A 57,671-nucleotide genomic window follows, 5' to 3' on the forward strand; every position below is an offset into this window, starting at 1 on the left:
TGAGCCAGGATCAAACTCTCCAATAAAGTGTTTGACGTGCTCATTTCTTGCTGGCGAGAACATTGCTGTTCTCTATAATTTGAAGAACTAAGTTCTTCACTCACTCGTTGTTCAGTTTTCAAAGATCAAACTCTTTCGTTGCCGCTCAGTGTCTCTCGCAGCAACTCTTATATCATATCATCCATTCAACCATCTGTCAACAACTTTTTTTGAAGTTATTTTCAAGCTCCGTTTGACGTGAGTTTGAAGCAGATTGTTTCCAAGACGTAAGCCAGTGATCAGCGAAAGTCGCAATCAACACTAGATTTATAGAATAACACATGTTCAGCAAGTGTGCAAGCTTTTTTATAAACTTTTTTTATAACCCTCAAACTTTATTTGATCAGTACGTATTCACAAGGCCTTTAGGGATTAACAGGTAGCAGCATACATAGGGCAGAATAGTCCATCATAGCATTCTGTGTAAATAAGTATTGTTATGCTGATAAGTATTATTATAGTTTGTCGTGGGTTACTAAAACGTACTCCATTTCATCCTCACTTCTCGGAACATTCAAGATAGTTGGTGCATAGTTAATGAAAGGATGAAATTCATACAGTTTGTTGCTGAATATAAACATGCGACCTATCACTTATCAAATCTATGAAATCATATAAAGCGAATAAAATGACTTGGCAACTGAGCTTGTAGCTGATATGCGGACTATATACTACTAACAGATTAGATAACAAATTAGAGTTTGGCCGTTTATTATCTATATTGTCTGTGTCGTACTTATTCCGTCAGATTCAAGTTATGCATAATATTATTTGTAAGATCGGTTATTAAGGTATTCTATGCGGAAGAGCTATGCGCTTTGTAGAATGCTAGCTGTGCGTAGACTATATGCTTGTAGGTGAGGTGACTCATAAATGCCTAGTTTCTTGCTATCTGTAGTTTTTACACCTATATATCTAATTGTATTTTTTACGTCTCTATATCTGATGCAACTATACAGTCTGCATCTATTAATATAACTATAGGTGTCATATAAATAACACTTATAGTGCTAGTTGTAAAACAAATAGCTTTTACTCAGAAAAACGTTCAAAATGAACATGACCCACTCCTATTTTAGAATGTAGTATCCCCATCAATCGAGAGATTGGCCCTGATGTATAATCGCTGTAGGCGTTTATCTAGGTTTGAGTTGCAGATCGACGGGATGTTGCTTGTGTGTAGTCTTTAGAAAACAACGATAATCAAGGATGATCTCGAACGGATACCACGAGCATAAATAACCTATATGCTCATCACCAAAATGGTAGCGCAGGAGCAACAACAATATTATGCGATACCATCCATCTGTAAACATCGACATGTTTGTATTTGAACAGGAGCAACAATGATATTATTCGATACCTATACGTAAACATACCTATAGATGAAATGAACTCTTACTACTCCATAACCAGCTAGATGATTAAAAAGCCTGTATCCAGTCTTCCAACTGGATACAGGCTTTTCTCCTACATAACTAATAGACAGCTCACCGTACTACTATATATACGTAATTAATATCTACGCACAACATGCTCTCAACTCGATCTGCATACATGCTACAGCGTATAGATCGAGTTTACTTCGTGCGTTAAACGATTATGCTATGCTAGCTTATTCGCCAGACTGATGACGCATGTGAGGGAACAGCAGCACATCGCGAATTGAAGCTGCATTCGTCAGCAGCATCACAAGACGGTCGATACCGATACCGAGTCCACCTGTTGGTGGCATACCGTATTCCAGCGCACGGATAAAGTCATCATCCATTTCATGAGCTTCATCATTCCCATGCTCACGCTCTACCAGTTGCGCTTCAAAGCGTTGACGCTGATCGATTGGATCGTTCAGCTCTGTAAATGCATTTGCATGCTCACGCGCTACGATAAACAGCTCGAAACGATCGGTGAAGCGTGGGTCTTCTTCATTTCTTTTCGCCAGTGGGGAGATTTCAACCGGGTGACCCGTAATGAATGTTGGTTGAATCAACGTCTCCTCAACAAACTCTTCGAAGAAAGCATTTAAAATATGGCCGAATGTCATATGTGGATCGACTTTTACACTATGCTCTTTGGCAAGTTGTTGTGCTTGCTCATCGGTCATGTGTACGCTAAAGTCTACGCCTTTTACTTCTTTAACGGCATCAACCATTGATACACGGCGCCATTGTGGTGTCAGGTCTACTTGATGTCCCTGATAATCGATCTGTGTCGTGCCAAGCACTTCCTGCGCAATATGAGCAACCATATTTTCCGTCAGGCTCATAATGTCTTTGTAATCTGCATATGCTTCATACAGTTCAATCATGGTAAATTCTGGATTGTGACGAGTGGAGATGCCTTCGTTACGGTACACACGACCGATCTCGTATACCTTTTCGAGACCACCAACGATTAGACGCTTCAGGTGAAGCTCGATGGCGATACGCATATACAGCTGCATATCCAGCGCATTATGGTGAGTGATGAACGGCTTCGCTGCCGCACCACCCGCGATGCTGTGCAATGTTGGTGTTTCCACTTCCAGATAGCCAAGTGAATCCAAATAACGACGCATCGATTGAATAATACGGGAACGTGTAATAAAGGTGCGTTGCACTTCCGGGTTTACGATCAGGTCCACATAACGCTGACGGTAGCGCAGCTCTACGTCTTTAATACCATGATATTTGTCCGGCAGTGGCAGCAGGGACTTGGTGAGCACTTCCAGTTCCAGCACTTTGATCGATGTTTCACCAGTTTTCGTTTTGAAAACAGTTCCTTTAACCCCTACGATATCGCCCAGATCCAAAATCGTGAACGCTTCGTATTGTGCTTCGGACACCGTATCTTTACGTACATAAATCTGAATACGTCCGCTTAAATCTTGAATATGTGCAAAGCTGGCTTTACCCATGACACGCTTGGTCATGATGCGACCAGCCAGACTTACCGTCACTTCTTTTTCTTCCAGCTCTTCTTTGGTAAGCGTATCATATGTGCTCACCACATCGTTTGCCGTCGAGGTACGAACATACTTTTTGCCAAATGGATCAATGCCCAGTCCGCGCAGCTCATCCAGCTTCGCCCGGCGCACCTTGAGCAGTTCGTTCATTTCGCTTTCGCTTATTACGTTTTCTTCCTGTTGACCAGGGTTCAATGTTTCATCAGACATCGCTGAATTTCAACTCCTTCAATAAAATACATATGCGTCATGATCTCCAAACACTGGTTCATCCTGCTCCTGCTTTGGCATCGACCACATGCAGGATACTACCGTATCGATATCAGTAGCGGCGATGAATCATTCAAAGGGTATTTTCCCCGTTCAATCTATATGGCACATAATTATAGTTTACTTGATTTGAACTGAAACTGAAATCCGCAAAACGGTAATTGTACGGAATTTCAGTATAATTTCAAGAAAAAAGCTCCCTTAACGGAAGCTTTTTCATACATCTAGCATTTTAAACTATACCTGATTAAGACACTTCGAGCAGGCTGTATGCGTTCTTATGTAGAACGAACAGAGTGCAGACGCTACAGTATGAATAGGACATGGCACCGTAAGCCAAGATACGTATACATCGATGTCCCTATCAGACGATCGCTTGATCGAAGCTTATTTCTTGATTTCGATGATTTTGTACTGGATGATGCCACCAGCAGGTACGCTTACATCGACAACGGTACCTTTTTGTTTGCCCAGAATAGCTTTACCTACAGGGCTTTCGTTGGAAATTTTATTTTGAGAAGGATCGGATTCTGCGGAACCGACGATCGTATATTCCATCGTGTCGCCAAATTCCAGATCCTCTACAATTACAGTAGCACCGATGCTAACTGCATCTGTATCGATCTCATCACTGTTAATGATGCGTGCGTTACGCAGCATTTTTTCCAGTGTAATAATGCGTCCTTCGATGAATGCCTGTTCGTTCTTGGCATCTTCATACTCGGAGTTCTCACTAATATCGCCATATCCGATGGCGACTTTGATACGTTCTGCAACCTCGCGACGTTTGACGGATTTGAGGTTTTCGAGTTCATCTTCCAGCTTCTTCAGACCGTCCTGTGTCAAAATGACTTCTTTATCGCTCATCTTAACCAAATCTCCTGTCATGTGAATAATTTTCAATCATTTCAAAAATTCGCTTTCGGGGCTTCCCGCATGAATAGTAGCCGGTCATTCGAAAGCAGCGAAAATTCATACAAGATCTCAAAAACGGTAATTGTAACGGGAAATCTCCCAGAAGCTATATCAAATCTAACCATTAGCTCAGGCAAATTTATACTGCAAAAGTATATGGGAATGATTATGAAATGTCAATAAAAAGGGACCTGCCCGACGCGGCGGCGTCAAACAGGTCTTTTTCAACGTTGCCTACTTACATTTTCATCCATGTACAGCGCTCTACCCTCCTTTGAACCAACCGGTAGGTAGGAGCGTGCGGATTATACCGATACTTGCGCTGGTGCGGCACATTGTACCTGAACAAATGGTACCGCTTCGTGGTCAGCATCGGAGGCGACATGATCTGGCAAATCTTCGAGGAATTGATGCAAAATCCGCACCATTTCATCACGCTGCGTGCCTTCCATAATGGAATTTTTAATACTAGCAGAGCCTTTTAATCCTTTGAGATACCATGATAGATGCTTACGCATTTCGCGTACCGCGACGACTTCACCTTTGAGCGCAATGAGACGATCCATATGCAAAATAGCGATACGAATCTTCTCTTCAGCTGCCGGGTCAGGCATCAATGTGCCGGTGTTTAGGTACTCTACGGTACGATACAGCATCCACGGATTGCCCAGTGCACCGCGTCCGATCATCACGCCGTCGCAACCTGTCGTTTCCAGCATGCGCTTAGCATCCTCCGGTGTGACCACATCGCCATTACCGATAACTGGAATCGATACGGATTCTTTCGCCTGCTTAATATATGACCAATCGGCAAGCCCGTTATACAGTTGCTGACGTGTGCGTCCGTGTACACTGATCGCTTTGCCGCCTGCCGCTTCTACCGCCTTCGCATTATCGACGACATAAATATGATCATGATCCCAGCCGATCCGCATTTTCACAGTAACAGGCTTGCTCACATTGGCAACAACGGCAGCGACCATTTCGTTGATCTTATTCGGATCAAGCAACCAGCGTGCGCCCGCATCAATCTTATTCACTTTAGGTGCAGGGCAGCCCATATTGATGTCGATAATATCGGCATTTGTATCCTGATCGACAACTTTCGCTGCTTCTACCAGGGAATGACGATCTCCGCCAAAAATTTGCAAGCTTAGCGGTTTCTCGCGCTCGTCGACAAACAGCATCTCATGTGTACGCTTATTGCCGCTCAAAATAGCTTTGTCACTCACCATCTCCGCACACACGAGACCGGTGCCGAACTCTTTGGCAATCAAACGAAATGCAGGATTGCACACACCCGCCATTGGAGCGAGCACAACGCGATTTTTTAATTCAATATCACCGATTGTTAACATCGGGGAGTTCACTCCTTTTACTTCTGCTTCGGTCTTGAGAGATCGAGAAGAGACAGTCGCCGAAGACAGGAGGTTCATACAATATTAAAAATACCGACTTTACAACAGGACGTGCATTTACCATTATCGTCAATACGATACGGACGATGGTTAGAGTTTCTTTCCATATATCGTTTATCGATTAAAACGGTCGTTTGCCGATAAAAAAGACAGACAGCACCGATTATTTCAATTTTGAAGGAAAAGGTAGTTCACAGGCGTGTACATACTGAATAGCCTGATCCTGTACATGTTGGAGTGAATCGGTCACCAGCTGGTATAGCGCTGGTGCTGTTTCCTGCTCAACAATTTCTTGCAGTGGCACCAGTACAAATGCACGTTCATGCATCCGTGGATGTGGCAGCTGTAAGCGCTCCGTATCCATCTGCACCTCGTCCATCCACAGTAAATCGAGATCGACGGTACGTGGACCCCAGCGGATATCGCGCACACGCCCAAGCTGATTTTCGATATCCAGCATCGTTTGTAATAGTTCCAGCGGTTGCAGCAGGGTAGCAACTTGGATCGCCATATTGTAAAAAGCAGGCTGATCGGTATAACCTACAGGTGCGGTGTCATACATACCAGAGCAGCGCTGTACTTCAATATGAGGGTGGCTGTCCAACAATTGGATCGCATCATATAATGTCTGTTCTCTATCGCCCAGATTGGCGCCTAAAGCAATATAAGCCTCTGACGAATCAGAGGAATGGAAAGAATTCATCACTTATCTACGCTCACTTTCGTGTACGTCGCAATTCCACGGTTACGCCTTGAAAGTGAATATCAAACGGTGGATGCGGCTTGGTGACTCGAACGGTCAATACATGTACACCAGTATAAGCGTCCAGCAAAACCGATGCAATACATTCCGCCAGAGCTTCAATCAATTTAAATGATTTCTTTTCCACAACTTCTTTCACTTTTTCATGAATCTCGGCATAGTTAATCGTCGTTTCCAGCTGATCTGTACGACCCGCTTCTGACAGATCCAGCTCCAGTTCCAAATCTACATAGAAGCGCTGACCTAGCTTGCGTTCTTCTTCAAACACGCCGTGGTAACCGTAATACTCCATACGGGTCAGTATCATTTTATCCATAACGCTCATTCCCTTCATGTTTACTTACGCTGTTATGATATGCCTTGCTGTAGCATCGCATCGCACATCATTGCCAATTTCTTATTCGCACGCACATCATGTACACGAATAATCTGACAGCCTTGAGCGATACCAAGCGCGGTTGTCGCCAGTGTCCCTTCTACTACATCATCAGGTGCGGCATCAAGCACGCTACGAATGAATCGTTTGCGCGAGGTGCCAAGTAATAGTGGATACCCTAGCGGATGAAGCTCATCCAGACGACGCATAAGCTCCAAATTATGCTCACCCGTCTTAGCAAAGCCAATGCCCGGATCGATAATGATCTGCTGTGGTGTAACGCCTGCCGCCAGCGCATATTGAATACGCTGCTCCAGATCATGGCGTACATCTGTAGCCAGATCGGTATATTCCATATTGTAGCGATTATGCATCAAAATATACGGACAGCCCAGTTCAGCTACAACGTCAAACATGCGCTCATCTGCCATGCCGCCCCATACATCATTGATGATATGAGCGCCAGCTTCAATCGCCTGACGCGCGACCTCCGCCTTGTACGTATCGATAGAAAGCGGTAATTCCGGCAGTTGTTGTCGTAACGCTTGGATTACCGGCAATACCCGATTGAGTTCTTCCTGCTCCGAAACAGGCTCATGACCCGGACGGGTCGATTCGCCGCCGATGTCGATAATATCCGCGCCTTCTTCTACCATCTGCTTCGCATGAGCAATAGCACGCTCAACAGAAGTATAGCTCCCCCCATCGGAAAAGGAATCCGGTGTAATATTTAAAATGCCCATTATTCGTGTTGTCTGGTCCAGTCTTAGACTGGCTGTACCCAGATCGTATTCGTGAATGGGATATATAGGTTTCCTCACGTTCGATAAGCCTCTCTTTCATAAGCGGTACAAAGTAGAGCGGTATGCTGACCGATCTGTCCATTGCCAACGATCGCTTCGCGATCATCGTCCAGTAGACGCACGACCGGTACAATTTCCTGCACCGAGTTCGTTACAAATACTTCTTCTGCGCCAATCAGCTGTTCCCACGTATACAGACCCTTTTCGACACATAAGCCTTCCTGCTCGGCTAGCTCGATCACCCATGCTCGTGTAATACCCGGCAGTATGCCTGTATCTACAGAAGGAGTGTACAGACAGCCATCATGGATGAAAAAGACATTGCTCACAATGCCTTCAGCCAGATGCCCTTCTGCGGTTAGCATCAAACCTTCAACGGATGATGCTGGCTCATCTCCATACAAAGATAGCTCACGCTTGCCGAAAATGCTATTCATATAATGAAGCGATTTGAGACGAATATCGCCTTCCGGTGTGTTGCGAACGGTATGCAATCTGCGCAGCGATTTGGTTGCTCGGGTTATAGTCGGATCGTAAACGGCGTTAGCGTTAGCAGAAATGTTTATAGAAAGGGCTGGACTCGCTATATCCTGCTGCTTCACTTGTCCCCTTTGTACAGGCGTACTATAGGGTGCGGCCGATCGAATGGAAGCAGGTGGTAATGCTTTTGCATAAATAATAACATTCGGCTCGGTATAAGGACCGGACGGCAGACCAAGTATGTCCTCACCTGCCGATACGGTATATCGCAAATACGCCTCCTGCAAATCATTCGCTTCCATCAGCTCGCGCATCTGCTGCTCAACCTGCTCTATCGTCATCGACCAGCGAATACCAAGCGCATCGCAGCTCATCTGTAAACGTCGCAGATGACGATCCAGCAAAAAAGGACGTCCATTGTACGTGCGCATCGTTTCAAATAAGCCCATTCCATACAAGAAGCCGTGATCCATGACGGATACCACGGCTTGCTCGCTTGGTGTAATGACACCATTTATACTCATGTATTTCATACGCTGGCTGCTTTATCCACTTTACGGCTTAAGAAATTGCGCAAAATGGTATGGCCATGATCGGTTACAATCGACTCGGGATGGAATTGAACGCCTTCCACTGCATATTGTTTATGACGCAAACCCATAATCTCACCTTCCGCAGTCTCCGCTGTAATCTCCAGACAATCTGGCAAGCTGTCGCGCTCGACGATTAGGGAATGATAACGTGTCGCTGTAAATGGGGATGGCAGATTTTCAAAGACGGAATTGGACTCGTGGATAATCGGTGACGTTTTGCCATGCATTAATCGTTCTGCACGAATAACGTTACCACCAAATGCCTGCCCAATTGCCTGATGTCCCAGGCATACGCCAAAGATCGGAATTTCTCCTTTGAACGTTTGAATAACATCAATCGTAATACCTGCTTCGGTTGGTGTACACGGCCCTGGTGATAGCAAAATATGATCCGGGTTTAACTCACGAATACCTTCCATGTCGATCTCGTCATTACGGCGTACAATAACCTCTTCGCCCAATTCGCCTAAATATTGCACCAGATTGTACGTAAAGGAATCATAGTTATCAATTACAAGTATCATCGCTGATCCTCCCTCTCCTGCCGAAGACGTGCCTGCTGTTCACTTAGCATGACCGCTCTGGCTAAAGCTCTCGATTTGTTAAAGCATTCACGGTATTCACGATACGGGTCCGAATCGATAACGATTCCTGCCCCGGCCTGCATATAAGCGATCTGATCTTTGACGGTTAATGTTCGGATAATAATATTTAATTCCATATTGCCGCTATAGTCAATCCAGCCCATCGAGCCGGTGTATGCACCACGTCTTGTTTGCTCCAGTTCTTCGATAATTTCCATCGTGCGAATTTTCGGTGCTCCGGTAATCGTACCGCCCGGAAACGTAGCTGCGATCACATCATACACATCTTTGTTATCAGCAAGCTCGGCTTCAACGCCAGACACAAGATGCATCACATGGGAATAACGCTCAATCGTCATCAGCTCCGGTACACGTACACTGCCGTAACGAGCAATCCGTCCCAGATCGTTACGCTGCAAATCGACCAGCATAATATGTTCAGCACGTTCTTTTTCCGTTTGCAGCAATTCCTGCTCCATCGCCAGATCTTCCTGCTCGGTTGTACCACGCCGCCTTGTACCGGCAATCGGACGCGCTGCTACCGCACCATCACGTACTGATACAAGCAGCTCTGGTGATGCGGACACCAGCTGAAAGCCAGGCAACCGCAATAATCCCATGTAAGGAGACGGGTTGGTCAAACGTAGCCATTCATAGATCGATTCTGGCGTGCCTTCAATCGCCCGTTCACTGCGCAGAGACAGATTCACCTGAAATACGTCGCCCTGTCCGATATAGTGCTGTACCGATTGCACTGCCTGCTGGAATGCTTGCTGCTGGAAGCCAGTGGTGAAGCCATAGCCTTCGGTACGCGAATCGCTCATCGCAGCTGGATGTTGCTCCAGTAGCTGACAGCGCTGGATATCGGTCTCACTTACGGTAGTTAGCCATTGTTGCCACTGTTGTGCCATCTGCTCTGCGATTGAAGCTGCTCGTTCGTAGTGTACACTTACAGCGTAATTCGCCATGCCGTCGTCTATATGTGTATCGGTGACCGCTGTTACCTCTGCCGCTGGTAGATGTACGCAGCAATACAGTTCCTTTTCCAAATGATCGACTACCCATAACCGATCAAAACGTAGCCATACGTATTCCGGTAAGTCCAGTTCATTCGGCAGGCGATTGGGTAAACGCTCCAGTGAGCGTGCAATGTCATAACTAAGAAATCCAGCGCAGCCGCCGATAAATGGTGGGGCTTCCTGTACGCGCGGAGCGCGGTAGTTCGACATCCACTGACGTAATACGTCCAGCGGCTTGCCCTGATGATACTTTATTTGACGTTTCATCTGCGGCATCTCTAACGTTGACTCTCTCTGCTGAGCTGTAGCCCCAGATAACGATGATTGATCCATTCCTAACGAATCAACATACAACTCCCGCTCCTCGGCATGTTCCAGATCGCCGCTCAATATACCTGAAGGCTGCAAACCGAGATAGGTGTATCGTCCACCTTTGCCATTTTCCAGTAATACGGAATGAGGAAACTGTTCACTCCACAGCACCTCCCAGCTTGTGGGCAGCAACTGTTCATCCAGCGGGATGTGTAGCAAATAAGGCAGATGCGTATAGCCTTCTCCGCTCCATTGTTCCCACTGCTGTAAAGATATGCATACTCTGGTCAACCGTTGTTCCTCCAACCTGATCATGTGTAGTTTTTCGTTAGTATACTAAAGCGCGGTGGAATTGAGAAGAGTATTCCTTCTTTATGTGCAGCGCGATAGCAAAAAGCCTCTGCACAAATCCGAAGATCGGTGCAGAGGCTTATCATTGGCTAGCTCCATCGCACGTGAACGGTACGCTGTCACTCTGCCTGACTATATTAAGATTCGAAGTTGTACAGTGGTGTACTCAGGTAACGTTCACCATTACTTGGAATGATAACAACGATACGTTTGCCTTTACCGAGTTCTTTCGCCACTTTCAGGGCAGCATGCACGACTGCGCCGGAAGAAATACCGGACAGCACCCCTTCTTCCTTGGCAACACGACGTGCTACTTCGAACGCTTCTTCATTTTCAACGTGAATGATTTCATCGTATACATCGCGGTTCAAAATTTCAGGAATAAAGTTCGCGCCAATCCCTTGAATTTTGTGAGGACCTGGTTGTCCACCCGCCAGAATTGGCGATGCAGCAGGTTCTACCGCATAGATTTTGATGTCTGGGAAACGTTCTTTCAACACTTCACCCGCACCGGTAATCGTACCGCCTGTACCGATCCCTGCGATAAATCCATCCAGCGAGCCGCCGATCGATTCGATCGCTTCCACGATTTCCGGGCCGGTTGTTTCACGGTGAATTTTCACATTGGCTTTATTTTTGAATTGCTCAGCCATAAAGTAGTCAGGGTTCTCCTGCACGATACTTTCGGCTTTTTTAACCGCACCGTTCATACCTTCCGAACCTGGAGTCAGCACCAGGTCAGCGCCATAAGCACGCAGCAAATTGCGACGCTCCAAGCTCATCGTTTCCGGCATGACGATTACGCATTTATAGCCCTTAGCAGCAGCGACCATAGCCAGACCGATACCGGTGTTACCGCTCGTTGCTTCAACGATTGTGCCACCTGGTTTCAACGTGCCTTGCTTTTCCGCTTCTTCTACGATACTGATCGCAATACGATCTTTCACGCTGGAGCCTGGATTTTGATATTCCAGTTTCAGATAGATTTCTGCGCTATCCTCCGGCACGATACGGTTCAAACGAACGAGTGGAGTTCCTCCGATCAATTCTGTCACATTGTTTACGACTTTTGCCATGCCTGTTGCCCTCCTTCAAATAATAGAACGTAGCGATGATAAAATGCTATATGTGTAATCTATGCTAATCCGAGTAAAACAGTAGGTATTAATATAATTAATATTATCAATACGCTGAGGCATTGTCAATGTCATAGCGACAGAATACTACGGTTTGGTCGACAAAATGTAGGCACTGTATTTTTTACGCAGCTCCTGCTCAATTTCGGTCAGTGGTTTGGCTTGCTCCAGAGCGATTTTGCGGCGTGCGGTTTCCGGGCTTAATTCCAGCTTTGAAGATTGCGGCTGACGAATATCGATGACCTGTACGACCGCATAGCTTCCACTACTAAGCTGGATCGGCCCTACAATATCGCCGGGCTGCATCGTCTGGACGGCCTTCATCACTTCAGGTGGCTGAAAAGGATCATCATCGTCGATCCAACCAAGTACGCCGCCTTTGTTTGAAGAAAAACCATCGGTCGACATCTGCTTGGCAATATCGGCAAATGCCTCGCCATTTTCGATCCGCTTTACCGCTTCACTGGCGCTATCTTCATCATCGGTTTTGATCCAGGCGAGCTGGTATTGACGCTTCTGGTCGCTCTTTTGCTCATTTTGCTGAATGTACTGATTGACCTGTTCATCGGTAACCGTAATATTCACAGTTGCGATCTTTTCCAGCTCGATCTGATATTTGGATTCATCACGCAAATCCTGACGACTAAGCCCAAATTGGTTGCTCATTTCCTTGAAAAAGGCATCGGGTGAGCTGTAGCCGCTCATGCGCTCCTGCAAGTTATCATCGATCTCCTGCTCACTTACCCCAATGTGTAGCGTCTGTGCTTCCATGCTCACGACGCGCCGATTCAACATTTGGAGTAAAATCTCCTGTCCGTATCTTTTCTTCAATTCGGCGGTCCATTGGTCGTCACTGATCGTGTCGTTGCCTACGACAGCTACAGCTGCGCTATTGCTGCCAGAATGCTGAACTGCTCGGATGATCCAAAAGGCTCCGAGCAGCATAATAATGACTATGATCAAGACCATGACGGCTGTCCGTAAAGGTGATTTATCCTTCGTCATATGTCTTGGTTTCCTTTAGTTTTTCGCTTCAGCCAGAAGCGTTTCCAGATCGGCGCGTTGGAATTGGTATTTCTCATTACAAAAGTGACACACTACTTCTGCCTGACCATCTTCTTCAATCAACTGGGTCAATTCCGATTCGCCCAGACTGACCAGCGTCTGCTCGACACGTTCGCGAGAACAGGAGCATTGGAACACGATGTCCATCTGATCCATAATTTCCACATCAGGCAGCAGACGTTTTAGCATATCTTCCAGCTCCAACCCTTGCTCCAGCAAAGTCGTGACCGGTGGCATTTCAGACAGTGCCTTTTCAATCGCATCAATTTCTTTATCCGTCAGGCCTGGCAGCAGCTGCAAAATAAAACCACCTGCTACAATGACCGAATTATCATTCTCAACCAGTACACCGACACCAACCGCAGATGGCGTCTGCTCGGATGTGGCAAAATAGTACGTAAAGTCTTCGCCAAGCTCGCCAGAAACGATCGGTACACTACCGCGATACGGTTCTTTCAAACCGAGATCTTTGATCACATAAATAAAACCTTCAGTTCCGACAGCACCGGCAACGTCCAGCTTGCCCATCGCATTACTTGGCAGATGTGTATGCGGATGATCTACATAGCCGCGCACTTCGCCTTTAGCATTTGCATCGGCAACAATCTGTCCGATCGGTCCATTTCCTTTCACTTGTATCGTCAGTTTTTCTTCGCCTTTGAGCATCGCACCCATCATCGCTGCTGTACTCAGCGTACGACCCATCGCAGCCGTTGCCGTTGGCCATGTATCATGACGGCGACGCAGCTCCTCTACTAGCTCTGTCGAGCGTACAGCAAATGCGCGCACTTTACCTTGCATGGCGATACCACGAATCAAACGATCCGTCTTATGATTATGTTGTTCCATCTATATAAACTCCTCTCGATTGTACATCGCTTGATCCTGTTATTGATCCCTAAAGGACATGTTCTATTATATTGCACTTTACCCAATAATTCGAACACGATTGCATATTCTATATGCTAACCGTCCAAGTTCAGCAACTTCTATTGTAATTAGACGATAAACTGTCGTCAAAAGTTTTGCATATCAAAGCTTTTATTGATCGGCACGCGGATTATGTTGTCGATGAGCGGTACGATTACGCTCATAAATTAGACGTAACCCTTCCAGCGTGAGCAGCGGATTCACCTCGCTGACGGTTTCCGTTTCATCAACGATCAACGCTGCCTGTCCACCGGTAGCGATCACGCGCGCATCCTCGCCAAGCTCACTGCGAATCCGTTTAACGATCCCATCTACCTGTCCGGCATATCCATAAATGATGCCTGATTGCATCGCATGAATCGTATTACGTCCAATCACACGGCGTGGCTTCTCCAATTCAATATTCGGAAGCTTGGAAGCACGCTGATATAGCGCTTCAGTCGAAATACCAATCCCGGGCACAATCGCTCCGCCCAGATAGTTGGCGTCAGCATCGATACAGTCAAACGTCGTCGCGGTACCAAAATCAACGACGATCACGGGACTGCCATAAAGCGCAATCGCTGCTACCGCATTGGCAATCCGATCTGCGCCAACTTCACGTGGATTCTCATAACGCAAATTCAGACCGGTGCGTATGCCCGGTCCGACAATGATAGGGGTATGGTGCAAATATTTCTGACACATCTCCTCAAGCGTATGCATGATCGAAGGTACGACAGATGAAATAATAATACCTTCCAGTTCCTCTGCTGACACACCGGACATATGGAACAATTGATGAATGGTCACGCCATATTCATCCGGTGTCGCCTGGCGATTGGTGCTGATACGAAAATGGTGCAGCAGGCTCTCTCCTCTATACATGCCAAATACGATATTCGTATTGCCAATATCAATCACCAGTATCAATAGCGGTCACTCCTTCTTTTTCGTTCCCAGGTCGAGGCTAATATCCAGATTTTCAAATGAATACGTCAGCCTTCCTACCGATATGATATCTATACCCGTTTCAGCAAGTCCGCGAATAGTGTCCAGCGATACATTGCCAGATGCTTCAATACGCACATGTGGACGTCCCTGACGAATACGTGCAACTGCCTCTCGCATCATCGATGGCTCCATATTGTCCAGCATAATAATGTCAGCACCACTGCTCAGCGCCTCATCAACCTGCTGTAGCGACTCCGTCTCTACTTCAATCGTCATCGTATGCGGAATAACCGCACGCGCCGCGGCTACAGCTTCGTGAATACCCCCTGCGGCTTTAATGTGATTATCTTTGATCATGACTGCATCGTACAATCCAAAACGGTGATTGGAACCACCACCCACACGTACCGCATACTTTTCCAGCATTCGGTGGCCCGGTGTTGTCTTACGTGTATCGACCAGCCGAACCGGCAGACCTTCGATCCGGCTTACATATTCAGCCGTGCGCGTCGCAATGCCGGACATACGCTGTAATAAGTTTAAAGCTAGTCGCTCACCCGTTAAAAGGGAATGGGTACTACCTTCCACTTCTGCTATAATATCACCTTTTTGCACACTCTGCCCCTCTGTTGCGACTGCGCGGAACTGAAGTGCTGGATCAACCGTCCGAAATACATGCTCGGCTACCGGCAAACCAGCCAGTATACCGGATTGCTTAGCGTGAATAACCGCGCGGCTCTGATGTCCCTGCGGCACTGTCACTGCGGTCGTCACATCGCCTGATCCTACATCTTCCTGTAGCCATAGCTTGATCCATGATGTAAGTCCTTCCTGATATCCGTTAAACATGAGCCATTGTCTCCTCCATTAGTCCATTATCTATATGCTGAATCGTATGCTTGTGCCAGTTCATATCATCACGCTGTGGATAGTCTTCTCGATAATGTCCGCCCCGACTTTCCTGTCGATGTAGAGCAGCCTGCATGATTAACAATCCGGTAATGACCATATTATTCAGTTCCAAATACTCACGTTCATATGCGACTTCTGCTGACGGATCGCTATGCAGATGCTGGTACAATTGCTGCAAATGCTGAATACCCTGCTGTAATGAATGAGCATGTCGCCGAATGCCTGCATGAGCGGTCATCCAGCGTTGAAGCTGTAACCGTAGTGCTGAAAGGGTATGCTCATCTATTATGGATGCCGTTTCGCTGTGCAATGTTTCCAATGATACCGTATCCTTTATGTCCGATAATGGGGCATGAGCTGGTGCAGCGGTGGATCGTACAGGCATAGTAGCCAGCACAGCTTTGCCTATTGTTGCAGGCTGCTCGGAGGTTGTGAATTTATTTACATTTATGCGATCAGCAAATAGAGGTTGATCAGCAGTAACAGTCGCACTCGCCCAACTCCGGTGTACAGACTGCGTCTGTATAGCGATCGGTTGTCGCTCCACAATCCGCCGCGCAATACGGTTGCCATACACAATCGCTTCGGATAACGAGTTACTTGCCAGCCGGTTCGCACCATGAATCCCGGTTGAAGATACTTCACCACAGGCAAACAGGCGTGGTACGGTACTTTCACCATGCTGATCGGTACGAATACCACCCATCATATAATGCGCGGCTGGTGCAACCGGAATCCAGTCCTGCGCCAGATGGATGCCATATTGCAGGCATGTCCGATAAATCGTTGGAAAACGCGCTTCCAGTTGCGCTTCCGGCTCATGCGTAATGTCCAAATACACAAAAGCGCTCTGCTCCCGTTCCATCTCACTCACAATCGCACGAGCAACGATATCGCGTGGTGCCAGATCGCGTAGCGGATGATAACGCTCCATAAAGGCCTCACCCTGACGATTGCGCAAAATCGCTCCTTCACCACGCACCGCCTCGGAGATGAGAAAGCACGGCGCACCCGGATGACAAAGAGCTGTGGGATGAAATTGAATAAATTCCATATCGCGTAATAATGCTCCGGCACGGTAAGCGAGCGCAATGCCATCGGCAGTCGCCACCTTTGGATTGGTCGTATGCTCGTAAAGCTGTCCACTCCCACCCGTACATAGTACCGTCGCATCCGCATAGACGGTAACGATTTGCCCATCCGGTCGCTGGACGATTGCGCCGACACAATCTCCATTTACGTTTACAAGTTCAATCGTAAAGTGATGCTCCCATACGTCGATGCGCGGCTGCTGACGTACTCGATCGGATAATGCACGCACAATCTCAAATCCGGTCGAATCTCCATTCGCATGCAAAATGCGGCGATGGCTATGTGCACCTTCCCTTGTTAGCTCCAATTGTCCATCCCGTGCATCAAATGCTGTACCGAGCCGAATCAGATCTTGCACCCGCTTCGGTCCCTCCTGTACAAGCAATTCTACCGCCTCTTCATCACATAGCCCGGCACCAGCAAGCAATGTATCCTCTAAATGAAAGGACGGTGCATCATCCGCTGCCATTACCGCAGCGATTCCACCCTGCGCATAACGTGTATTGCTCTCCATCAGCTTGTCCTTTGTGATTAAGAGCACGTTCTTAGATTCACTTACTTCAATAGCGGTAAATAATCCGGCAATTCCTGTCCCGATTATCAGCACATCGGTACGAATGACCGAATGACCGTCTGTCACGGTAGATTGTAGCTCTGGCATGGTCACGCCTGCCTTTCTCTGATCGAAATAACGACAATCCCTATCATACGAACAAGATTAAGACGAGGAAACTTGCAGCATACGCTCCAATGAAATACGTGCACGATCAGCTACCGCTGGTGGTACATAAATTTGCGGCTTCATCGTTTCCAGACAGTTGACCAGCTTTTTCAAATTGTTCACTTTCATATTCGGGCACACCAGATATTTACTGGCAAAATGGAAACTTTTATCCGGGCTGTCTTTACGAAGCTGGTAGCCTGTACCATCCTCTGTACCGACAATAAACTCCTGACAATCAGATTCTTTGCAATATTTAATAATCGCAGTCGTACTGCCGACAAAATCACCCAGTGCAACAACTTCAGGACGGCATTCTGGATGAACGACAAACTGTGCGTTCGGATATTTCGCTCTCATTTCAAACACATCTTTAACGGTTAACATATCGTGAGTATTGCAGTAGCCTTCCCAAATAATCATCTTTTTATCGGTATGCTGCTGTACATAGTGACCGAGGTTTTTATCGGGCACCCAGATGATCTCATCGGAATCAACAGATTGAATAACTTTGACAGCGTTGGCAGACGTACAGCAAATATCTGTTTCTGCCTTCACATCAGCAGAGGAATTAATATACGTGACCACTTTGGCATTCGGATGCTTTTCTTTTAGACGACGCAGTCCGTCCACATTGACCATATCAGCCATCGGGCAGCCAGCACGTTCGTCAGGAATGATGACCGTTTTGTTCGGTGCAAGAATTTTGGCACTTTCGCCCATAAAATGAACCCCACAAAATACAATCGTATCCGCATCCGTCTGCGCTGCTTTTTGGGCGAGCAAAAACGAATCACCACGGAAATCCGCAACCTCTTGAATCTCATCACGCTGATAATAATGCGCCAAAATAATAGCATTACGTTCTTTCTTCAGCTGTAGCAAACGTTCACGAAGCTCTGCATCACGCTCTGCTTTTTTTTCAAGTGCCAACGCTTCCATCATTTCATCTCCCTGTTGTTTGAGACACTTTTCACAATGTTGCCTGCCCACGTTTCTTGTCTGCTGTTAACGAATGACTAGCATACATTCATTTAGTAGCATAAGGATTGTGAAAAAAATTGCGTACTCCTGTGTGAAATGTGTCTAATTTGTGATAAACTTCCCCAATAATGTACACAATGTAACGGTCGCTTGTCAATCTGTAAATGATGGAAGATGATTAAAATTTTAGACAATGTTTTAGAGATATACATTTCAGTCAAACAAAAACCTCCGAAGGAACGAATCCTTCGGAGGTTGATCAATGTAATCATATGGGATATTGCCATTACCTGCATGACAGGTTGTTCATACATAACGATGGAAATGCTGGATCAGATCGTCGGTGTTCCGCCGCCTGGTCCACGGTTATTGCCGGAATCGTCATTTGGATTGTTCGGGATGTTGCCGCCTGCTTCCGGAGAAGTCGAAGGGGTATCATCCTTTTCCAGACGAACCTGGGAATCACCGATGCTATCGAATGTTGGCTCACCTGCTTCGTTAGGTGTACCGTCGTTGCCACCGTCTGTACCTTCGCCAGCGCCTTCCAGAGAACCTGTTTCGATCAGTTGTTTGATCTGTTCGAAATCCAGTGTCTCTACTTCAAGCAGCGTCTGAGCAATCAGGTGCATTTCGCGGGAATGCTTTTGCAGCAATTCGCGGCAACGCTCATACGAATCCGTAATGAAACGGTGCATTTCCTGATCGATTTCATGCGCAATCGCATCACTATAGTTTTGCTCATGACCAAAGTCACGGCCGAGGAAGACTTGACCTTGCGAATTACCGAACTGCATCGGTCCAAGCTTTTCACTCATACCGTATTCAACGATCATACTGCGTACAATACTGGTCGCTTGCTGGAAGTCACTATATGCACCAGTACCAATTTCACCGATGTACAGTTCTTCCGCTACACGTCCGCCGAGCAAACCGGTTACTTTATCCAGCAGCTCTTGCTTCGTTACGAGTGTACGATCTTCCTTCGGCATCATGATCACGTATCCGCCTGCACGACCACGCGGTACGATCGTTACTTTGTGTACCATATCCGCATGTTCCAGGAAGTAACCAACAACGGTATGACCTGCTTCGTGGTAAGCTACGATGCGTTTCTCACGGTCACTGATAACGCGGCTGCGTTTCTCTGTACCGACGATAACGCGGTCAATCGCTTCGTCCACTTCTCGCATGGAAATGTCACGACGGTTACGACGTGCTGCCAGCAGGGCAGCTTCGTTCAGCAGGTTCTCCAGATCCGCTCCGGTGAAGCCTGTTGTACGCTTCGCGATAATATCGAGTTTGACGTCCTTTGTCAGCGGCTTGTTGCGAGCATGTACTTTGAGTACCGCTTCGCGGCCTTTAACGTCTGGACGATCCACTGTAATTTGACGGTCAAAACGGCCTGGACGCAGAAGCGCCGGGTCGAGAATGTCCGGACGGTTCGTTGCAGCTACGATGATAATCCCTTCGTTAGCGCCAAAACCATCCATTTCAACGAGCAATTGGTTGAGCGTTTGCTCACGTTCGTCATGACCGCCACCCAAGCCGGCGCCACGCTGACGACCTACCGCATCAATCTCGTCAATGAAAATAATACATGGTGCATTTTTCTTCGCATTTTCAAACAGGTCACGCACACGGGATGCACCGACACCGACGAACATTTCGACGAAGTCCGAACCGGAAATGCTAAAGAACGGTACGCCAGCTTCCCCTGCTACTGCACGAGCAAGAAGCGTTTTACCCGTACCTGGAGGACCTACGAGCAGAACGCCCTTAGGAATACGCGCGCCGACGGTGTTGAATTTACGCGGATCTTTGAGGAAATCGACAACTTCCACAAGCTCCTGCTTCTCTTCATCCGCACCGGCTACGTCCTCAAATGTAATTTTTTTCTTCTCTTCGTTGTACAGACGGGCACGGCTTTTGCCAAAGTTCATCACTTTGCCGCCGCCACCTTGTGCCTGATTGAACAGGAAGAAAAAGAGGATAAACATAATAACGAGCGGGATCATCGAAGTGATAAAGGACAGCCAGATGCTATCGCCCTCCATCGGCTTCACAGTCACCTGCGTTCCCGAATTCGCCATCGCAGCATCCACTTCATCTAATGCTGCATCGGTGGCAGGGATGTAACTTGTAAACTGCTTGGATTTGGCATCAGCAGGCTGCGTTTTATACTCACCAGTCACCAGGTAAGCATAATTGTCGAATTGAAGCGTCACTGAAGACACATTACCGGCAGCCAGCGCTGCTTTGAGCTGGTCATATCTTGGATTATCAGTAGTTTCGCTTCCGTCACTGACGTAACGGACGATGCCCACCACGACTAAGAAAAGTATTAAATAGAAACCAGAATTCCGGATGAACCGATTCATCCCCTACCTCCTCTCAAGACACTTAAATTATTTTACCATAGCCCGTCTGGCGTTCTCAATAGATGCCAGCGCATAATAACAGATATTGTCAGCTAAGACAGCAAAATCGCTATCATCGCCAGCCTTCTGTCCATGAGATTCAGAATACCAGGTATTCTCAGGCAAGGTAATTAGCTCGAATAAATTTCCGGTTTTAAAATCCCGATGTAGGGGAGATTCCGGTAATGCTCGGCATAATCCAGACCGTAGCCTACGATGAAAGCATCCGGAATGTTGAATCCGGTATAATCCGCTTCAAGGTTAACTGTACGACCCGATGGCTTGTCGAACAAAGTGACAACACGAACACTTTTCGCGTTGCGGCCGTGCAAAATTTCGATAAGGTAGCTGAGTGTAAGCCCACTATCGATAATATCTTCAACGATCAGAACATCCCGATCTTCAACGGAAACATCCAGATCTTTGACGATTTTGACCACGCCGGACGATTTGGTGGAAGCACCATAGCTGGATACTGCCATAAAATCGATCTCAAGCGGTACTTCGATCCGTTTTACGAGATCAGCCATAAATACGAATGCGCCTTTCAAAACGCAGATAACGAGCGGGTTGCGGCCTTTGTAATCTTCACTGAGCGTAGCCCCCAGCTCCAAAATCTTCTGTTGAATCTCTTCTTCGCTGATGAGCACTTCTTTAATATCGTTGTGCAACTTGGATGAACCTCCTACATTATACTTATCAAGCTAAATCGATGGAAATCAAACATTAATCTGCGGACTTTACAATTTTCATATAAAGACAGCGATCACTCTGGGGTCGAACTAGCGCTTCCCGTGCACGCCTCAGTCCCGGAATCCATAATACACGTCCACTGGCATCGACCAGCAACGGCATACGATCGCGCTGAGATAATGGAATCTTGGCATCGATAAAAAGATTTTTTACTTTTTTCGTTCCGCCTCCGATCAGGGTGATACTATCGCCCGGATGGCGGGAACGCAAAGAAAGCGGAAAATCCAATTCATCCGCATCGAAAAACGCTTCGTCCGAAGAAAGCCATAGCGCATCGCGGGAACGATCCTTCCACTCCAGTGTGTGCACTTCCATTTGCATAGAAGCGACAGGGATGGATATGACAGCATTGGTATACTGTACAGGAATACAAAAAGGTTCTACTTTCTGCTCGGAAGCCTCCATCAAACGAATCTCATCATATTCCCTGAGACAGATGATCCGGCTTCCAACGTCCAGACTCCAGCTTGCGAGATCGCTTCGTTCAATCTGACAACGAATGATTTCAATTTTGTTGAAATCAAAGGTCTCGTTCGCCGATGACAGATAATTTAATATTAGTTTAATCAACCTCCGTTGTAAAGCGACATGCACTGTACAAAAGGATGCTGCCGAAAATGAAAATGATCCTGCTTTCTCTTTAACCAGTTTGGCATAGAGCGCCTCGGTCTGTTGCTGGATATAATCATTTTCTGTACCTGCGATTTCAGCCAGTCTTGTAAGTGTAGGAATCAGTTGCCCGTTGAACTGCTCCAAAAAAGGCAGAGCATCCAGCCGAATGCGGTTACGTGTGTACTTACGCTGCATATTACTGCTGTCCAGCCGATACGCCAAACCGCGCTGCTGACACACATATACAAGGTCTGCCTTGTATATACGTAAAAATGGACGAATAAGTTCCAGATTTTTTTCGGCGCGCAATATTTTCATTCCGCCGATTCCTTCCAGCCCTGTTCCACGCAAAATACGCATGAGCACCGTCTCTGCCTGATCATCCATATGATGAGCTAGAGCAAGCGTTGTCGCTCCATATCGCTGCGCCGTATGCTGTAAAAAATCATAGCGTAATTCGCGTGCAGCCTCCTGTGGTCCCTGTCCGGTACGTTCCATATGAGCAGGCGTATCAACAGTGCCCAGCTCAAAAGGAATGCCAAGCCCGGCAGCAACCGAGCGTACAAACTCCGCTTCCTCTGCCGACTCGTCCGGGCGGAATCCGTGATTTAGATGCGCACAGATGAGCGTCCAGTTATATTCGCCAGACAGTGCATGCAGTACATGTAGCAATGCGATCGAATCCGGTCCGCCGGACACAGCTACGATGATGGTGCTGCGATCCGCTCCAAAACCAAACTCGCGGCGCAGCTCCCGTACATGCTCCAGCAGATCGTGCCATGTCTGTGATCTCATCCCTTGCTCTCTCCTATCATCTGTTGTTGCCCTATGCCCATCAGCTGTAACGACCAGCAGCATGACTTGCCCGCACATTTCTATAGTTACCGTATCAATTGTTACCTGTTAACCACCTAGCCTTGATCATCTAACCGCGAAAATAAATAGCCAGCAAAATGATACCCAATCCGAACAGCGACCATAGAAATGCCCGACGCAATTGCACGGTCATCATATCGTTCCTATGACGACTGGCAGGCAAGCCAGAGCGACTGATCGCCCTCCAGCCATAGTAGGCTTCGCGTGTGCTGCGAAACTCGCCACGTATCGCCTTTTTGAGCCAGTCACTGTATAAACGCAGTCCAGGTGTGCTGTCGATAAGCTGTACAAGATCAGCTTCGCCGCGCACCTGTGGCAACCGGGTTGCAATAATCCGCTGTAGTCCCGGTTCATTGAATAGCTTGAGACAGATCAATGCAAAAGCAAACAGATCATAGGCGTAATCACCGACCCGATCACCCGCATTCCAATATTTGCGATCATACCATTCAGTAAACTGGTGTATACTCTGCCCCTGCGGACGAGCACCTCCATAATCGATCAGATCAATCCCACCATCATCACTGACGATCACATGCTCTGCCTTCAAATCGCCGAACACCCAGCCTGATTCATGCAGCTCTGCCAGCAGCTCCAGCACACCTGTACCTGCCATGCCGATCCGGTCTGCGCCGCGTGCACGCAGGAAGGCACTAAGTGGCTGACCTTTTACATACTTCATCACATAAAAGGGAATCACGTCATGATCCTGTTCATACTCATCCACATCGTACAAATAACGGTTGGAATCGTTACGACCGGTTATTTTCCAATGCTTATGTAAAGAAAAAAGGAGCTTGATCTCCGGCTGCAAATTATGGTTTACGGTCGCCATCTTGAGTGCATATTGCTGCCCCTGCATCGTACTCACCAGATATACAACTCCATTGGTGCCTTTGCCGAGTGTACGCTGAATCACGTACTGCTGCCCTCTTGATCTTCCCGTTACCGTTGTGCCTGCCGGCAGTTCGGAATATTCCATTGTCGACAACCGAGTCTCTCCTTCCTTCCATATCTGCTTTTTCCAGTGTATCATATTCGGTTACATTAGTTGTGATTCATGCTCATTTTGACACGGATGCAAAAAACCGCAGACGCTACTGCGTCCGCGGTCGTTATTTATATACTGTATGCCAGGTAAGGATTAGCTTCGCTTGGCACCACGGCCTCCACGCTTGGATTCCGTATTTTTTTTCAATGATGAAATGCGTTCTTCGCTATCCTTGAGGAAACGAGTCAATTTATCATCGAATGAAGCTTTAGGTGTAGAAGGCTTGTTAAAAGAACGACCTCCACGATCACGGTTAAAACCACCGCCGCCAGGACGATCTCCTCCATCTCTACCACCGCCACGTGATTCCGGACGAGGTGGTCTGGATGATGGTGGTCTTGAAGATGGTGCTGCTTCTGCCGGCTTGTCTACTGCTTGTTTAATTGAAAGTCCAATCTTTCCATCCTTGTCGACATTGATTACTTTGACTGTAACGACATCGCCCAGCTTGAGGTGGTCGTTAACATCCTTGACGTAATTGTCGGCAATTTCCGAGATGTGAACAAGACCAGTGACACCTCCAGACAGATCTACAAATGCTCCAAAGTGCGTAATGCCTGTCACTTTGCCTTCTAACTTGGTGCCCACTTCAATTGCCATAGAGTAAAATGATCCTCCCTTAAAATGTACAGTAAAATCCTACTTGGATTGCTACCTGCGGTGATTAAATTATACCGGAAGCCCCTACCAAGGTCAACCAATAAACCCCCGTCTTACGGCTCATTTCGCGTCAATATTTACTTATTTGTTGGTGGTTCGGTCGCCCAGATCGGCTTTTCACCCGGTAAATACATGCCATATTGCTTGCGTGCAATCTGACCGATGTACTCTGGATCTTCCAAACGCTTCACCTCAAGTTGTGATTGATTAAGCGCTGCCTGTGTCTCCGCTTGCTTCTGTTGTTGCTCGGCAAGCTGCTCGTGCTTCGTAGATAGTTGCAGCGATTGGTTGATAAACGAATAAATAGCCCATGCTAGGAACAGAGCCATGAACGCCATCCAGAGCCGAAGACGCTTGCGCGCGCCAGGATTCGGTGACGGTGACGGTGATGACTGCCTTCTTTGCGGCTGCGGGCGACTGTTATGTACGGGTATCGGTTTGGGTATCATTGGAAGTTCCTCCTTGAACAGTGTTTCGGATCGCATAATTTACCCGTTCCATCGGGCAAATGTAATGTACCGCAGCATGCCGGACGATCGATATAAGTAAAGTGTGATTAACATAACTACTGATACATATTTTTAACATTACCACAAAAGAAGAAAAATGTAACACCTTACAATGAAAGAAAATGACAAAAAGCTACTTTAATGTCGAGACCGACGTCAAAGTAGCTTTTTGATATGTGATAAAGCAAATCCGCTACAAGAAATGTAGTTCCCGGAGTAAGCTTTCCCTGAAATGATGATCTTACCGCTAAATCGTTCAGAACAAATCGTTATTCCGCGGAATCGCTTCTTCCTTGATCAGGGTATACATCGTTGCTGCTTCGTCTTTACGCGTAGTATCTGCCACACGTTCAATCCGAACGGTAACTAGCTTTTGCCCGAACTGGACGGTAATCTCGTCGCCGACCTTAACCGTGGCGCTCGGCTTGGCTTCACGCCCGTTTAACAGGACTCTTCCCTGTTCAGACACATCTTTGGCCACGGTGCGGCGCTTGATCAGTCTGGACACCTTCAGGAATTTGTCCAGACGCATTAGTTAACCGCTTCTTTAAGCTTGTTACCAGCTTTGAAAGCAGGTACGTTGGATTCAGGGATGTTGATTTCTGCGCCAGTTTGCGGGTTGCGACCTGTACGTGCAGCACGCTTACGAGTTTCGAAAGTTCCGAAACCGATCAGTTGAACTTTGTCACCTTTGGACAGTGCGCCGGAGATTTCATCCAGAAAACCGTTCAGTACAACTTCTACGTCTCTTTTAGTCAAACCGCTATTGTTCGAAATGTTGTTAATCAGATCTGTTTTGTTCATTATTAAAAGCCTCCCAAATTTTCAGAAAAATTCAACTGGGTCACATGTGCTGTCCCATGAACAGCATGTTAACACACAGCCGCTCTCTAAGTATAGTACATTCTTGGCTCAAGCCCAAATTCCTGCAAAATATTCACTTGTTTTGCGCTTTAGCCTCGTCCCAGAGCCGATCCATTTCCTTTAGATCAGCATCCTTCAACGTTAAACCACGACTACGCAATGACTGCTCGATATAGCCGAATCGGCGCTTAAACTTAAGATTGACGAGCGCAAGCGCCTGTTCTGGATCAGCTTGCATAAAGCGCGCTACATTCACTGTACAGAACAGCAAATCGCCCAGTTCGAGCAGCTGTTCTTCAGCCGTTTGTCCATCGCGAATCGCTTCTTTCAGCTCGGCTAGCTCCTCATCAAGCTTGCCAAGTGCACCTTCGACGTCTTCCCAGTCAAAGCCGACTTTTGCCGCTTTCTTTTGCAGTTTGTAGGCGGTTAACAATGCCGGCAGATCGCGCGGAATACCGTCAAGCACGGACGCTTCATCGGGATTTTGACCTTTAAGGCGCTTTTCCTCTGCCTTCATCGCATCCCAATTTTGCAGCGCTGCCTGTGCATCATTAGCCTGGCGATCGCCAAACACATGCGGATGACGGAAAAGGAGCTTACGGTTCAATCCCTCAATCACATCGTACACATTGAACGTACCGGTCTCCTCTTCAATCTGAGCATGCAGCATAATTTGCAACAGCACATCGCCCAGCTCTTCCTGCATATGATCAGGATCATCCTCATCAATCGTCTCCAGCACTTCATACGTTTCTTCAATAAAGTTCTGACGGAGCGATTGATGCGTCTGCTCACGATCCCACGGACATCCGCCCGGACTGCGCAAAATCTCTACAATCTCATGCAAACGGTCAAATGTACGATTACGCACCGCTTCATCCTCTGTACGCGGCACATAGATCAGCGATAGATTGCCGTAATCCTGCACATGATCCAGCTCATGCAGCGGCACCTGACGAATCTGCTCCTGCCCCTGTACACCAAGTGCATGAGCGACAGTCACTTCATAGTCGTCCGGATACAGCTCCATCAAGCTAAGTTTCACATCCGAAGCGGTAAACGTATCATATACCTGTCCGATCACCGTATGCAAACCTGGCTGTAGCAGACGTGCATTCAATCCGGAAGCATCCAATAGCTGAAACCCTTCGATCGGATCGAAGCCCAGGCGCGTAAAGGCCGCATCCAAAAAGCTCTCGCCACCTAGCACCTGTACATCGATACCCTTCGCCTTGCCCTTTTCCCGCAAAATTTGTACCGTCCGCTCTGCCACCATCGGGTGACCGGGAACCGCATAAACGATCTCATCGCCTGCACGGCTTGCTGCTTGCAGCAGACGCTCTGCGATCTCAGCATATACTTCTGGAAAAGAATCCTGTGATTCGTACACATCATCAAACGTAACAAATTCAGCCGTAACCGCAGACAATGCCGGATGATCCTTTGTACGCACATATAGCCGCTGGGCGGTCTGCAATTTATTGAAAATGCCCACCGTCAGCTGATCGGTATCGCCAGAGCCAAGTCCAACAATCGTAATAACAGCACTCATCGCTTCGCCTCCTATCTAGGATCTATTTATAATTTTCATTCGCTTCAATAAGGGTACCAGATGGCTGCCGATTTTGGGAAGGGCTGCTGCCTGTTGTTCGGTCATAAGCTTTGTACGGAATAAACCGATCAGGAATAGCGCACCGCCGATCACCACACCGCCTCCAGCAATGACTAGCGACTCCAATCGTTCGTGCATGCCGAGCCTTGTCAGCAGAAGCTGCATCGATACGAGCCATACTATGACGCCTGCACACATGACAGCCGTAACGAGCACGGGTTTACCGATCATTTCACGCCATGATACGCCGAAACGTGTAATTCGAGCGAGCAGCAGTATATTCAGCAACGCTGCGACACTATACGCTATAATGCCGGCAATAGCTGCACCATTAATGCCATAATGCGGTACAAGCACAATATTGAGTATCGCCTTCACCACCGTAGATAATAGCAAATGCACCGCCGGAGCGCGTACTGAGCCAAGCCCTTGCAGCAGCGCTGCTGTCACAATCGATAACGTAGCCCCTACACCGGTAAATGCCAGCCAGCGGATCGTCTCACTGCCGATCGAATCTTCATACAACATCACGTCAATCGGTACCGCAAGTACAGCAATACCCGCCGATGATGCCAAGCCAAGCAGCCAGAACCAATTTACCGTCTGCTTCGTCTGATTGCGAATGAGTTCATGCTGCTCACGTACACGCGCATCTGTTAGCGCTGGAATGAACAGCACCGACATCGAGGTCGCCAGCATCGCCATCAGCTGGACAAGCGGAATGCCGCGATTATAAATACCGAACCATACCATCGCTTCTGCTTCTGTCCAGCCATTTGCTTTGAGCAAACGCGGTACGGTGAACGTATCGACCAGACTGATCAGCGGTGCTGACAGCGAGCCTAAACAAATCGGCAGTGCATAGAGCAATAACGCCTTGAGCAGCGGCCACATCGGCTGCTGTCCTTCTTCCAGCGTAACAGCGCCAAGATTATGCGTTCGTCGTCGATGCAGCCACCAGTAGATCAGCATAACGAGCAAACCTGCTGCACCGCCCGCTGCCGAGCCAAATGTCGCTCCCGCCGCAATCCAATCGTCTGATGCACTCCAACGATGCAGCCAGAGCAGTAGTATGACCATTGCAGCTACACGCACCGTCTGCTCAGCGACCTGTGACACTGCGGTTGGCATCATATCATGCATGCCTTGAAAATAACCGCGCAAGCCTGCCATAATGGGCACGAGCGGCAGAGCGAGCGCAGCACTGCGAATGGCAGGCTCGGTATGCATATTATCGATCCATGCCGCCAGTAACGGCGCAGCGGCATACATGATCGCTCCACATACCAGTCCGAGCACGATGAGCATCCACGAGGACACACGTAGCACACGACGTGCGCCACCTGTTCGCCCAGCTGCCATCTCCTCTGCCACAAAGCGCGATACGGCAGCTGGGAAGCCTGCTGTCGCGATCAGTAACACCAGTGTATAAAACGGGTACACCGCATTATAAATGCCGAATACACCGTCACCGCCAATATTTTGCAGCGGAATTTTCTGAACCGTTCCAATCAGCTTGGACAATACCGCTGCCAGTACAAGAATAAAGGCGCCGCGTAACAGTCGCGATGACGGTGATGCTGTGTCTTTCATTCATTCGGCCCTCCTTATGGCGGCAGATCAGTGTCGCCGTGTTGCTTACCTTATTTCTACGATATCGCTATTAATAAATCACACAAAAATAGCGCGGATATCCGCGCTATTTTCGGTCGTTACCTGGCATACCATCCATCGCAGATCGAAATCTGCTTATTTGCTAGTGGAGCTGCCTTCTGTTGCTGTACCTTCTGTTGCATTGCTACCACCGGTAGCATCCGTGCCTGTACCTGTGGAAGCGCCTGTTCCTGCGCCTGCTCCACCGGTAGCACCGTCTGCGGCGCCTTCAACTTTAGGCAGGTTTTTGCTCTTGATCATTTTTGGAATATCGTTAGCCATATAGTTGCTGAAGTTTTGCGAAGCGAGCTTGGACTTGATGTTGTCCTTGTCTTCGGCTGTCAGATCAGCAAACGATTTTTCCGTGCGAGATTCTACTTTGATGATGTGGTAGCCATAATCCGATTTTACCGGATCACCGATCACACCGATTTTTTGTTTCAGTGTTGCTTCTTTAAACGATTCTACCCAGTTGCTAACAGGCTGGTTCTCATACAGACCGCCTTTGTCTTTGGAACCTGGATCGTCAGAATATTTTTTTGCGATAGTAGCAAAATCAGCACCTGCATCCAGCTTCGCTTTCAGTTCTTTCGCCAGTTTCAGCGCTTCCGCATCGGTACGTTTTGTTTTGCCATCTGCGCTTTGCAGACCGATCAGTACGTGACGTACATTCGCTGTTGTGTACTCATCTTTGTGAGCGTCAAAATATTTTTGCACATCTGCATCGGTAACTTTTTCCTTCATCACTTCGGAAGCAGTCAACGCGCGTGTCATATAATCTTTTACATCCTGCTCCGTCAGGTTGGATGTTTTCAGCATTTCTTGCAGCTGTTCAGGGTCAACGCTGGAAGTGAGCTGTTTGATCTGCTCATCCGCTTGCTTCGCACCTGCATCCTTAGCTGTTTGGCTCGCCTGGCTTGCCAGTGATTTATAAGCGACTTCCTGCTGAAGCAGAAGGTCTCTATATTGATCCTGATCAAATGCTTGTGCATATTGTGGGGTCAAAAATTTCATCATGCTGACTTCTTTGTTGAACTCATTTTCAGTGATGGTGCCACCATCGTATTGAGCAACAACCGGGCTGTTGTCCTTTTGCTGTTCTGCGGTGTCTGTTGCCTTCCCGTTGGTGCAAGCTGCTAACAGACTGATGCTAAGTACAGCTCCTGCTGTCAAAACCGCTGTTTTGCGAGCAGCTTTTTTAATTGGCCACATTCTGTAGTTCCCCCTTTAATTTGTATGATTCCATCACGGCTTCAAGGAAACTGCACAGCAGCTCAAGCAGCTCGTGGTCGGTCAGACCTTTACCTTTGACCTGAATGACCATTGTGGAACCCTGATTAAATTGTACACGCCTTTCGAAGCGATTGCCAACATCGGATAATATCGGCATATCGAACGCCTTGTCTTGCCCTTCATGGAACTTCAGTTTCACATCGTCCCCCTGACGTGAAATCTGCTCGATTCCATAGCGCTTGCCATACAACTTCAGACGCGCGACTTGCATCAATTGAATAACCGCCTCCGGCAGTTCACCGAAGCGATCTAGCAATTCATCTTCCAGCTCGGCAATATCGTCGAAGGAAGATACGGCAGCAACCTTTTTGTAAATTTCTATTTTTTGGATACTATCATAAATGTAATCCGATGGCAAATATGCATCGATTGACAGATCAATCGTCGTATTCCACTCATTCGCCTTCAGATCCTGCTCGCCCAGCATCGTCACTTTACGCTTCTGAATTTCCTCGGCTAACATCTGTGAGTACAGATCAAAACCGACCGATGCGATAAAGCCGGATTGCTCGGCACCCAGCAGATTACCTGCGCCACGAATCGACAGGTCACGCATCGCGATTTTGAAGCCGGAACCAAGCTCGGTAAATTCCTTGATCGATTGCAGACGCTTCTCTGCCACCTCGGTTAACACCTTATCTCGCTGATACGTAAAGTAGGCGTAAGCGATCCGATTGGAACGTCCAACCCGTCCTCTAAGCTGATACAGCTGTGACAGACCCATTTTATCCGCATCATGCACGATGAGCGTATTCACGTTTGGAATATCGACGCCGGTCTCAATAATGCTGGTGCTGACGAGCACATCGAATTCTCCATCCAGGAAATCCAAAATCGTCTTCTCCAGCTCCTGCTCCGACATCTGTCCGTGACCAACAGCAACACGTGCTTCTGGCACCAGTTCGGAAATATGAGCCGCCATTTCATGAATGCCCTGTACTTTATTGTACAGATAGTACACCTGACCGCCACGATTCAGCTCACGCTCGACCGCTTCGCGTACAAGCGTTGGGCTATGCTCGACCACATACGTCTGTACCGGGAAACGATTTTCCGGCGGTGTCTCGATCACGGACAGATCACGCACACCGAGCATCGACATATGCAATGTACGTGGGATTGGCGTTGCTGTCAGCGTGAGCACGTCCACATTCGTTTTCAAACGTTTCAGCTTTTCCTTATGCGATACACCGAAGCGCTGTTCTTCATCGACGATCAGCAAACCGAGATCTTTAAAGATCAAATCCTGCGACAGCAGGCGATGCGTACCGATCACAACATCGATCGTTCCCTGCTTCAAGCCTTTGATCGTATCATTCTGCTCCTTGCGTGTGCGGAAACGGCTCAGTACACCGATATTAAATGGATATTCAGCAAAACGTTCACGGAATGTCTCGTAATGCTGCTGAGCCAAAATCGTCGTTGGCACCAGCACAGCTACCTGCTTGCCTTCAATCGCAGCTTTAAATGCTGCACGGATAGCTACCTCGGTTTTACCATAGCCCACGTCACCACAGAGCAGACGATCCATCGGACGATTTTTCTCCATATCGCCTTTGATCTCGTCGATCGCACGTAATTGGTCACGAGTTTCATCATATGGGAATGTATTTTCAAAATCATGCTGTTCATTCGTATCTTTATCAAATGCATAACCGGACGCCGACTGGCGTTCAGCATACAGCTTGATCAGATCATCAGCGATATCCTGTACGGACGAACGGACTTTACTTTTAACCCGTGTCCATTCATTACCACCTAGCTTGTATACTTTCGGTTCTTTCTCCTCAGAACCGACATATTTCTGAATCAGATCAATTTGCTCGATCGGTACGGACAGTTTATCGCCACCTGCATACATAATATGCATATAGTCCTTATGAATACCACCGACCTCAAGCGTACCGATTCCCATATATTTACCAATACCGTGGTTCTGGTGCACGACATAGTCGCCCACCTTTAGCTCGGTATAGCTACGAATACGCTCAGCATTGTCGACATTTTTACCGACTTTGCGCACTTTACGCTGCTTTTTCGAGAACATTTCGCCCTCGGTAATGACAGCCAGATGAATCGATGGCAACTCAAACCCAGATTGCAGATTGCCGTCCATCATAATCGGCGTCTCGATATCATAGTCATCTAGCACACGGCGAACACGTTCCATCCGTTCCTCGCCACTTGCTACCATAATGACCTGTGTGCCGGACTTTTTCCAGCGTTCCATTTCCGATTTGAGTACATTCATCTGTCCGTGGAAATCCTGCATCGTGCGGCTTACCACGTTGACGATATTACCTGGCTGTACATGGGGCACCTGACGCAGGAATACCGACATCCAGAGCGTCTGACGACCGCTACGGTACATCACATCATCCGTATGCGCCGCCAGCTCCAGATTAGGCAAGCTTTTGCCATTTTGCAGCAAATGCATATCCCATTCGCTCTCATCTCGCTCCAGCTGCTTCGCCGTCTCCAGCAGACGCGCTGGCTCTTCCATTACAATGACGGTATCTTCTGGCAAATAATTATATAGCGTTGCCTTTTCCGGGTATAACAGCGAAATGTACTTGTACATCTCTGGGAAATACACATGCTGACGCAATAGCTCCATCTCGCGCCCGATCTCTTCACGCAGTCTTACCTTCGCCTGACGATCGCTCATTTTCTCAATTTGCATTTCCAAACGCGCTGCGATCTGATCAGCTGCCTGACGCATGCGATCATAATCCGCGATAATCTCGCGACACGGTAAGATCGTTACCGATTTCACTTTATCGATAGAACGCTGATCGTCGGGATCAAACGTGCGGATCGAATCGATCTCCTCATCAAATAGCTCAATCCGATAAGCCAGACTGGTCGTTACCGGATAAAAGTCGATAATTCCGCCACGCACGCTCATCTCGCCGCGTGATTCCACACGTTCCACACGCTCATAACCAAGCTTGATCATCTGCTGGAGGAAAGCTTCCAGCTCCAGCGTTCCGCCATCTTGCAGTATAATCTTCGCCTCTGCAATCGTCTCACGTGCAGGCAAATAACGTCGTACCCCCGAAAAAGGCACAACAATAACGCCGCGGAAGCCAGCAGCACACTGGGTTAATACATCCAGACGCTGAGCGAGCGTTTCTGGACTGGAAATGGCACTTTCCGCTGCGACCAGCTCATTGGCAGGATAAAGTAGCACTTGATCAGGCGTAAGCGCTTCCTGCAAATCTTCCGCGATCTTATGAGCATGGAACATATTATGTGTAACAACTAGCACAGGTCGCTGTGTCTCATGGAACAGACTCGCAATAAGCAAATGCCGGGCAGAGCCAGACAATCCGGATACTAACTGCTCCTTCATGCCAGACAAAATTCCATCTTTTACCGAGCCAAAGTCCTGATCTTTGGCTAACGTCTCCATCAAAGTGTGTAACAAAGCGGCACCTCACTTATCCTCAGGTCAATATCAAATCTATACTGTATTTCGCCGATTGGCGAAAGCTTGAGTGAACGAACATGACTAGGCAATCATGCCTAAACGACACAACGGTAAAACGACAAACCGGTTTGATCTTCGGTTTGCCTACAAACAACCGCCTTCTTCACCTGTGAAAATAAGGCGTGGAAGGCGGTACTTATGGAGTTATCGTGCAAAATTTACAATTCTTATTATATCATTACCCATTAAACTTAGCCATTGTCTGCTCAAACGTATGTTTTAAACTAAATTCGATCGCATCACAGGTCGCTTCGATCATTTGATCTAGCAATTCCTTTTCCTTTTTCGGAAATGGCGACAATACATAATCGACGATCGCATGCCCTGGATCGGGTCTGGATACGCCCATACGAATACGGTCAAACTCCTGTGTGCCGGTATGCTGAATGATCGACTTGATCCCATTATGACCGCCAGCGCTGCCTTTATAGCGCAGACGAATCTTGCCGGTTTCCGTATCCATATCATCATAGACGACAATCATATCTTCCAATGCTACTTTATAATAATCCATATAGGCACGTACCGCTTCACCGGACAGATTCATATACGTCATCGGCTTGATCAGTACCACCTTCACTCCGCCGATATGACCTTCGCCAATCAGCGATTTGCTTTTGCTCTGGCTAATGGAAATGCCGTGGCGATCCGCTAACCGATCCAGCGCCATAAAACCTACATTGTGGCGTGTCTTGGCATATTCAGAGCCGGGATTCCCCAGCCCAACAATCCATTTCATCGTCGTAAGTTCCTCTTTTCCGTAAAATATCAGTTTGCTTTATTTATAACCTATTTACGTGCCTACTTGCCACCTTGTACCTATTTAGTGCTAGAAAAGGAGGCAGTATAACATCCAAATCGAATGTGCTGTGCAGGAACGTTTATTTTTTGTTAAAATTGGTTTACATTGTTCAACAGGTACACCCGCGCGATGGATGCCTCATCCCGGCCTGCATTCCAGCACAAGGAGGACATCAGCATGTATACCTTCGGGCAGCAATTGCTGAAAAATCGCCATTTCTATGATCATTTCCGGCAAGAAATGCCTGTCCAGGTTTACCGCCATGGCATTCCTGTCGATATCGGGCTGATCACCGCTTATGATCACCAGTTTATCGAGATGAACCGTGTGCTGTATCATCGTCAGCGCCATACGTTCATCTCCAGACCCGGCTACTAATCATGCCGGATCATTCTAAGCACATACGCCGATAAGGGTTACTTGCCTCTCACAGAGGAAGTAACCCTTCTTGCATAGCCGGGTAATTATTCGATTTCAAACAGTTTGCTGATGGATAGCTCTTCGTGGACACGAATGATCGCTTCACCCATCAACGGCGCGACCGACAGCACTTTGAGCTTGCTGGTCGGATTTGGATGTGTGATTGGAATCGTATCGGTCACAATCACTTCTTTGAGCGGTGAATTTTCCAGACGATCCATCGCTGGGCCAGACAGTACAGGATGCGTACAGCAAGCATACACTTCTTTGACGCCGCCTTCGATCAGTGCATTCGCACCGAGTACGATCGTACCGGCTGTATCGATAATATCGTCCACCAGAATGGCTGTTTTGCCTTCAATGTTACCGATAATGTTCATCACTTCGCTCACGTTCGGCTCTGGACGACGTTTGTCGATAATCGCCAGTGGCGCACTTAGCAGATCCGCCAGTTTACGCGCACGCACTACACCACCGTGGTCAGGCGATACGACAACCGGATTCTCGATTTGCTTGGAGCGGAAATATTGTGCCAGAATCGGCACGCCGAGCAGATGATCCACCGGAATGTCAAAGAATCCCTGGATCTGCATCGCGTGTAAGTCCATGGCAATAACGCGATGAGCACCTGCTTTTTCGATCAGGTTGGCAACCAGCTTCGCTGTGATTGGATCACGTGAACGGGCTTTACGGTCCTGACGTGCATAACCATAGTATGGAATAACAACGTTAATACTTTTCGCAGAAGCACGCTTCAACGCGTCTACCATCACGAGCAGCTCCATCAAGTTATCGTTGACCGGAGCACAGGTGGACTGAATAATGTACACATGACAGCCGCGTACGCTCTCGGACAGCTTTACCTGAATCTCGCCATCGCTAAAACTGGTTGTGTGCGATTCGCCCATAGGAATACCGATGTAGTCGGCAATTTGTCCCGCCAGCTTAGGGTTAGAATTACAAGTGAAAATCTTTAATTTGGAATCACAATAAGTCATAATGGTTAAAACCCTCCGTGGTGGTTCATTGGAATGCTCATCAACTCGGCTTATGTCTCTATATTCGCTCTTGATTTGCGTTTGGCCATTAGTTCGATACGGCTATTCAACAAGCATTGTGCACTATATATTATATAATAATTTGTCGGCGAATAGGGCATTTTGTTCGCGATTCAGCAATTATTTGTTTTGATCTTTCAGTGCTTTCGCTTTTGCACGGATTTTATCCGCATAACCCGCTTTATTTTCCTGACGTGCGCGTGCAATCGCCAGATCATTTTCCTTCACATCGCCTGTGATCGTCGAACCGGCAACGACATAAGCGCCTTTACCGATACGCACGGGTGCAATCAGGTTGGAGTTGCTACCGATAAACACATCATCTTCGATGATCGTTTTGAATTTATTGTAGCCATCGTAGTTGGCTGTGATCGCACCGCAACCGATATTCACGCCTGCGCCGACCTCGGCATCGCCTACATAGCTCAAATGTGGAACTTTGGAGCCGTGACCGATTTTAGCATTTTTCAGCTCCACAAAGTCACCGACTTTCACTTCATCTGCCAGCTCTGTACCTGGACGCAGATAAGCAAACGGACCTACATTAACGGAATTGCCCACTTTGGCATCCGCAGCAATCGATTGACGAATCGTTGTACCATTGCCCACGACCGAGTTATCGATCTCGGTGTTTGGCCCGATGATGCAGTCTTCACCGATAACGGTATGACCGTTCAGCATCGTACCTGGATACAGCACCGTATCCGAACCGATCTCTACGTCTGCACCGATATACGTAGATGCTTTATCGATAATCGTTACCCCGTTCAACATATGCTTTGTCGCCAGACGCTCACGCATAAAGCCTTCTGCCTCAGACAATGCTACGCGATCGTTCACACCAATCGATTCCGTCAGATCCAGCGTCTCATACGCAGCGATGCGCTCGCCTTCTGCACGCAAAATGCGGATACAATCGGTCAGATAGTATTCACCCTGTGCGTTGTTGTTATCCACTTTGGACAGCGCTGCAAACAGCTGCTTGTTGTCGAAGCAATACGTACCGGTATTGATTTCTTTGGTCAACAGCTCTTCCGGTGTACCATCCTTTTGCTCGACGATCTTCGTTACGCCACCATCTTCGCCGCGAATAATACGACCATAGCCGGTCGGATCTTCCATCGAAGCGGTCAAAATACTTACCGCTGCACCTTCACTCTCATGATGGGCAATCAGTTTCTCCAGTGTCTCCGGTGTAACGAGCGGTGTATCGCCACAGATTACGATGGTAATGCCTTCTTCGTTACCGATCATCGGCTCAGCCTGACGGACCGCATGTCCTGTTCCGAGCTGCTCGCTTTGCAGTGCATATTCCGCACGATCGCCAAGATAACCTTTCACCGCTTCCGCGCCATGACCAACAATAACGACACTGCGCTCACAGCCGATCCGCTGGATCGAATCCAGTACATGACCCACCATAGGCTTACCGCATACAGGATGCAGCACTTTGTACAGCTTTGACTTCATGCGCTTTCCTTTGCCTGCCGCTAGTACCACCGCTAATCTTTTCAAATGATAGTCCCTCCATCGATGTAATCTATTATGATTGCTACAACACTGTGCACATCTATGCCAGCTAGTGTGTGCATATTGCTCGCTGCATTCCATTTTTAACCTTGTATATGTGTACGTTCCATTCATGTTTTACAAAAAAACTCCATACTGAATATATCGTATTCCGCGCAAAAAGAAAAGAGAGCCACAGCTCTCGCTCCCGTGGCTCTCTTTTCTTTTAAACCCCAATAAGTATAAAGGTGTTGCTTATGCGCCTTCTTCGATAACTTCTTCTTCCAATCCAGCACGCTCATATTCAGCTAGTACAGCCGACTGAATTTTCTCGCGTGTGCTGGAAGAAATAGGATGCGCGATATCGCGAAACTCGCCATCCGGTGTCCGCTTACTCGGCATCGCGACAAACATCCCATTGTTACCATCAATCACTCGAATGTCGTGAACGACGAATTCACTATCGATTGTGATGGAGGCAATGGCTTTCATCCGACCTTCGGAATTTACGCGGCGGAGTCTTACATCCGTTATTTCCATGTGTGTTCACCACCTTTTTGCATAAAGACTTGGTTGTGTATTTCCACACATGGAAGTAAAACACCTTCTTTTTTCTGAAAATTAATTGTTTATTTTTTTATCGGATGGCTGTTTTTTGCCGATTTCTACCGAATCCAAACGAATTTACTGATATCAATTCTCAATTAGAAGATATAATTTATAAGTCAAATGATTCAAATACTCACATTTTCAAAGTAATTCCCCGGTTGAACCGTAATTTTCTTACTTTTAGCATCCACTTCGGTTAATTTAGCGAGCGATACATAATCTGCCCACAAACGATCTTCCACATCCACATTTCCGGATTCCAGCAATACGCCAACGCCAGCTACCGTCGCATTGAACTCATCCAGCAGATCGACCATCCCCTGAATCGTGCCGCCTGCTTTCATAAAATCATCGATAATGAGTACGCGCGACTTTTCTTTCAACGCGCGTCTGGACAATGTCATCGTATGCAGACTTTTATGTGAACCGGACACATAGTTAATGCTTACCGCTGATCCTTCAGTCATCTGATGATCACGCCGCACGAGTACGACCGGCAAATTCAACTGTGTACCTGTAGCATGCGCAAGTGGAATTCCTTTTGTCTCAACCGTCATGATCACATCGATCGGTGTGTCGGCAAAGACGGACGCAAAAATTTTACCGACTTCATTCAGGATAGCCGGCTGACCGAGCAGATCAGACATATAAATATAATTACCTGGCAGCAAACGATCCGGCTGTTCCATTTGCACGCACAGCTCGCTCATAAACGACAGTGCTTTCTCTCTCGACAGACGCGGAATGTACTTCACCCCACCGGCTGCGCCAGCCAGTGTCAGAAGCTCACCAATACCTTCTTCTTCAAAAACCTCTTTAATAATGGTCAGATCTTCACTGATCGATGATTTGGCCGCTCCGTACCGGTCAGCGAAGGTCGTTAATGGAATCAGCGTGTGCGGTCTTGAAGTCAAATACTGTGTCAGCTCCACCAGACGCGCGCTCCGTTTTAATTTTTTCACTTTAACTCCTCACCATCTACGAAAATTTACATTTATCTCCTAAAAAAATCCCAAATCCGAATAATTAAAGTGAATATAACATCTTTGTACGTGTTTGTAAAAGAAAATCGCAATCTTTTTCCAAATGTCTCCTCCATCATTGAAGGCTTTTGGAAAAAGATTGCGACCTGGACTTCTCAGGTTAACATACGCACTGCATACACTTCATGGCAAAATCCACGTAGCCCGTTGTAAATACGTGCTACCTTCGATTCTTTGGAAACAAGGCCGAATACCGTTGGCCCGCTACCCGACATCAACACACCGTCTGCACCCAGCTGCTGCATCGTCTGCTTGAGTTGCTGTACCTCTGGATAATGACTGAGCGTCACATCCTCCAGCACATTGCCCAGACCGCTACAGATCGCTTCAAACGATTGCTGTTCAATCGCCTGCTGCATTGCTGCTGCTGACGGATGCTGCTTGATCTGATCCGCTCTCAGACGTCCATAGACGCCAGCTGTGGATACATTGATCGGCGGCTTTGCCAGAATGACCCAGCAATCCGGCGGGCTTGGCAGTGGCGTCAGCCGTTCGCCACGCCCTGTCGCCAGCGCTGTACCGCCTGTAATACAAAATGGAACATCTGAGCCAATCGAAGCACCCAGTTCCATCATATCCTCATGAGGAATATCCAGCTTCCACAGTCGATTTAATCCACGCAGGGCAGCCGCTGCATCGCTGCTACCTCCTGCTAGGCCGGCGGCAACCGGAATCTGCTTGTCGATATGAATGTGCACGCCCTGGCGAATGCCGTAACGCTCCTTGATCTTACTCGCAGCCTGATAGGCTAAATTTTTATCATCCAGAGGGATGTAACCAGCCTGACTGGATATTTTGATCGTATGACCGGGCAACTCCGTAATCGTTAACCGATCGGCGAGATCGACCATCGTCATGATCATCTCTACCTCGTGGTACCCGTCCGGGCGTTTGTGCAGCACATCCAGCATCAGATTTATTTTGGCTGGCGCTTTTTCATATAGCTTCATGAGGTTCCTCCACCTTCAACATTCCGTCCGTTCTTATGGTTACTGTATCCGCTTATGGTGATGAACAGTTGTCCATCTATCCTACGCAAATTACAGGTAGCTATGTATAGCCACGAATACTCCAATTATAGAAAAAATGAATTGCAAAGTCTATTCACAAAGCAAAACAGTCTCTACCCCCGCAGGAGATAAAGACTGCCTTATCATAAAACAGTTATTCAATTCCCTGCATACTCGATGCTTGTATGGGAATCATCCTCGCAAACTGTGATTTCAACCGAGTCGGTTAATACGTCTGCGTAGCTGTAAGACACTCGTTCAAAAGTTTGATGCTCATCATCAAGCTTAACAGTAAAAACAGAAGGGTAGGTTTCTTCCAAAATTCCGGTACGTTCAATGGTCTTTTTCCGACCACCGTGTGCGCGCAATGTAATTTTGTGCCCTACATGAGCATCAAGATTGCGTTTGATTTCGGTAAGCGCATTGTTAGCCATGCTCACAACCACCTCTTTTCCTACTCCCTATTGTAACAAAAAGGAAAAGAAATGTCAATCAAATATTAAATTATGCTACACAAAATTTATTTTGTCAATGATTTTTTTGTGGAATGCTAAAAAGCTAACTTTATCGAATGCCTGCTGCCAAAAATACGTCACTCAAACGTCCGTATTCTTCGATGCTGAGCGTTTCTCCGCGACGGGATGGCTCGATGCCTGCCTGCGCTAGAAGCTGCTCCAGCTGCTGGCGATCGCTACCGCTGAAATAGCGTGTTTTCAAGTTGTTGGCAATCGTTTTACGGCGTTGTACAAAGCACGCCTGCATCAGCTCGAAGAAATGCTGCTCGTCCTGTACTTGTACCGGTGGCTCTTCACGTAGCTTCAGGCGAATGACCGCCGATTCAACATTAGGCTGTGGAATAAACACCGTTTTCGGCACGATACATACAAGCTCAGGTATACAGTAATATTGCACAGCAATGCTCAAGCTGCCATAATCTTTGCCGCCCGGCGCAGCTGCCATACGCTGTGCCACTTCCTTCTGAATCATCACGACGATATTATCCAGCGGCAGCTTCTCTTCCAGCAGCTTCATCAGAATCGGTGTGGTGACATAATACGGCAAATTGGCAACGACACTCACCTTCTCCACTTCCGCAAAATCCTCGCGGAACAGCTCCTGCAAGTCCACCTTAAGCACATCACCATGACGCACATGCACATTGTCGTATGCGCCCAGCGAGTCCCGCAAAATGGGCAGCAGGCGTTGATCAATCTCCACCGCGGTCACATTGTGCGCCTGACGTGCCAGACGCTCTGTTAATGCACCGATTCCCGGTCCGATTTCTAATGCACCCCGTTGTTCATTCAAATCGGCTGCATCGACAATTTTATTCAAAATATTACTATCGATCAAAAAGTTCTGTCCCAGACTCTTTTTAAACGAAAAGCCATGTTTATTAATAATCTCCTTCGTCCGTCCCGGCGTAGCGATATCGTGTCTGTCATTCATTGGATTGCTGTTCCTCCGCTTCAAGTTGTGAAAGTGCTGCCGCGAATTCTTCACGGGTGATCCCAAATATACGCAGCCGTTTATAAAACTGCTTGCCGTTGCCATAACCGATCCCGAGCAGATTGCCCATTTTCATCCGGCGTGCCGCAGCCTGTTTATGAATAACGAGTCCGGTCGTGATCAGATCATCCCAGTCGATCAGTGTTTCTGCTTCTGGCATTTCGGTATGCACACGCGCCAGAGCAGCTCGAATCGATTCAGGCGAGGCATTTTCCACACCGATATCGCCTTTTAGCGTCGCTTCGCTTTCCGGTATAAAGGCATGCTTACAGCCCGGAACCTTTTGCGAGACGATTTTACGTATCCGCTCTCCGGCATGATCCGGATCGGTCAAAATAATAACGCCTCTGCGCTCCTGTGCCAAACGTACACGACGAATAACGTGCGGCCCGATCGCCGAGCCACCGGTTTCGATCGTATCGGCTTCCACTGCACGCTTGATCGCTACCGTATCATCCCGTCCCTCTACAACAATGACTTCTTTAATCAATGGATGGTACGCTTCCCTTCTGGATCGGGGGCATACAGATCCCTTTTCCCCTCGATCGTATTCATATTGTCCTTAGTATAACAAAACAACAAACAAAAAGAAGGGGAATCATCCCCTTCTCCGGTTGGTTCATATACGCTCGTGGTTAATAATGCTTATATCCTATAACAGTCCTGCCAGCACAGGCAACCGATTTGTACCGTGATCTTACGGCTTTACCGGACCGATCACATAGACCGTATAACCGGTCTTGCGTCCGAATGCTCTTGCCTGGCTCAGGCTATCAATATATACGTCAATCTTATTGCCGTTAATGGCGCTGCCGGTATCTTCCGCACGGCGGTAGCCGATGCCTTCGATGTATACCCACCATCCCATTGGGATGACGCTAGGATCTACAGCAATCGTGCGTCCTTCTGTCACTCGCGTGCCAGATGCAGTACGTGTACCCAGCCCTGGTTCCTGAGAGGAGTAGGCGGTCAGCATCACATTATTTAATACTTTGGCATAAGAGAAGTTTTTGTCGGAATCGGAACTGGACGAGTCCGAGCTAACCGATTCGCTCACTACTACAGCTTTCGGTTCCTCTTTTTTCGTACCAATCGCTACGATTTTGTCTTTCACTTCAGCGGTGGTCTTTTTCTTGACCATTTGCTTGGAGACGAATTCGCCGTCTTCAAACACTTTTTCGATATACTGGACTACTTTACCATTTTGACCTTCTTGAATAACTTTGGTTTTGCCTTTTAGCAAATCGCCGTCGTTCTTTTTGATCGTTTGGTAAGGGAGTTCCACGACCTGTTTGCTTGTAATCGAAGTGGTTCTCGTTACCCGAATGTCCATATCCGGCTTCACGGCTGCTTCGACAGGGGGGTCCAGTTTATCTCTGGAACCGAGTTTGATGTTAAGCTGATCCAGTGCACTACCAACCGTTTTGGCTGTTGTGTACACCTGTTTGATTTCTCCGTCAGCGCGAAGATTTACAGCAACCGCATGGTTAATGTATACCTTGTCGCCATCCTGGATTGCTCCGTTCATAGACATTGATACTTTATCCTGGGGTGCTACTTGAATATTTTGTTCAGCCAGCAAATCGGATAGCTGTAGCTTATGGGTCTCGACCATTTGAGCTTTGCCATCAATAACGACATAAATATTTTTGCTTGCCTGCATGTACATGAGCCAGAGTGCCATGGCAATAACCACAACAACTGCCAGCGAAGTGAGCAGTACAGAGCGTAGATTTTTTTGCTTCCAACGCAGCGCGTAAGACATGCTGGATGAGCGTGAACCATGGGTTTCTTTGAAAGGAGCAATTCCCACTTCTTCCGTCCTCCTTACATAGTCTCGCCGTCTTGCTATAAAGAAACTGTATAATAGACGCGACTATATCAGAATTTCCACAGGCGTTAAAATGATCACGATGAAATACCAGCGCATTGCGGTACTTCGTTCTAGTTGAAAGATGCCTGCGCCATGGTCAGTCCTAGCGGCATACCGATCCCCGATAGTGAAAACCGGGTCTTCTCTTTTTCACTTACTTCCTTTTGCACAAAACAAAAAAGCCTAGGGAAAAGTGCAAGAGCAACTCTTCCGTGGCTTCCCGACATTGTACGTCCAATGGAAACTTAGAAAATGAGAGGTTGCCTCTGCATCGCTTACGAGGTTAGCTGTCGGGTTCGGATAAGCACTACTGCGTGTAGCTGGTACCCTGTGAGACGTCCTTCGCTCATGGCGCAAGTAGCCTCAATTCACCCCAAAGACCCTGTATTAGGAATCACACAATCTGTCTTCCGGTATTGCTGGTTTAAAGTGAATGAAGACAGCTGTTGGTTCCCCCGTTCTCCTATGTAGGAAACTCAGCGAGACCGAATCATGGAATCTCGTGTATGAACACGAAGATTAAATCACTGATGAAATGATATCCCGAACACAACCTCACTGTAAAGCGAGAGGCAACTCCGTTTTTCTTAAAAAGTAGTTAAAAACTTGTAACATTTCTGCATTTTTTCGTTAAAATTCATTCATATATCGGAATAGCTCGGTTTTTTAGTGGTTTTGCTCTCGATTTCACCGAATGCCAAATAATGCCAACGCATTTTTTGTAGTAATTTCACTAATTTCTTCCAGACTTACCCCTTTAAGCTCGGCGGCTGTCTCTGCGACCAAACGCACATATCCAGACTCATTTCTTTTCCCACGATTAGGATGTGGAGTCAAATAAGGGGAGTCTGTTTCCAACAATAAACGATCCATTGGAACTTGCTTTAGCACCTCTTTTGGCTGCTTCGCATTTTTGAAGGTGATCGGTCCGCCAAACGAAATATGGAAGCCCATATCGAGGCACATTTGCGCCGTTTCCCAGCTGCCAGAAAACGCATGCATAATGCCGCCCACTTCGCTTGCCTTTTCCTCCCGCAAAATCCGAACAATATCTTCATGCGCTTCCCGATTATGAATGACAATCGGCATCTTTAGCTCGCGTGCCAATCCGATTTGTTCCCGCAATACGCGATGTTGAATATCTTTTGGCGATTTATCCCAGTGATAATCCAATCCAATTTCACCGATCGCGACTACTTTTTCATGACTGCATAAAGATGCAATCCATTCCAGATCACCTGGCTGCATCGTGATCGCTTCCACTGGATGCCAGCCGACTGCCGCATAAATAAAATCATATTCCTCTACTAATTGCATCGTCGTCGGAATCGTCTCACGGTCAAATCCGATATTCACCATTCGAGTGACCCCATTATTGTAGGCACGCTCGATCACTTCTTTGCGATCCTCATCAAAATCTTTGGAATCCAAATGTGTATGTGTATCAAATAACATAAGGTACATTCTCCTTTACACGCTTTTTTGCATAATACTTATTTAACTTTTTTATTGGCTTCATACATTTTTTATATTTCAAACTCCATTTGAGCAGGTCCCAGCTTGTCTTCGAAAATGTCCGCTACATGCGGTGACAGCTTGTGTTTTACCCTTTCCAGCTTCTCTTGTGGAAAATACAGATGATACCGGCCACGATGGATACCGCTGATCGATCGCACGATATCGGATACCTCCGATATTTCCTGTACTTTGTTTTGACGATCCAGCAGCAAAATCTGTTTTTCTTTTTTCGGATCACCCGGACGGAAAACATCATACGGCAAATCGGTCGGGAAATCGATTTCCAGATCATACTGTGGATGCAATCCTGCCGCTTCAAATTCATGACGAATCTGATCGATCATATCCAGGTCAATTAATTCGGTTTCTACATATTTATATAACCGCCGCTCCATAAAGCGTGTACACACATCAGCGAGAATTTCGTCCTTTTCAAGCGTCCACTGCATAAATGTCGTTTGCACCAGCGCTTCGTCCAGCAGCAAATATTCTTTTACATTTAATTCATTTCGGAACAAGGCAGGCAAAGGATGTGGTAAAAATGTGAAATTGTAGCCGCTATTGAACAGTTCTTTTGCCCGCTGAAAAATATGACGCAATACGATATCCGAGCTGCGTGTCACCGGATGGAAATACACCTGCCAGTACATCTGATAGCGTGACATCAAATAGTCTTCAATCGCGTGCATACCGGATTCTTTGACGACGACACGTCCATTATGCGGGCGTAGCACACGAATGATGCGATCCATATCGATCGTCCCGTAATTCACACCTGTAAAATATGCATCACGTAGCAAATAATCCATCCGATCCGCATCAAGTGGACTGGACACCAGATTAACGACGACCGCCTTCTCATAATCTTTACGAATGACCGCAGCGACCTTTTCCGAGAAGCCAGATTCCACTTCCTCCAGCACACGATGAATTTCAGTATCTTCTAATAAGATGCGACACGTCCATTCCTCATGGTTCATTTCAAATGCTTCTTCTATAGAATGGGAAAACGGTCCATGCCCCAGATCATGCAGCAAAGCCGCACAGAGCGCCACCATACGTTCCTCACTTGGCCAATCCTCGTATCCACTGCGCTCAAATTGAGAAATGATACGCCGTGTAATTTCATATACACCGAGCGAATGCGAAAAGCGGCTATGCTCCGCACCGTGAAACGTCAGATACGATGTACCCAGCTGACGAATGCGGCGCAGTCGCTGAAATTCCGGGGTGTTGATCAATGTCCAGATTAATCGATCCTGGACGTGAATATAATTATGAACAGGGTCCTTGAATACTTTTTCCTCATCCAAAGGCTGTAGCGGTTTCATACATAACGCTCCTTTGCAAAACTTGATTCCCGTATTTTGAATCGTATAAAATAGAATTATGTCAATTATGTCGAACAGTGTCGTTATATGATCAGCAATGATTTCCAAATCGACAAATCCTGTATTCACTTATCATATCGTAAAAATATGTCCAAAAACCCCTTAGCAACGAAATTTTTTTAAAATTTCATGCTGAAATAGGCAATTTCATGCAATTTTTATGTTGACTGATTTGGGAAACGTTGGTATTATGAATATCATAAAAGATAGAACTTTGTCGAAAGATGACATTTAAAACATGAATGCTTGTTCAATAATTGCATCCTGGCATTAACCAGTTAGAGAAGTATAGTAGCTGATCGTATAGCTCACTTCATTTCTGTAGATCGGGAACAGCCGTTACGAACTCTATTTAACAAGCGAACTTAACGACTATTATAAAAACACATTTGAGAGGATTGATTATCATGATGAAATCAACTGGTATTGTAAGAAAAGTAGACGAGCTGGGCCGCGTTGTCATTCCGATCGAACTGCGCCGTACACTGGGTATTGGTGAAAAAGACGCTCTGGAAATTTATGTTGACGGCGAGCGCATCATGCTGAAAAAATACGAGCCAGCTTGCATCTTCTGCGGTAATGCTGAGAACGTAACGTACTTCAAAGGCAAAATCGTTTGTAACGATTGCATCTCCGAAATTCCAGTTCCTGTGACAAAATAATTAAAATAAGCTATAATGGAACGAACACCATAAATTTTATTAATTCTAACCTTTTTATATCTCCTTGAACCTTTATCCGACATTGTTCGGGTAAAGGTATTTTTTTGCTTTCTGTTATTGTTTTCTCTATCTGACATTATACCGATTTTCACATACTAATCCAATGTAGCACTAAAAAAGGAACCCGAGCGATCGCTCCAGTTCCTTTTTTTCAACTCTAATCCATGCCCATAATGGGCAATCCTGATCGAGTTTCTTCTATATAATATATAGGTCGCTTGGCGATGATTCGATCCGTTCTCTCGTATCTTATAAATCAGAATATATACAAAAAACGCAGATGCCAAAGCGGTTAACCCTGCTCAAATCATTTCGATACGTTCATTACCAAAAATTTGGCGGAAATGATGGATCATATGCTCAATATAATCATTAGCAAGCCAGGCTAATGTTACCTTTTCTCCAGAAGCTAATATACCTTCTTTTGTATAATGGTTTTCTGGAATCTGTGCCAAAATATTAGAAATCTGCATATTCAGATGGAACCAGAGCTGAATAATGCGATTGGCATCATAACTATTTTGATAATCGTTAATTTCTACCCAGCGAACTTGATGATATCCCTCAAGTTGAATCGGATGCTCAGACAAAGCGATTTTGACAAAACGCATATAATTATTCATTGCTGAATCACATAGATGACCGACAATTTCTTTTTTAGACCATTTCGTAACATGAACCTTAGCGCTAAATTCATCTTCAGGAATACGATTCAATTCGTTCTGAACACGCAATACCAGCTGCTGAAGTCTCTCGCTATCATTCATGGAAAAGCCCCATCCATTGGTGTAAAGTCAGTGGGTCACACAGCCACCTGCCAGCGCTCTACTCGTCCAGCAATACCTGATAAATATCACGCTTCGACAGTTGACGATCTTTCGCCGCACGCTTCATGGCATCTTTACGTGATAGCTGCTCGGTCTGCTCATAATGCGCAACATGCTCGGCAATCGACAACGTTTGCCACCATTCATTCGCTTCGGCAATCGCTTCTTCCTGTGGTTGTCCTTCCAGCACGATACAGTACTCGCCCAGTGGTGGATGCTCTTCCAGCCATGCCAGCGCTTCTTCGACTGAAGATCGCAGCCATTCCTCATGCCGTTTGGTCAATTCACGTGCCAGCACGATTCGGCGGTTACCGACATGCTCCAGAATCGCTTGCAACGTTTTGATAATTCGATGCGGAGATTCATACAATAACAGCGTGCCTTCCGCTGCACGTGCCCCTTGTAATATGTCTGCTTGTCCACGATGATCACGTGGTAGAAAGCCGATAAAGGTAAACCGATTGGTCGACAGTCCTGATGCGATCAGCGCGGACAACGCCGCATTCGCTCCTGGAATCGGCACAATCGCAATCCCCTGCTCTACAGCCAGCTGTACCAGCTCCTGACCGGGATCCGAAATGGCAGGCAAGCCCGCGTCGCTAATTAGCGCCAGATTTTGCCCTTCCGCAATCAAACGAATCAGCTCTGGTCCGCTATTATGCTTGTTATGCTCATGATAACTGACTAATTTACGCGGCGTAATCTCAAAATGATTCAAAAGCTTGCGGCTTTGCCGTGTATCCTCGGCAGCGATAATATCACATTCCTGCAAAGTGCGTACCGCGCGGTACGTCATATCCTCCAGATTACCAATCGGGGTGGCGACCAGATACAATGTACCTGGTGTTGGTTCATGCGATGGCTCTGATGCAGCGGCAAAGCTTTTTTGTACCTGTATGCTCATAACGACTCCTTTTGCCCGTAATAAATATCCATAATTTCCGGCACATATTCATTCTGGTCATTGTAAACGATCAATGGCGGCAGTACACGCGCTTCCGGCTTGCCACCGCGCATGCCCTCAACGAGTATCATATTAGCTTCCATGTGCCGACGTGGATGAACAAATCGAATCCGTTTCGGCTCTACGCCATACTGACGCATCATAAGCATAATATCGACCAGACGATGCGGACGATGGACCATTCCCAGCTTACCGCCATTTTTAAGTAGACCGGCAGCGGTGCGCACCACGTCCTCCAGCGTACAACCGATCTCATGACGTGCCATCGCCTGATGCCTATTCAGCTTCACTTCATTCCCGTTCATTGGCATATACGGTGGATTCACCGTTACAGCATCATACGTACCATGCTCACCCTGTAACGGTAATTCCTTCAGATCCTGATTGCGGATCGTAATCTGTGACTGTAGTTCGTTGATCCTTACGCTGCGTTCTGCCATATTCGCCAGTCGCTCCTGAATCTCCACTCCTTCAATAGACGCCGCGGTACGCGTGCTAAGCAAGATCGGAATGACGCCATTGCCGGTGCACAGATCCATCACCTTGCCGCGTGGTGGAACCGCTATAAAGCGTGCCAGTAATACCGCATCCATGGAGAAGCTAAACACCTCAGGGCTTTGAATAATATGCAGCCTGTGGGTCAACAGATCGTCCATCCGCTCGCCAGGCTGTAGCCATTCCAAATACTGCTCATGCTTGTTGTTTTGTTCCACTTTCCCGGTTTCCCCTCTACATCGATAAAGCCGCAGACCAGGTGCATCTGCGGCTTTGTTTCGTATTATTCGGATTTGTTCAAAAATGACAGACAGAACAGACAGTCGCCTTCCGTACGCAGATGGCCATAGTATACATTGCAGATATGAAATCCTTCATGATACAGCCGGGCGAGATTGTCATAACCTTCTCCAACCACTTCCGGATACGGATGATTATGCAGATCCGAATCAGCCAGTATTTCAACCGCCTGAGCATTAGTCAGCTCCGGCTCGCCAGGTACTTCTTTTTTCAGTACACGACGCAGCTGTTCATTTTCAATCGTCAGGCGCTGGTTTTCTTCCAATAGTTCCTTCACTGCCAGCTTGAGCCTTCCCATATCCCCGTGCATATGGTTCATCTGTGTCTCCAGTTCATGAATATACTCAAAAAGATTTTTCTTTTCCAAGTTTCCACCTCAAACGCAGCCTTAGACGGTTTACTTCACCACGACCTCATCGAACGGCAGCTCCTTGACCTTGCTAATTTCGAAGATCTGAACATGTACCGTACGAGAACCCGCATTAATGCCTACAACCTTGCCTTCACCGAGCGAGGTCACGACAAATTTACCGACAGCCGGGAGTTCTTCCTTTATACTTTCATAATTGTCATGCTCAAACTTGAGACAGCACATCAGACGTCCGCACAGACCCGAGATTTTGGTCGGATTCAGTGACAGACTCTGGTCTTTGGCCATTTTGATCGATACCGGTTCAAAATCGCCCAACCACGATGAGCAGCACAGAATGCGTCCACATGGGCCAATACCGCCCAGCATTTTCGCTTCATCACGCACACCGATCTGACGCAGCTCGATCCGAGTACGGAAAATGCTTGCCAGATCCTTTACCAGCTCACGGAAATCGACGCGTCCTTCTGCTGTAAAATAGAAAATGATCTTATTGCGATCAAATGTATACTCGACATCGACCAGTTTCATCTTGAGCTGATGATCTTTGATCTTTTTGAGACATGTCGCAAATGCATTTTTGGCTGCTGTCCGGTTTTCCTCTACGATCCGTGCATCATCTTGCCCGGCGATGCGGATTACCTTTTTGAGTGGCAGCACCACATCGTCTTCCTTCACCTGCTTGCGTCCAATGACGACCTTGCCATATTCTATACCTCTTGCCGTCTCTACAATAACATGCTCTTCGCTATCGATTGCAAAATCGAGCGGATCAAAATAATATATTTTACCCGCTTTTTTGAAGCGGACACCTACTACGTTATACAAAAGAAAAGCCTCCTCATTTGCCAATACCGCTCCTACGGATGCAAAAACGATACAAACAATAACTTCTACGGTGTATACGCAAATTTTGAGTGAGCCGCTATCAATCAGCTCCTGTCCTCATTCGTCTAAATCCCATATTTGAGCTACATACGGCCATTCATTCGAACAGGCAGAAAAGCTTGCGTACACACCGGATTTGCACGGACATGGCGTATTTCGAAAAAGTCATTGCTCTTTCATTCGATGTTCTTCCGCTTGATGTATACTGTCCGTCCTATATAGAAGTTGCTTCTATACCTTAGCCGCTTACCCCGATGAGAAATTGCTCCATACATAACTGCCCGTTCACGTTCGAGCGGAGCATTTTCTTGCATTCGGCAGCAAGCGCCATACAGGAAATCCAATGTTGCATGCTGCGGGTGTGAGCCACCTTGGAGAGAGACTCTAACTGATCTATAAAAACGATACTTTCGTTCTGGCCAATCTGAATATAAATCAGATCTTTGAACCATAAATGAAAAAGGTCAAATACCTGATCCACATGATCACCCAGTCCGCCTTTAAATATCTTCTGTTGTGCGGTAATCAGGCTCATACTGCCCCTGGAGGCAGACTCCTTCCCTAATTGTAACACTACGTTTCTAATTTCTGCAAACCAATTCTCGGCGAGCAGCTTCCGGCATTCTTCCGGGTCAGAAACGAGATGAACCGCACAGCGAACAAGCGGTAACGGGTAATTTTCATCCGCCAGTAGCTGAATCATTTGCTTCGGATCGACAGCGGTAAACAGCACCGGCTGCGTCCGCGAACGAATCGTTGGCAAAATCGACTGTACATTATCTGTCAGCAGCATCGCAACCGCAGGAGCTGGCGGTTCTTCCAAAAATTTCAGCAGACTGTTAGCGGCTTGCACCGTCATTTTGTCGGCATCTTGAATAATGTAGATTTTGCGGTTCCCCGCTTCCGAACGATATGAAAAAATCCGCTGTAGCTCGCGGATCTGATCGATTTTGATCGAGCTGCCATCCGGCTCTACCAGCAAAAAATCCGGATGATTGCCATGCTCCATCTTCCGGCACTCAATGCAATGACCGCACGCATCCTCGCCCTTTTCCAGACAGACGAGTGCTTTGGCAAAGTGAAGTGCCATCTTCAATTGCCCACTACCTGCCGGTCCATGAAACAGATAGGCATGGGATATTTTTTGCTGACGAAGCCCATTTTGTAACACTTTTTTGGCAGTTTCCTGCCCTATAATTTCTTGAAAAGACATACTGCCTCCTTCATTCTGAAGCACTTAATACAGCAAATTGACCAGCATACCGCGAATCTCGCCCATGCGTTGCAGCAGTTCAATGCGGCCTTCCTCACTGCTGAGCAGCTCTTCAGCCATACCAAGCAGCGCGGAATCGACTTCATCCAGCAGCTTGTATTTGCGACTGCGTCCACGACGGTCAAAGCTTTGCGTATCTTTTAGCTTCACTCCGCGGCGTACCGTATCCTCCAAAAAGCGCTTCACCAGCATCTGGTAAGCTTTCAGCTCACGCAGTGTCATCGATTTCGCAAGACGATCGCCTTGAAGCTGAATCGCTTTGAATTGACGCTGAATTTCGTCATGCGTCGCCTGACTACCGTGGTTTTGCAGCACATCCGAGAAGTTCTTTTGCTGCACGACTTTGGCTGGCGTCTCCGACATGACCGAATTACTTTTTAACGGAGGATAACCGGGATTGATTTTCATTATGATCTTCCTCTCCATATACCGAATCTATATACTGATACTCGCCATCATCGACTTGCTCTACAGGGCATGCTAATCATGGGAGTCAACCGAGCAGCACAATAGGAACCGAACGCTGCAAACGAAACGTTCCCTAATCTATTATTGATCTGTTCTATCATCAATCTGTAAAAGCCTCTATAATCAGTATCGTTCAAAATGAAGGTTTTGCGAATAGGAAAATAAAAAAATCCGCTCTATTCTTCAAATTTTATCTATTTTACTGCTCTATAATAAAGATGGACCGGTCCCATAATGGTACCCGATCCTTCGGTTCATTCTATTATACTATTAAATCAGCGATTTGATTCATCAAATTACAAACTCGTCTCACTTTTTCGCCGGGGCTTATGCTGTGCCACTCGTACATATTGATATTAGCAATCGTTTGAGTCGCACAGCATCTGTCTCACCGACCAGCGAATAGCCTGACAGCTATCGTGAAGCTTGACTTAGAAATGCTCGAAGCGTTCAACAGGCATTACGAATACCGTAGCTCCACCCACCTGTACTTCGACTGGCAATGGCAAATACGAATCGGTCGTTCCACTCATTGGTGTTACTGGTGTAACGAGCTGCTCACGAATTTTGCAGCTGTTGCGAATGACTTCCAGAACCGCTTCGATCTGGCTATCATCCACACCAATCATGAATGTGGTATTACCGGCACGTAGAAATCCGCCTGTACTTGCCAGCTTGGTCGCACGGAAATTGGCTTTTACCAGTTCTCCGGACAGACGATTGCTGTCTTTATCCTGCACGATCGCTATAATTAGTTTCATCGTTATAGCCTCCTTTAGCAAAATTCAACCAATGCCTCTATTTCTTATTTGACATAACCCGTGAAATATCCTCTAATTGCGTTGGTGTTAATGGAACAATATTGAAATGGGGATACGTAAACTTAGGTGTGAGCATCCTACAAGCTGGGAAGGAATACGGAGATGAAGTCACTACAATCAGTAACATATTTTGCTTCGCAAAATTACTTTCTATGAAAACTCTTGTTAGCAGATCACTCGTAACATGAATCGTCTTCTTCCCTTGTTGCTCACATTATATAATTGAAGTACATACGCCCAACTTCCAACATACTATGCTATAAAAGCTGGTCTTTTCTTGACCAATGATCTTACTCTATATTACCCTAATTCAGCCTGCTAACTCACTCTGTTGTTGAGGATTGGGATAACCAGCCATCGATCAAATGATCCAGCTGCTCGCGAAGATCTGCAAATACCGCTTCTGGAGACTGTTCCCCATTGATAATCGTAAAACGTTCCGGGTATTCAGCAATCAACGCCTGGTAACCATCATAAACACGGTGATGGAAATCGATCGCTTCCAGATCCAGACGATTGATCTCGCGATCGGTCGTTTTCGCCATAATGCGCTGCAAACCGACCTCTGGCTTCACTTCGATATACAGATTCATATCTGCCCAGTATTCTTTGCCTTCTATCTCAATCGCCATCCGATTAATATCGAGCACTGCTTTACCCAATTGGCGCCCATGCCCCTGATACGCCAGCGATGACATTACATACCGATCACAGATGACCAACTGACCTGCCTCCAGCGCTGGCAGTACCTTTTGCATCAGATGCTCACGTCGTGCACTTGCATACAGCAGACATTCCGTCAGTCCGCTCATCTGATTATCCACATTGAGAATGACACTGCGAATCTGCTCCGATACCGGAATGCCGCCTGGTTCTCGTGTCGATAAAAAGGGGATTTGACGTTCGTTTAAATATTGAACAATTTGCTGTAGTTGACTTGTTTTGCCGCTCCCATCCATCCCTTCAATCGCGATAAATAATCCTTTTGCTGTCATACCTTCATTCCTGCTTTCTATACATAATCAACCCTATATCATTGTATAGTGTTCCCTAATCTTCGTACCCATGTTCATAGGCTAGACGCATACCATCACAATCACATACGTTATCACATACTTTGATTATGACACATCAGGTGCAGTTGCGCGATGGATATCACCGCGATAGACACGGATCGATTCCAGCGAAGCATCGGCAGCGCCTTGTATTTTCATACGATGCTGACGCACTTGTAATAGGCGTGTATGCACGTCAGCACTGATGATTTCTCCCGCATACAGCACCGGAATGCCCGGCGGATAAGGGATAACCATCTCCGCGCATACCCGTCCTGCCGCCTGCTCTAGTGGAATCGATTCGATCTGTTGCTGTGCGACCGGTTTTAATTGAAAAGGTACAGGCTCCGATACGAGTGAGCCTGCCTGGCTGTATTCCAGGTTGTCTACTCTAGTAAAATCGGAACTACCCGAAGCAACAGCATCCGATTGCGATTCTGACCAGCTCACCGAAGGTTGTGCTATTTTTGACCGGGATAAGTGATTCGATTGTACATACTTATAGGCGTCGACTGCTGTATCCGCAGCAATAGCCCGCAATGCATCCAGCAAACGGGTTGCATCCTCCATCTGCGAGCCGAGACTGAACACCAGCACGACATAGCGTTCGTCACTCATCTCCGGTATACAACCATATCGTTCAAGCTGCTGCTGCAATTGCTGCCCGGATAAATATCCGGTACGATCATACAGCACAACTTTAAACGGATCTTGGTCTATCTTTTGATCTATCTTTTGATCTATCTTTTGATCTATCTTTTGATCTACTTTTTGAGCTACTTTTTGAGCTACTTTTTGAGCTATAGTTTTACCGATCTTTCTATCGATCTGTTCATGCAATGGATCATGTCGGGATTCGTCCAATATGATCTCATCTTTAAAATCTTTTTTATATGTGTCCAAACCATCCGTAAGCGCAGACACAAATGATTCCGTACATTCCTCATTTACAATCGCAAAACGTTTCCTAGCAGCATTTTCACTCATCGCACCTATCGCACCTATCGCACCTATCGCACCTATCGGATCAATCGCACGCATAGCATTATAATCAGAATTTCCATTCATCTGTTCATTCAAGTCAACTTCCCCATGTAATGAAGGAAAATGACTCCCAATCGACGCCATATGCTCCACTACATAATCACGAGCAGCCAATCCCTGCTCGAATAGATCACTGCCCACAGCATCCAGCCAGTAACGGCTCAGATCAAGTGAAGCCATAATCGGATAAGATGGACTGGAGCTTTGAATCATCGCGAGACGCTGTCGGACAAGTTCGCGGTCCAGCAGTTTTCCCTGTACATGTAACATCGCCCCCATCGTCATCGCAGACAGCATTTTATGGGTAGACTGTACAACGCCGTCTGCTCCAGCCGATAGGGCACTCTGTGGAAAGCGAGGATGATGTCCATAATGTGCTCCATGTGCTTCATCCACCAGTAAAGGAATCCCCTGCTCATGACAATATTCAGCAATAGCGGATAGATCACGACCCATGCCATAATAATTAGGCGACGTTAATAGCACAGCACGTGCCTGCGGATAGCGTTCTACTGCCTGCTGAACGGTCATTGTTGATGGAACGACAGCAAGTCCGCTCTTCTCATCCATCTCCGGTGTCAAAAACACCGCCTGTGCTCCTGCCAGCATTAAGCCATGAATAACCGATTTATGTACATTACGCTGTACAATAATCAGATCGCCGGGCTGCTGACAGACAGATAATAGTAAAGCAAGATTACCGGATGTACTACCTCCAACAAGCCAGTACGTTTCTTCTGCTCCAAAACAGCGTGCGGCAAGCTTCTGCCCCTCCTGAATTACACCCTCAGGATGGTGCAGATCATCCGTACCTTCAATTTCCGTCACATCCAAACGTAACAATTCTCGTATATAATCCATAGACAGAGTGTTCATTGCATGCTGGATCGGCAATTCATAGGCTGCTCCATTTTTATGTCCGGGCACATGATAGCTTCGATCACCAGATTGAGCGTATTGAATAAGCCGCTCGTATAAAGGCGCACGCACGCCACATTGGATAGAATCAGAGTCATACCGGTGCTCAGAAGACGGTAGTTGCTGATTAAATTTATTATTATTCATAATACTCCTGTTATTATTCACATAAATTTATTGTAGATTACATCGTATCCTTATTATAATTATAACAGAGCCGCAATTGAACGATGGCGTACTATACAATTCATATTGATCTATGCAACTATAGTTAATGTGTAAGTGTTTATTTTAATGTATCCGTCATTAATCTCACATCCCTAAAATAACCACTCTATCGCTAAATGTCTG

At 46.9% G+C, this 57,671-nt stretch carries 52 protein-coding genes and 1 riboswitch; of the genes, 2 read left to right on the forward strand and 50 right to left on the reverse strand.

All coding sequences use genetic code 11. The features are described from left to right. Nucleotides 1-1,654 precede the first annotated feature (1,654 nt). From lysS to pth, 29 genes are all read right to left on the reverse strand, one after another. Nucleotides 1,655-3,193, reverse strand: a complete 1,539-nt coding sequence (gene lysS, locus AAHF22_RS22230; protein ID WP_347327184.1) for a lysine--tRNA ligase — start codon at nucleotides 3,191-3,193, stop codon at nucleotides 1,655-1,657. A 447-nt stretch (nucleotides 3,194-3,640) separates the two neighbouring features. After that, nucleotides 3,641-4,120, reverse strand: a complete 480-nt coding sequence (greA, locus tag AAHF22_RS22235) for a transcription elongation factor GreA (RefSeq protein ID WP_347327185.1) — start codon at nucleotides 4,118-4,120, stop codon at nucleotides 3,641-3,643. A gap of 353 nt (nucleotides 4,121-4,473) precedes the next feature. Then, nucleotides 4,474-5,526 carry a tRNA dihydrouridine synthase DusB gene (gene dusB / locus AAHF22_RS22240; protein ID WP_347327186.1) on the reverse strand — a complete coding sequence of 351 codons (1,053 nt, stop codon included), beginning with the start codon at nucleotides 5,524-5,526 and terminating at the stop codon, nucleotides 4,474-4,476. A 223-nt stretch (nucleotides 5,527-5,749) separates the two neighbouring features. Continuing rightward, a complete protein-coding gene (gene folK / locus AAHF22_RS22245; protein ID WP_347327230.1) occupies nucleotides 5,750-6,289 on the reverse strand; it encodes a 2-amino-4-hydroxy-6-hydroxymethyldihydropteridine diphosphokinase in 540 nt (179 codons plus the stop codon). A gap of 13 nt (nucleotides 6,290-6,302) precedes the next feature. After that, complete coding sequence (gene folB, locus AAHF22_RS22250) at nucleotides 6,303-6,665, reverse strand: dihydroneopterin aldolase (RefSeq protein ID WP_347327187.1); 363 nt, start codon at nucleotides 6,663-6,665, stop codon at nucleotides 6,303-6,305. A 32-nt stretch (nucleotides 6,666-6,697) separates the two neighbouring features. Continuing rightward, entirely contained in the window at nucleotides 6,698-7,546 is an 849-nt protein-coding gene (folP, locus tag AAHF22_RS22255; protein ID WP_347327188.1) for a dihydropteroate synthase, read from the reverse strand. Further along, entirely contained in the window at nucleotides 7,543-8,541 is a 999-nt protein-coding gene (locus tag AAHF22_RS22260; RefSeq protein WP_347327189.1) for an aminotransferase class IV, read from the reverse strand. The genes folP and AAHF22_RS22260 overlap by 4 nt, the downstream gene beginning before the upstream one ends. Continuing rightward, the gene (gene pabA, locus AAHF22_RS22265; protein WP_347327190.1) at nucleotides 8,538-9,125 is read right to left on the reverse strand and encodes an aminodeoxychorismate/anthranilate synthase component II; all 588 of its coding nucleotides are present in this window, start codon (nucleotides 9,123-9,125) and stop codon (nucleotides 8,538-8,540) included. The genes AAHF22_RS22260 and pabA overlap by 4 nt, the downstream gene beginning before the upstream one ends. Then, nucleotides 9,122-10,807 carry an anthranilate synthase component I family protein gene (locus AAHF22_RS22270; protein ID WP_347327191.1) on the reverse strand — a complete coding sequence of 562 codons (1,686 nt, stop codon included), beginning with the start codon at nucleotides 10,805-10,807 and terminating at the stop codon, nucleotides 9,122-9,124. The genes pabA and AAHF22_RS22270 overlap by 4 nt, the downstream gene beginning before the upstream one ends. Nucleotides 10,808-11,004: 197 nt before the next feature. Continuing rightward, a complete protein-coding gene (cysK, locus tag AAHF22_RS22275; protein WP_347327192.1) occupies nucleotides 11,005-11,943 on the reverse strand; it encodes a cysteine synthase A in 939 nt (312 codons plus the stop codon). Nucleotides 11,944-12,090: 147 nt separating this feature from the next. Continuing rightward, nucleotides 12,091-13,008, reverse strand: a complete 918-nt coding sequence (locus AAHF22_RS22280; protein WP_347327193.1) for a peptidyl-prolyl cis-trans isomerase — start codon at nucleotides 13,006-13,008, stop codon at nucleotides 12,091-12,093. A gap of 15 nt (nucleotides 13,009-13,023) precedes the next feature. Further along, nucleotides 13,024-13,917, reverse strand: a complete 894-nt coding sequence (hslO, locus tag AAHF22_RS22285; RefSeq protein ID WP_347327194.1) for an Hsp33 family molecular chaperone HslO — start codon at nucleotides 13,915-13,917, stop codon at nucleotides 13,024-13,026. 192 nt (nucleotides 13,918-14,109) lie between these two features. Then, nucleotides 14,110-14,910 carry a type III pantothenate kinase gene (locus AAHF22_RS22290; RefSeq protein WP_347327195.1) on the reverse strand — a complete coding sequence of 267 codons (801 nt, stop codon included), beginning with the start codon at nucleotides 14,908-14,910 and terminating at the stop codon, nucleotides 14,110-14,112. A 6-nt stretch (nucleotides 14,911-14,916) separates the two neighbouring features. After that, a complete protein-coding gene (gene nadC, locus AAHF22_RS22295) occupies nucleotides 14,917-15,780 on the reverse strand; it encodes a carboxylating nicotinate-nucleotide diphosphorylase (protein ID WP_347327197.1) in 864 nt (287 codons plus the stop codon). Further along, the gene (gene nadB, locus AAHF22_RS22300; RefSeq protein WP_347327198.1) at nucleotides 15,773-17,596 is read right to left on the reverse strand and encodes an L-aspartate oxidase; all 1,824 of its coding nucleotides are present in this window, start codon (nucleotides 17,594-17,596) and stop codon (nucleotides 15,773-15,775) included. The genes nadC and nadB overlap by 8 nt, the downstream gene beginning before the upstream one ends. 57 nt (nucleotides 17,597-17,653) lie before the next feature. Beyond that, the gene (gene nadA / locus AAHF22_RS22305) at nucleotides 17,654-18,598 is read right to left on the reverse strand and encodes a quinolinate synthase NadA (RefSeq protein WP_347327199.1); all 945 of its coding nucleotides are present in this window, start codon (nucleotides 18,596-18,598) and stop codon (nucleotides 17,654-17,656) included. Between the two features lie 374 nt (nucleotides 18,599-18,972). After that, entirely contained in the window at nucleotides 18,973-21,018 is a 2,046-nt protein-coding gene (ftsH, locus tag AAHF22_RS22310; RefSeq protein ID WP_347327200.1) for an ATP-dependent zinc metalloprotease FtsH, read from the reverse strand. 170 nt (nucleotides 21,019-21,188) lie between these two features. After that, nucleotides 21,189-21,728 carry a hypoxanthine phosphoribosyltransferase gene (gene hpt / locus AAHF22_RS22315; RefSeq protein ID WP_188778107.1) on the reverse strand — a complete coding sequence of 180 codons (540 nt, stop codon included), beginning with the start codon at nucleotides 21,726-21,728 and terminating at the stop codon, nucleotides 21,189-21,191. A gap of 55 nt (nucleotides 21,729-21,783) precedes the next feature. Then, complete coding sequence (gene tilS / locus AAHF22_RS22320) at nucleotides 21,784-23,217, reverse strand: tRNA lysidine(34) synthetase TilS (RefSeq protein WP_347327201.1); 1,434 nt, start codon at nucleotides 23,215-23,217, stop codon at nucleotides 21,784-21,786. Between the two features lie 130 nt (nucleotides 23,218-23,347). Beyond that, nucleotides 23,348-24,280, reverse strand: coding sequence for a protein kinase domain-containing protein (locus AAHF22_RS22325; RefSeq protein ID WP_347327232.1), 933 nt, complete (start codon nucleotides 24,278-24,280; stop codon nucleotides 23,348-23,350). A gap of 162 nt (nucleotides 24,281-24,442) precedes the next feature. After that, complete coding sequence (locus AAHF22_RS22330) at nucleotides 24,443-24,949, reverse strand: S1 domain-containing RNA-binding protein (protein WP_347327202.1); 507 nt, start codon at nucleotides 24,947-24,949, stop codon at nucleotides 24,443-24,445. 137 nt (nucleotides 24,950-25,086) lie between these two features. Then, entirely contained in the window at nucleotides 25,087-25,458 is a 372-nt protein-coding gene (locus tag AAHF22_RS22335) for an FtsB family cell division protein (protein WP_347327203.1), read from the reverse strand. Between the two features lie 316 nt (nucleotides 25,459-25,774). Further along, nucleotides 25,775-26,050 (reverse strand): RNA-binding S4 domain-containing protein, encoded by a 276-nt coding sequence (locus AAHF22_RS22340; protein ID WP_347327204.1) that lies wholly within the window; start codon nucleotides 26,048-26,050, stop codon nucleotides 25,775-25,777. After that, nucleotides 26,050-26,322 carry an HU family DNA-binding protein gene (locus tag AAHF22_RS22345; RefSeq protein WP_188778119.1) on the reverse strand — a complete coding sequence of 91 codons (273 nt, stop codon included), beginning with the start codon at nucleotides 26,320-26,322 and terminating at the stop codon, nucleotides 26,050-26,052. Before AAHF22_RS22345 ends, AAHF22_RS22340 begins: the two co-directional genes overlap by 1 nt. Nucleotides 26,323-26,455: 133 nt before the next feature. Continuing rightward, on the reverse strand, nucleotides 26,456-27,934 hold the full coding sequence (gene yabN / locus AAHF22_RS22350; RefSeq protein WP_347327205.1) for a bifunctional methyltransferase/pyrophosphohydrolase YabN: 1,479 nt from the start codon (nucleotides 27,932-27,934) through the stop codon (nucleotides 26,456-26,458). Between the two features lie 15 nt (nucleotides 27,935-27,949). Next, entirely contained in the window at nucleotides 27,950-29,587 is a 1,638-nt protein-coding gene (locus tag AAHF22_RS22355) for a putative polysaccharide biosynthesis protein (RefSeq protein WP_347327206.1), read from the reverse strand. A gap of 156 nt (nucleotides 29,588-29,743) precedes the next feature. Next, nucleotides 29,744-30,859, reverse strand: a complete 1,116-nt coding sequence (locus AAHF22_RS22360; RefSeq protein WP_347327207.1) for a peptidylprolyl isomerase — start codon at nucleotides 30,857-30,859, stop codon at nucleotides 29,744-29,746. Beyond that, entirely contained in the window at nucleotides 30,846-34,355 is a 3,510-nt protein-coding gene (mfd, locus tag AAHF22_RS22365; RefSeq protein ID WP_371834097.1) for a transcription-repair coupling factor, read from the reverse strand. Before mfd ends, AAHF22_RS22360 begins: the two co-directional genes overlap by 14 nt. Nucleotides 34,356-34,611: 256 nt before the next feature. Beyond that, nucleotides 34,612-35,172, reverse strand: a complete 561-nt coding sequence (gene pth / locus AAHF22_RS22370) for an aminoacyl-tRNA hydrolase (protein ID WP_347327209.1) — start codon at nucleotides 35,170-35,172, stop codon at nucleotides 34,612-34,614. 240 nt (nucleotides 35,173-35,412) lie between these two features. Between pth and AAHF22_RS22375 the strand changes: the two genes are divergently transcribed. Further along, on the forward strand, nucleotides 35,413-35,613 hold the full coding sequence (locus tag AAHF22_RS22375; protein ID WP_188778132.1) for a hypothetical protein: 201 nt from the start codon (nucleotides 35,413-35,415) through the stop codon (nucleotides 35,611-35,613). A gap of 86 nt (nucleotides 35,614-35,699) precedes the next feature. On the opposite strand, the gene AAHF22_RS22380 is transcribed toward AAHF22_RS22375, so the two are convergent. The 11 genes from AAHF22_RS22380 to AAHF22_RS22430 form a co-directional block, all read right to left on the reverse strand. Then, on the reverse strand, nucleotides 35,700-36,653 hold the full coding sequence (locus AAHF22_RS22380) for a ribose-phosphate diphosphokinase (protein WP_347327210.1): 954 nt from the start codon (nucleotides 36,651-36,653) through the stop codon (nucleotides 35,700-35,702). A 180-nt stretch (nucleotides 36,654-36,833) separates the two neighbouring features. Then, on the reverse strand, nucleotides 36,834-38,228 hold the full coding sequence (gene glmU, locus AAHF22_RS22385) for a bifunctional UDP-N-acetylglucosamine diphosphorylase/glucosamine-1-phosphate N-acetyltransferase GlmU (RefSeq protein ID WP_347327211.1): 1,395 nt from the start codon (nucleotides 38,226-38,228) through the stop codon (nucleotides 36,834-36,836). Nucleotides 38,229-38,477: 249 nt separating this feature from the next. Further along, nucleotides 38,478-38,762: a septation regulator SpoVG gene (spoVG, locus tag AAHF22_RS22390; protein ID WP_188778136.1), complete on the reverse strand. Its 285-nt coding sequence runs from the start codon at nucleotides 38,760-38,762 to the stop codon at nucleotides 38,478-38,480. Nucleotides 38,763-38,956: 194 nt separating this feature from the next. After that, entirely contained in the window at nucleotides 38,957-39,793 is an 837-nt protein-coding gene (gene purR / locus AAHF22_RS22395) for a pur operon repressor (RefSeq protein ID WP_347327212.1), read from the reverse strand. Nucleotides 39,794-39,969: 176 nt separating this feature from the next. Further along, nucleotides 39,970-40,824 carry a 4-(cytidine 5'-diphospho)-2-C-methyl-D-erythritol kinase gene (gene ispE / locus AAHF22_RS22400; protein ID WP_347327213.1) on the reverse strand — a complete coding sequence of 285 codons (855 nt, stop codon included), beginning with the start codon at nucleotides 40,822-40,824 and terminating at the stop codon, nucleotides 39,970-39,972. A gap of 218 nt (nucleotides 40,825-41,042) precedes the next feature. Continuing rightward, nucleotides 41,043-41,318 (reverse strand): biofilm formation stimulator Veg, encoded by a 276-nt coding sequence (veg, locus tag AAHF22_RS22405; RefSeq protein WP_347327214.1) that lies wholly within the window; start codon nucleotides 41,316-41,318, stop codon nucleotides 41,043-41,045. A 130-nt stretch (nucleotides 41,319-41,448) separates the two neighbouring features. Then, nucleotides 41,449-42,333, reverse strand: a complete 885-nt coding sequence (gene rsmA, locus AAHF22_RS22410) for a 16S rRNA (adenine(1518)-N(6)/adenine(1519)-N(6))-dimethyltransferase RsmA (RefSeq protein WP_347327215.1) — start codon at nucleotides 42,331-42,333, stop codon at nucleotides 41,449-41,451. Next, nucleotides 42,326-42,883 (reverse strand): ribonuclease M5, encoded by a 558-nt coding sequence (gene rnmV, locus AAHF22_RS22415; RefSeq protein ID WP_347327216.1) that lies wholly within the window; start codon nucleotides 42,881-42,883, stop codon nucleotides 42,326-42,328. Before rnmV ends, rsmA begins: the two co-directional genes overlap by 8 nt. Nucleotides 42,884-43,090: 207 nt before the next feature. Next, nucleotides 43,091-44,206, reverse strand: a complete 1,116-nt coding sequence (locus tag AAHF22_RS22420) for a resuscitation-promoting factor (protein WP_347327217.1) — start codon at nucleotides 44,204-44,206, stop codon at nucleotides 43,091-43,093. A gap of 317 nt (nucleotides 44,207-44,523) precedes the next feature. Beyond that, nucleotides 44,524-44,758, reverse strand: a riboswitch (cyclic di-AMP (ydaO/yuaA leader). Between the two features lie 195 nt (nucleotides 44,759-44,953). After that, entirely contained in the window at nucleotides 44,954-45,721 is a 768-nt protein-coding gene (locus AAHF22_RS22425; protein ID WP_347327218.1) for a TatD family hydrolase, read from the reverse strand. Nucleotides 45,722-45,792: 71 nt separating this feature from the next. Beyond that, nucleotides 45,793-47,115 (reverse strand): HD domain-containing protein, encoded by a 1,323-nt coding sequence (locus AAHF22_RS22430; RefSeq protein ID WP_347327219.1) that lies wholly within the window; start codon nucleotides 47,113-47,115, stop codon nucleotides 45,793-45,795. A gap of 467 nt (nucleotides 47,116-47,582) precedes the next feature. On the opposite strand from AAHF22_RS22430, the gene AAHF22_RS22435 reads away from it, so the two are divergent. Beyond that, complete coding sequence (locus AAHF22_RS22435) at nucleotides 47,583-47,837, forward strand: AbrB/MazE/SpoVT family DNA-binding domain-containing protein (protein WP_188778153.1); 255 nt, start codon at nucleotides 47,583-47,585, stop codon at nucleotides 47,835-47,837. Nucleotides 47,838-48,199: 362 nt separating this feature from the next. Here the strand turns inward: AAHF22_RS22435 and AAHF22_RS22440 are convergent, their stop codons facing one another. The 10 genes from AAHF22_RS22440 to AAHF22_RS22485 form a co-directional block, all read right to left on the reverse strand. Then, nucleotides 48,200-48,664, reverse strand: coding sequence for a DinB family protein (locus AAHF22_RS22440; protein WP_347327220.1), 465 nt, complete (start codon nucleotides 48,662-48,664; stop codon nucleotides 48,200-48,202). A gap of 58 nt (nucleotides 48,665-48,722) precedes the next feature. Beyond that, on the reverse strand, nucleotides 48,723-49,628 hold the full coding sequence (rsmI, locus tag AAHF22_RS22445) for a 16S rRNA (cytidine(1402)-2'-O)-methyltransferase (protein WP_347327221.1): 906 nt from the start codon (nucleotides 49,626-49,628) through the stop codon (nucleotides 48,723-48,725). Continuing rightward, a complete protein-coding gene (locus tag AAHF22_RS22450; protein WP_347327233.1) occupies nucleotides 49,625-50,344 on the reverse strand; it encodes a tRNA1(Val) (adenine(37)-N6)-methyltransferase in 720 nt (239 codons plus the stop codon). The genes rsmI and AAHF22_RS22450 overlap by 4 nt, the downstream gene beginning before the upstream one ends. 122 nt (nucleotides 50,345-50,466) lie before the next feature. Next, complete coding sequence (gene yabA, locus AAHF22_RS22455; protein ID WP_347327222.1) at nucleotides 50,467-50,850, reverse strand: DNA replication initiation control protein YabA; 384 nt, start codon at nucleotides 50,848-50,850, stop codon at nucleotides 50,467-50,469. Between the two features lie 30 nt (nucleotides 50,851-50,880). Beyond that, the gene (locus AAHF22_RS22460; RefSeq protein WP_347327223.1) at nucleotides 50,881-51,681 is read right to left on the reverse strand and encodes a PSP1 domain-containing protein; all 801 of its coding nucleotides are present in this window, start codon (nucleotides 51,679-51,681) and stop codon (nucleotides 50,881-50,883) included. A gap of 298 nt (nucleotides 51,682-51,979) precedes the next feature. Then, nucleotides 51,980-52,954: a DNA polymerase III subunit delta' gene (holB, locus tag AAHF22_RS22465; RefSeq protein ID WP_347327224.1), complete on the reverse strand. Its 975-nt coding sequence runs from the start codon at nucleotides 52,952-52,954 to the stop codon at nucleotides 51,980-51,982. 24 nt (nucleotides 52,955-52,978) lie between these two features. Beyond that, nucleotides 52,979-53,422, reverse strand: a complete 444-nt coding sequence (locus tag AAHF22_RS22470) for a YaaR family protein (protein ID WP_347327225.1) — start codon at nucleotides 53,420-53,422, stop codon at nucleotides 52,979-52,981. 491 nt (nucleotides 53,423-53,913) lie between these two features. Further along, the gene (gene darA, locus AAHF22_RS22475) at nucleotides 53,914-54,243 is read right to left on the reverse strand and encodes a cyclic di-AMP receptor DarA (RefSeq protein WP_188778160.1); all 330 of its coding nucleotides are present in this window, start codon (nucleotides 54,241-54,243) and stop codon (nucleotides 53,914-53,916) included. A gap of 383 nt (nucleotides 54,244-54,626) precedes the next feature. Then, nucleotides 54,627-55,298, reverse strand: a complete 672-nt coding sequence (gene tmk, locus AAHF22_RS22480; RefSeq protein WP_347327226.1) for a dTMP kinase — start codon at nucleotides 55,296-55,298, stop codon at nucleotides 54,627-54,629. A 126-nt stretch (nucleotides 55,299-55,424) separates the two neighbouring features. Then, complete coding sequence (locus AAHF22_RS22485) at nucleotides 55,425-57,467, reverse strand: aminotransferase class I/II-fold pyridoxal phosphate-dependent enzyme (RefSeq protein WP_347327227.1); 2,043 nt, start codon at nucleotides 57,465-57,467, stop codon at nucleotides 55,425-55,427. Nucleotides 57,468-57,671 lie beyond the last annotated feature (204 nt).

The sequence above is a fragment of the Paenibacillus wenxiniae genome, from assembly GCF_039822605.1.
Lineage (GTDB): Bacteria > Bacillota > Bacilli > Paenibacillales > Paenibacillaceae > Saccharibacillus > Saccharibacillus wenxiniae.

What these genes read in the sequence shown, in the direction of transcription:
- AAHF22_RS22470 (WP_347327225.1), bottom strand. Translation starts at nt 53,422, where the DNA reads ATGAAAATCAATCCCGGTTATCCTCCGTTAAAAAGTAATTCGGTCATG.
- tilS (WP_347327201.1), bottom strand. Translation starts at nt 23,217, where the DNA reads ATGAGATCACAGACATGGCACGATCTGCTGGAGCATGTACGGGAGCTG.
- AAHF22_RS22425 (WP_347327218.1), bottom strand. Translation starts at nt 45,721, where the DNA reads ATGTTATTTGATACACATACACATTTGGATTCCAAAGATTTTGATGAG.
- spoVG (WP_188778136.1), bottom strand. Translation starts at nt 38,762, where the DNA reads ATGGAAATAACGGATGTAAGACTCCGCCGCGTAAATTCCGAAGGTCGG.
- pth (WP_347327209.1), bottom strand. Translation starts at nt 35,172, where the DNA reads ATGAAATGGATTGTTGGGCTGGGGAATCCCGGCTCTGAATATGCCAAG.
- cysK (WP_347327192.1), bottom strand. Translation starts at nt 11,943, where the DNA reads ATGGCAAAAGTCGTAAACAATGTGACAGAATTGATCGGAGGAACTCCA.
- pabA (WP_347327190.1), bottom strand. Translation starts at nt 9,125, where the DNA reads ATGATACTTGTAATTGATAACTATGATTCCTTTACGTACAATCTGGTG.
- AAHF22_RS22325 (WP_347327232.1), bottom strand. Translation starts at nt 24,280, where the DNA reads ATGGAATATTCCGAACTGCCGGCAGGCACAACGGTAACGGGAAGATCA.
- tmk (WP_347327226.1), bottom strand. Translation starts at nt 55,298, where the DNA reads ATGACAGCAAAAGGATTATTTATCGCGATTGAAGGGATGGATGGGAGC.
- folK (WP_347327230.1), bottom strand. Translation starts at nt 6,289, where the DNA reads ATGAATTCTTTCCATTCCTCTGATTCGTCAGAGGCTTATATTGCTTTA.
- rsmI (WP_347327221.1), bottom strand. Translation starts at nt 49,628, where the DNA reads ATGAGCATACAGGTACAAAAAAGCTTTGCCGCTGCATCAGAGCCATCG.
- lysS (WP_347327184.1), bottom strand. Translation starts at nt 3,193, where the DNA reads ATGTCTGATGAAACATTGAACCCTGGTCAACAGGAAGAAAACGTAATA.
- nadA (WP_347327199.1), bottom strand. Translation starts at nt 18,598, where the DNA reads ATGGAAGCGTTGGCACTTGAAAAAAAAGCAGAGCGTGATGCAGAGCTT.
- greA (WP_347327185.1), bottom strand. Translation starts at nt 4,120, where the DNA reads ATGAGCGATAAAGAAGTCATTTTGACACAGGACGGTCTGAAGAAGCTG.
- mfd (WP_371834097.1), bottom strand. Translation starts at nt 34,355, where the DNA reads ATGGAGACGTTAGCCAAAGATCAGGACTTTGGCTCGGTAAAAGATGGA.
- AAHF22_RS22360 (WP_347327207.1), bottom strand. Translation starts at nt 30,859, where the DNA reads ATGTGGCCAATTAAAAAAGCTGCTCGCAAAACAGCGGTTTTGACAGCA.
- AAHF22_RS22440 (WP_347327220.1), bottom strand. Translation starts at nt 48,664, where the DNA reads ATGAATGATAGCGAGAGACTTCAGCAGCTGGTATTGCGTGTTCAGAAC.
- AAHF22_RS22330 (WP_347327202.1), bottom strand. Translation starts at nt 24,949, where the DNA reads ATGGCAATTGAAGTGGGCACCAAGTTAGAAGGCAAAGTGACAGGCATT.
- AAHF22_RS22380 (WP_347327210.1), bottom strand. Translation starts at nt 36,653, where the DNA reads ATGACTTATTGTGATTCCAAATTAAAGATTTTCACTTGTAATTCTAAC.
- AAHF22_RS22280 (WP_347327193.1), bottom strand. Translation starts at nt 13,008, where the DNA reads ATGACGAAGGATAAATCACCTTTACGGACAGCCGTCATGGTCTTGATC.
- AAHF22_RS22340 (WP_347327204.1), bottom strand. Translation starts at nt 26,050, where the DNA reads ATGCGTCTGGACAAATTCCTGAAGGTGTCCAGACTGATCAAGCGCCGC.
- AAHF22_RS22335 (WP_347327203.1), bottom strand. Translation starts at nt 25,458, where the DNA reads ATGATACCCAAACCGATACCCGTACATAACAGTCGCCCGCAGCCGCAA.
- rsmA (WP_347327215.1), bottom strand. Translation starts at nt 42,333, where the DNA reads ATGAATGACAGACACGATATCGCTACGCCGGGACGGACGAAGGAGATT.
- nadB (WP_347327198.1), bottom strand. Translation starts at nt 17,596, where the DNA reads ATGCCAGAGCTACAATCTACCGTGACAGACGGTCATTCGGTCATTCGT.
- nadC (WP_347327197.1), bottom strand. Translation starts at nt 15,780, where the DNA reads ATGTTTAACGGATATCAGGAAGGACTTACATCATGGATCAAGCTATGG.
- AAHF22_RS22435 (WP_188778153.1), top strand. Translation starts at nt 47,583, where the DNA reads ATGATGAAATCAACTGGTATTGTAAGAAAAGTAGACGAGCTGGGCCGC.
- darA (WP_188778160.1), bottom strand. Translation starts at nt 54,243, where the DNA reads ATGAAACTAATTATAGCGATCGTGCAGGATAAAGACAGCAATCGTCTG.
- AAHF22_RS22450 (WP_347327233.1), bottom strand. Translation starts at nt 50,344, where the DNA reads ATGGACGATCTGTTGACCCACAGGCTGCATATTATTCAAAGCCCTGAG.
- AAHF22_RS22345 (WP_188778119.1), bottom strand. Translation starts at nt 26,322, where the DNA reads ATGAACAAAACAGATCTGATTAACAACATTTCGAACAATAGCGGTTTG.
- holB (WP_347327224.1), bottom strand. Translation starts at nt 52,954, where the DNA reads ATGTCTTTTCAAGAAATTATAGGGCAGGAAACTGCCAAAAAAGTGTTA.
- AAHF22_RS22375 (WP_188778132.1), top strand. Translation starts at nt 35,413, where the DNA reads ATGTATACCTTCGGGCAGCAATTGCTGAAAAATCGCCATTTCTATGAT.
- folB (WP_347327187.1), bottom strand. Translation starts at nt 6,665, where the DNA reads ATGGATAAAATGATACTGACCCGTATGGAGTATTACGGTTACCACGGC.
- AAHF22_RS22355 (WP_347327206.1), bottom strand. Translation starts at nt 29,587, where the DNA reads ATGAAAGACACAGCATCACCGTCATCGCGACTGTTACGCGGCGCCTTT.
- AAHF22_RS22485 (WP_347327227.1), bottom strand. Translation starts at nt 57,467, where the DNA reads ATGAATAATAATAAATTTAATCAGCAACTACCGTCTTCTGAGCACCGG.
- AAHF22_RS22260 (WP_347327189.1), bottom strand. Translation starts at nt 8,541, where the DNA reads ATGAAATACATGAGTATAAATGGTGTCATTACACCAAGCGAGCAAGCC.
- yabN (WP_347327205.1), bottom strand. Translation starts at nt 27,934, where the DNA reads ATGAGTGCTGTTATTACGATTGTTGGACTTGGCTCTGGCGATACCGAT.
- dusB (WP_347327186.1), bottom strand. Translation starts at nt 5,526, where the DNA reads ATGTTAACAATCGGTGATATTGAATTAAAAAATCGCGTTGTGCTCGCT.
- veg (WP_347327214.1), bottom strand. Translation starts at nt 41,318, where the DNA reads ATGGCTAACAATGCGCTTACCGAAATCAAACGCAATCTTGATGCTCAT.
- ftsH (WP_347327200.1), bottom strand. Translation starts at nt 21,018, where the DNA reads ATGAATCGGTTCATCCGGAATTCTGGTTTCTATTTAATACTTTTCTTA.
- hslO (WP_347327194.1), bottom strand. Translation starts at nt 13,917, where the DNA reads ATGGAACAACATAATCATAAGACGGATCGTTTGATTCGTGGTATCGCC.
- AAHF22_RS22430 (WP_347327219.1), bottom strand. Translation starts at nt 47,115, where the DNA reads ATGAAACCGCTACAGCCTTTGGATGAGGAAAAAGTATTCAAGGACCCT.
- ispE (WP_347327213.1), bottom strand. Translation starts at nt 40,824, where the DNA reads ATGAAGCTATATGAAAAAGCGCCAGCCAAAATAAATCTGATGCTGGAT.